This is a genomic window from Pseudomonas sp. RIT-562, from assembly GCF_026241895.1.
GTDB lineage: Bacteria > Pseudomonadota > Gammaproteobacteria > Pseudomonadales > Pseudomonadaceae > Aquipseudomonas > Aquipseudomonas mandelii_F.
Genome location: NZ_JAPJIV010000001.1, coordinates 456,203 through 512,312 on the forward strand (window position 1 = coordinate 456,203; position 56,110 = coordinate 512,312).

The following is a 56,110-nucleotide window of genomic DNA, read 5'->3' on the forward strand; positions in this document are numbered from 1 at the left end:
CTCCGCAATTTTCCTGCGCGGCGGTCAAGTCAGGCACCAACTTCGCCCGTTACTGTAATCAGGACCTCGACAAGCTGATCAGCGCTGGCAAGACCACCTCCGAACAAGGTGTGCGCACCAAGCTTTATGAGCAGGCCCAGGCGCAGATCCAGCAGCAGGCTTTGTGGTTGCCGCTGGCGCACCCGACGGCGTTTGCCTTGCTGCGCAAGGACGTCGAGGGGTATTCCGTGAGCCCGTTTGGTCGTCAGGATTATTCGAAGGTAAGCGTCAAGTAGCAAGCGTCAAGCTGCAAGCTTGAGCAGTCCCCATACCGCTCCAGCTTGCAGCTAGCCGCTTGAGGCTTGCTGCTGCCCTTTTTTACATCCACCCATACTCAGCCATCGACAACGGATCCCCATCGCCCACGATGAAATGATCGAGTATGCGCACGTCAATCAGTTGCAGAGCCTCCTGCAGCCGCTTGGTCAGCAAGCGGTCCGCCTGGCTGGGGGTGGCATTGCCCGAGGGATGGTTGTGACACAGAATCAGCGCAGCGGCGTTGTGCGCCAGCGCGCGCTTGACTACCTCCCGGGGATGGACGCTGGTGCTGTCGATAGAGCCGCGAAACAAGGCTTCGAAGGTCAGCACTTGGTGCCGCGAATCGAGGAAAAGGCAGCCGAATACCTCCTGTTGCTCGTGGCGCAGCATTGATTTCAGATAATCGCGAACCGCCTGGGGGTTTTCCAGCGCCGACCGCACGCGCAGGCGCTCAGCCAGATGACGACGGTTCATTTCCTGCACAGCCTGCAACTGCGCAAATTTTGCCGGCCCCAGCCCCAGTTCCCCACTGAAAGTCGGCTGATCGGCCTCGAGCAACGCCCGCAGGCTGCCGAATTTGCTCAACAGGTGGCGCGCCAGGTCTACCGCGCTTTTTCCGGCTGCACCGGTTCGTAGAAAGATCGCCAGCAGCTCTGCATCCGAAAGGCTCGCCGAGCCCAGTTCAAGCAGCTTTTCCCGTGGTCGCTCGGCCACTGGCCAATCGCGAATACTCATAGCACCTCCCTGTCTGTGGGCGCCGCTGTTCCATAGCGGTCGCTGTGATATCTTAGCCCATCTTTTTTGCAGGCGAATTCATCCCTGGGGAGGGGGTTTCGCCATGCAGTCACCAACGAATTGAAAGGCTGACCTATGCAGCGGCTGTATCGGAAACGCATTGTTCTGGGCGTCGGCGGCGGCATCGCTGCCTACAAGAGCGCCGAGCTGGTTCGCCGACTGATCGACCAGGGCGCCGAAGTGCGCGTGGTCATGACCCGTGGTGGCAGTGAGTTCATCACACCGCTGACCATGCAGGCCTTGTCCGGTCATCCGGTGCACCTGGACCTGCTGGACCCTGCAGCCGAAGCGGCTATGGGCCATATCGAGCTGGCCAAATGGGCCGACCTGGTGCTGATCGCCCCCGCCACAGCGGATCTGATCGCGCGCCTGGCCCAGGGCATCGCCGATGACCTGCTGACCACGCTGGTGCTGGCCACCGACGCCGTGGTGGCCGTTGCCCCGGCCATGAACCAGGCCATGTGGCGCGACCCAGCGACCCAAAGCAACCTGCAGCTCCTCGAAAGCCGCGACCTGAAAGTCTTCGGTCCGGCCTCCGGCAGCCAGGCTTGCGGCGACGTCGGCATGGGGCGGATGCTCGAAGCCAACGACTTGGTACTGTGCGCGGCAGACTGCTTCCAGCGTCAGGCATTGACCGGCAAGCACGTGCTGATCACCGCTGGCCCGACCCAGGAAAATATCGATCCGGTGCGCTACATCACCAACCACAGCTCGGGCAAAATGGGCTTCGCTCTGGCTGAAGCCGCCGTCGAAGCAGGTGCCCGAGTGACCCTGATCACCGGCCCGGTGCACCTGCCTACCCCCGATCGCGTCACCCGGATCGACGTAGTCAGCGCCCGCGACATGCTGGCCGCCTGTGAAGCGGCGATCCCCTGCGACCTGTTCATCGCTTCTGCAGCAGTTGCCGACTACCGGCCCGAGGTAGTCGCACCACAAAAACTCAAGAAAGATCCTACGAGCGGCGACGGCTTGTTGCTACAGATGGTCCGCAATCCAGACATTCTGGCCTCCATCGCCACCCGTCCCGATCGGCCTTTCAGTGTCGGTTTCGCCGCCGAGACCGAACACCTGCTCGATTATGCTGCGCGCAAGCTGAAGGACAAGAACCTCGATTTGATCGTCGCCAACGACGTTGCCAACCCGAGCATCGGCTTCAACAGCGAGGAAAACGCCTGCAGCGTGATCGATCGCGAGCTCCACGCCACACTTTTCGCCCAGACCAGCAAGAGCAAGATTGCTCGCCAGCTGATCACTTTTATCGCCGAACGTCTGAACCAGGTTTAATTTACATGCACGCTTTGCAAGCCAAGATCCTCGACCCCCGCATCGGTACCGAATTCCCGCTGCCGCAGTACGCCACGCCAGGCTCCGCCGGCCTCGACCTGCGCGCCATGCTGGAACAGGACACCGTGATCAAGCCAGGCGAAACCCTGCTGATCCCTACCGGCCTGTCGATCTACATCGGCGATGCGGGCCTCGCGGCGCTGATCTTGCCGCGCTCCGGCCTGGGCCATAAGCACGGCATCGTGCTCGGCAACCTGGTGGGCTTGATCGACTCCGATTACCAGGGCCCACTGATGGTTTCCTGCTGGAACCGCGGCCAGACCGATTTCAACATGGTGGTAGGCGAACGCCTGGCCCAGTTGGTACTAGTTCCGGTGGTCCAGGCGCACTTCGAAATGGTCGAAGAATTCGTGGAAACCGAACGCGGCGCTGGCGGATTCGGGCATACCGGTACCCGTTGATCGAAATACGTCACACCCCCGCAGGAGCTGCCGAAGGCTGCGATCTCTTGATCTCAACCACCAAAATCAGAAGATCGCAGCCTGCGGCAGCTCCTACGGTACGGCGGTCTGACGCCAATATCGGCGCAAATGATCGCTCAGAAAAACCAAGGCAATGGACGGCCAAAAGCTCACTGAAACCGCTGGCATGGCCTTTTCGCACCACGAACTCTCTGTGGAAAACGCCGTCATACCCTTCAGTTTGAACCGGCCGACGAGTTTTTCGCGGCCAGTCCAGCCACTTTCGAGATGGAGCATTCCTACAGATGAGCACCCCAGCCCAAGTCGCACCGACATTCCCCGACAGCATTTTCCGCGCCTACGACATTCGCGGCACTGTCCCGGAATTCCTCAACGCTGAGACCGCTTATTGGCTCGGTCGCGCCATCGGTGCGCAAAGCCTGGCGCAAAACGAGCCCAACGTTTCGGTCGGCCGCGACGGGCGCCTGTCCGGCCCGGAGCTGGTCGAACAATTGATCAAGGGTTTGGCCGACAGCGGCTGCCACGTCAGCGACGTAGGTCTGGTTCCAACTCCAGCGCTGTATTACGCCGCCAACGTATTGGCCGGCAAATCCGGGGTCATGCTCACCGGTAGCCACAACCCGTCGAACTACAACGGCTTCAAGATCGTCATCGCCGGAGACACCCTGGCTAACGAACAGATCCAGGCCCTGCATGACCGCCTCAAGACCAACAACCTGAGCAGCGGCAAAGGCAGCATCACCCAGGTCGAGATCCTCGACCGCTACAACACCGAAATCGTCCAGGACATCAAGCTGGCGCGTCGCCTGAAAGTTGTCGTCGACTGCGGTAACGGCGCCGCTGGCGTGATTGCCCCGCAACTGATCGAAGCACTGAACTGCGAAGTCATCCCGCTGTTCTGCGAAGTAGACGGCAATTTCCCCAACCATCACCCGGATCCGGGCAAGCCTGAAAACCTTGTCGACCTGATCGCCAAGGTCAAGGAAACCAACGCTGACCTGGGCCTGGCTTTCGACGGCGACGGTGACCGCGTTGGCGTTGTGACCAACACCGGCAGCATCGTCTATCCAGACCGTCTGCTGATGCTGTTTGCCCGTGACGTGCTGGAGCGCAACCCGGACGCCGAGATCATTTTCGACGTCAAATGCACCCGCCGCCTGACTCCGCTGATCAAGGAATACGGCGGTCGACCGCTAATGTGGAAGACTGGTCATTCGTTGATCAAAAAGAAAATGAAACAAACCGGCGCGCTGTTGGCCGGCGAAATGAGCGGGCACATCTTCTTCAAGGAGCGCTGGTTCGGTTTTGACGACGGCATTTACAGCGCCGCGCGCTTGCTGGAGATCCTCAGCAAGGAAAAATCCACCGCGGAAGAGCTGTTTGCGACCTTCCCGAACGATATTTCTACTCCAGAAATCAATATCCATGTGACCGAAGAGAGCAAATTCAGCATCATTGATGCATTGCACGACGCGCAGTGGGGCGAAGGCGCCGACCTGACCACCATCGACGGCGTGCGAGTCGACTACGCCAAAGGCTGGGGCCTGGTGCGCGCATCCAACACCACGCCGGTGCTGGTGCTGCGTTTCGAGGCCGATGACGAGGCTGAACTGCAGCGCATCAAGGACGTATTCAAAGTCCAGCTGAAGCGTGTTGCGCCTGATCTCCAACTACCGTTTTGATTTATTGAAGCGCCATTTATCGAAGTGCCGGAGCCCTGAATGACCCTCGAACGCGAAGCCGCCGCCAACACCGCCAAGGTCCTGTCCGAAGCGCTGCCTTACATTCGCCGCTATGTCGGCAAGACGCTGGTGATCAAATACGGCGGTAACGCGATGGAAAGCGAGGAGCTGAAAACCGGCTTCGCCCGCGACATCGTGCTGATGAAAGCCGTGGGTATCAACCCGGTAGTCGTTCATGGCGGCGGCCCGCAGATCGGTGACCTCCTCAAGCGCCTGTCGATCGAGAGCCACTTTATCGATGGCATGCGCGTCACCGACGCCCAGACCATGGACGTGGTGGAGATGGTCCTCGGCGGCCAGGTCAACAAGGACATCGTCAATCTGATCAACCGTCACGGCGGCAGCGCCATCGGCCTGACCGGTAAAGACGCCGAGCTGATTCGCGCGAAGAAACTCACCGTGACCCGCCAGACGCCGGAGATGACCCAGCCGGAAATCATCGACATCGGCCAGGTGGGCGAAGTGGTGGGGATCAACACCGACCTGCTGAACCTGCTGGTCAAGGGCGACTTCATCCCGGTGATCGCGCCGATCGGTGTCGGTGCCAATGGCGAGTCGTACAACATCAACGCCGACCTGGTCGCCGGCAAGGTGGCCGAGGCGTTGAAGGCTGAGAAGCTGATGCTGCTGACCAACATCGCCGGTTTGATGGATAAATCGGGCACGGTCCTCACCGGCCTGACTACCCAACAGGTCGACGAGCTGATCGCCGATGGCACGATCTATGGCGGCATGCTGCCGAAGATTCGTTGCGCGCTGGAAGCGGTTCAGGGCGGAGTTGGCAGCTCGCTGATCATCGACGGCCGGGTGCCGAATGCGATTCTGCTGGAAATCTTCACCGATACGGGTGTGGGTACCTTGATCAGCAATCGCAAGCGTCCGTAAGCGATAGCGCACACAAAAAGACCCCGCTCAGCCAGGCTGAGCGGGGTCTTTTTTTGGCCAATCCCCTGTGATGGGGGTATGCACAATCCCCGTAGGAGCTGCCGAAGGCTGCGATCTTTTGACTTTGACCTTTGAAAACAAGATCAAAAGATCGCAGCCTGCGGCAGCTCCTACAGGGGATCGTGTTACACGCCGAACTGGGCGCGGTAGGCTTCTACGGCCGGCAAATGCTGCTTGAGCTGCGGGTCATCCGCCAAAAATTCCAGCACCTGGTTCAGCGAAACAATGCTGATCACCGGAATACCGAAGTCACGCTCCACTTCCTGGATCGCCGACAACTCGCCATTGCCACGCTCCTGACGGTTGAGCGCAATCAATACACCAGCCGCCTTGGCGCCGTCCTGGGAAGCGATGATCTGCATCACTTCGCGAATCGCGGTGCCTGCGGTGATCACGTCGTCGATGATCAGCACTTCGCCGGTCAATGGCGCGCCGACCAGGCTACCGCCTTCGCCGTGGGCCTTGGCTTCCTTGCGGTTGAAGCACCAAGGCAGGTCACGGTCATGGTGCTCGGCCAGGGCCACGGCGGTGGTGGCCGCCAAAGGGATGCCCTTGTAGGCCGGGCCGAACAGCACGTCGAACGAAATACCGCTCTCGATGATCGCCGCTGCGTAGAAACGGCCCAGCTGCGCAAGGGCCGAACCCGAGTTGAACAGCCCGGCATTAAAGAAGTAAGGACTGGTGCGTCCGGACTTCAGGGTGAACTCGCCGAAGCGCAAAACGCCGCGATCGATGGCAAAACGAATGAAATCGCGCTGATACGCTTGCATGAAAAAAACCCCAAATACCACGGATTTAGCTAATTAGGTTGACGCCGTGTATCATACACGCACGCGATTTTTGGGGCCATTTATGCGGATCATCAGTGTGAACGTCAATGGTATTCAGGCTGCAGTGGAGCGAGGGTTGCTCAGTTGGCTGCAAGCACAGAATGCCGACGTCATCTGCCTGCAGGACACCCGCGCCTCCGCCTTTGAACTGGACGATCCAGCCTTCCAACTGGATGGCTACTTCCTTTATGCCTGCGAAGCCGAAGTTCCCGCCCAGGGTGGCGTGGCTTTGTATTCGCGGTTGCAGCCGAAGGCAGTCATCAGCGGTCTCGGCTTCGAGACGGCCGACCGCTACGGGCGCTACCTGCAAGCCGATTTCGACAAGGTCAGCATCGCGACCTTGCTGCTCCCTTCGGGGCAGAACGGCGATGAAGACTTGAACCAGAAGTTCAAGCTAATGGACGATTTCGCCCGTTATCTGGATAAACAGCGGCGCAAACGTCGCGAGTACATTTACTGTGGCTCGCTGTACGTGGCGCAACAGAAGCTGGATATCAAGAACTGGCGCGACAGCCAGCAATCCCCGGGCTTCCTGGCGCCTGAGCGTGCCTGGATGGACGAGATTGTCGGCAACATGGGTTACGTCGACGCCCTGCGCGAAGTCAGCCGCGAAGGCGACCAGTACAGCTGGTGGCCGGACAACGAACAGGCAGAGATGCTCAATTTGGGCTGGCGTTTCGACTACCAGCTGCTGACTCCAGGGCTGCGCCGCTTTGTACGCAGCGCACGCCTGCCGCGTCAGCCGCGGTTCTCGCAGCATGCTCCGCTGATCGTCGACTACGACTGGACGCTGACCATCTAGCCGTCGTTTCGCAGAAACAAAAAAGCCGACAGCTATGTCGGCTTTTTTGTGCGCGCTGACTAACCACTGTGGGATCGGGCTTGCTCGCGAAGGCGGTTTATCATTCAACATTGAAGTTGTCTGACCCACCGCTTTCGCGAGCAAGCCCGCTCCCACAGGGGGATTTGTGTCGTTACTTACTTGATCAACCGCCACGTAAACGGGTACCGGTAAGGCACCCCTTCATTGGCTTTCACACCAGCAATGATCGTCAGTACCAGCGCACCAATTGCCACCAGTCCCAGCAGGAAGAACCCGACAATCACCACCATCAACAGGAAGCAGATAGCCGAGGCAATGGCGACGGTGATCTGGAAGTTCAGCGCCTCCTTGCCCTGCGCATCGACGAACGGATCCATTTCACGCTTCATCTGCCAAAGAATCAGCGGGCCGATCAGGGTGCCAAATGGAATCCATATCCCCAGCAGCGCGGACAGGTGACAAAACATCGCCCACTGCCGAACTTCCTTGCTCGGGATGGGAAGCAGCTGTTGTTCGTCACTCATGGCGCCCTCCTTGCTGGAACTGGTCCGATCAGTCGGCCAATGCAGCTTTTTGCAGTTCGAAGATTTCGGTCATGCCTTTCTTCGCCAGTTCCAGCATAGCGTTCAACTCTTCTGGCTGGAACGGCGCGCCTTCAGCAGTGCCCTGGACTTCGATGAAGCCGCCGGTGCTGGTCATTACCACGTTCAGGTCGGTCTCGGCAGCCGAGTCTTCGAGGTAGTCGAGGTCGAGAACTGGCTCGCCCTGGTACATGCCGACCGAAACGGCAGCGATCATTTGCTTGAGTGGGTCGCCGCCTTTCAGGCCGCCACGCTTCTTGATCACTTTCAGGGCATCGACCAGCGCGACCATGGCACCGGTAATGGACGCAGTGCGGGTGCCGCCGTCAGCCTGGATAACGTCGCAATCGACATACAGGGTGACATCGCCCAGCTTGGACATGTCCAGCGAAGCGCGCAACGAGCGGCCGATCAGGCGCTGGATTTCCAGGGTGCGCCCGCCTTGTTTGCCGCGGCTCGCTTCACGCTGGTTACGTTCGCCGGTGGCCCGTGGCAGCATGCCGTATTCGGCGGTCAACCAGCCTTGGCCCTGGCCCTTGAGGAAACGCGGCACGCCGTTCTCGACGCTGACGGTGCAGATGACCTTGGTATCACCAAACTCGACCAGCACAGAACCCTCGGCGTGTTTGGTGTAGTTGCGGGTAATGCGGATCGAGCGGAGCTGATCGGCAGCGCGACCACTTGGACGTTTCATAGGGAATACCTGTACTGGGGACGGAAAACTGCCGAGCATTATAGAGCCGCGCGCCGGCAGTGGGCACTTCTAAAAAATCCGCCCGACGATTGAAGGCACTGAATAGAGCGTAGAACAGCGCTTAACCGACGGCATGCAGCTCTTTGTCACGCCGTGTGTTTGGGCGCATCCGCCCCACTGCGCTACAATCCTGCGCCTTTGCTGCCTGTCGGCTTAAATTCATAGATAGCGGGTCTTGGGTAACGCTGGGATCTGCATTGCGAGGTACTCCATGGTGCACAGCATGACCGCTTTCGCCCGCGTCGAAAAAGCCGGCACCCAGGGCACCCTGAGCTGGGAGCTGCGCTCGGTCAACAGCCGCTACCTGGAACCTCACCTGCGCCTGCCGGAGTCGTTCCGCGACCTCGAAGGCGCGGTTCGCGAAGCACTGCGCCAGGGTCTGTCCCGGGGCAAACTGGAGTGCACCCTGCGCTTCACCGAAGAAAATACCGACAAGCCCTTGCAAGTGGATCGCGACCGCGCGGCTCAACTGGTTGCAGCCGCCGAGACCATCGCCGGCCTGATCAAGAATCCGGCGGCGCTGAACCCGCTGGAAGTCCTGGCCTGGCCTGGCGTGCTGGTGGGCGACGCGACCGACCCGCAAGCACTGAATGCCGAAGCGCTGGCGCTGTTCAACGAAGGCCTCAAAGAACTCAAGGCCGGGCGTGAGCGCGAAGGTGCGGAGCTGGCGCGATTGATCAACGACCGCCTCAGCGCGATTGAAGGCGACGTGGTGACCTTGCGCGAGCTGGTCCCGCAGATGCTCGCCACCCAGCGCCAGAAAGTCCTCGATCGCTTTGCCGACATGAAAGCCGAGATGGACCCGCAGCGCCTGGAGCAGGAAATGGTCATGCTCGCCCAGAAGAGCGACGTCGCCGAAGAACTGGATCGCCTGAGCACCCACATCATCGAAGTTCGCCGGGTGCTCAAATCCGGTGGCGCAGCCGGTCGGCGCCTGGACTTCCTGATGCAGGAGCTCAACCGCGAGGCCAACACACTAGGCTCCAAGGCCTTCGACCCGCGCAGCACGCAAGCTGCGGTCAACCTCAAGGTGTTGATCGAGCAGATGCGCGAACAAGTGCAGAATATTGAGTAAGGCTACCCCTGACATGACCCATAGCACCGGCACCCTGTACATCATTTCCGCCCCTTCGGGTGCGGGCAAGAGCAGCCTGGTCAAGGCGCTCACCGACGCCGACCAGGACATCCGCGTCTCCGTCTCCCACACCACCCGCGCCATGCGCCCTGGTGAAGTGGACGGCGTGAACTATCACTTCGTCTCGCGGGAAGCATTCGTGAAGATGGGTGAACATGGAGACTTTCTGGAGCGCGCCGAAGTGTTCGGCAACCTCTACGGCACCTCGCAGAGCCATCTGCAGCAAACCCTGGACGCGGGTCATGACCTGATTCTGGAGATTGACTGGCAAGGCGCCGAGCAGGTGCGCAAGCTGATGCCCCAGGCGCGCTCGATCTTCATCCTGCCGCCGTCTCTGCAGGCCTTGCACCAGCGCCTGACCAATCGCGGCCAGGACAGCGACGAGATCATTGATGGCCGGATGCGTGAAGCCGTCAGCGAGATGAGCCACTACGTTGATTACGACTACCTGATCATCAACGACAATTTCGCCCACGCGCTGGACGATCTGAAAGCAATTTTCCGTGCCAATCAGCTGCATCAGAAGCGTCAGCAGCAGCGCAACGGAAAACTTTTGGCCGAATTGCTCGGCTAAACAGCTCTTCCCAAAACCGCTGCCAGGGCTTTACATTGGCACTTGCAGCGCGTTGGAGGGCTTGGTTAAAAAATCAGCGCTTCCCTAAACGCTGGTGATTTTTTAAACTGTTGAGTCCGCTCGCCCAACCGGGCAGCGCGCATATTGCATTCGCTCCGAGGAATACCATGGCCCGCGTAACCGTTGAAGACTGCCTGAACCACGTGGAAAACCGCTTTGAGCTGGTCATGCTGTCCACCAAGCGTGCCCGTCAACTGGCCACCGGCGGCAAAGAGCCACTGGTCCAGTGGGAAAACGACAAGCCTACCGTTGTAGCCCTGCGCGAAATCGCAGAAGGCCTGATGAGCTACGAGTTCATCGCCAACGCTGAAATCGTCGAAGACGAACCGCTGTTCGCAGCGTTCGAGGACGAGTCCAACGAGGCCGTCTAAGCCTATGCCTGGTCGACGTAGCACGGCGCGGGGTCACAGCGAACGGCAGGAGTCATCATGCCGAGCATAGACGCCCTCGCCGATCGCTTATCGACCTACCTCGGCAAGGACCAGGTAAACCTGGTCCGCCGAGCGTACTTCTACGCCGAACAAGCCCACGACGGCCAGCGCCGCCGCAGCGGCGAGGCGTATGTCACGCATCCCCTTGCGGTGGCAAATATTCTTGCCGACATGCACATGGACCATCAGAGCCTGATGGCTGCGATGCTGCATGACGTGATCGAAGACACCGGTATTGCCAAGGAAGCGCTGCAAGCGCAGTTCGGCGAAACCGTGGCCGAACTGGTCGACGGGGTCAGCAAACTGACCCAGATGAATTTCGAGACCAAGGCAGAAGCCCAGGCGGAAAACTTCCAGAAAATGGCCATGGCCATGGCTCGGGACATCCGCGTGATCCTGGTCAAGCTGGCTGACCGACTGCACAACATGCGCACGCTGGAAGTGCTGTCCGGTGAAAAACGCCGGCGCATCGCCAAGGAAACCCTGGAAATCTATGCACCCATTGCCAATCGGCTGGGCATGCACGCCATTCGCATAGAATTCGAAGACCTCGGCTTCAAGGCCATGCACCCGATGCGTTCCGCGCGGATCTACCAGGCGGTCAAGCGCGCCCGGGGCAACCGCAAGGAAATCGTCAACAAGATCGAAGAGTCGCTGAGCCATTGCCTGGCGATCGACGAGATTCAGGGTGAAGTCAGCGGGCGCCAGAAACACCTTTACGGCATCTACAAGAAAATGCGCGGCAAGCGTCGGGCCTTCAACGAAATCATGGACGTCTACGCGTTCCGGATCATCGTCGACAAGGTTGATACCTGCTACCGCGTGCTAGGCGCTGTGCATAATTTGTACAAACCTTTGCCCGGGCGCTTCAAGGATTACATCGCGATCCCCAAGGCCAACGGCTATCAATCGCTGCACACCACGCTGTTTGGTATGCATGGTGTGCCGATCGAGATCCAGATTCGCACCCGTGAAATGGAAGAGATGGCCAATAACGGCATCGCTGCCCATTGGCTGTACAAATCCAGCGGCGACGAGCAGCCAAAAGGCACTCACGCTCGCGCGCGCCAGTGGGTCAAGGGTGTGCTGGAGATGCAGCAGCGCGCCGGCAACTCGCTGGAATTCATCGAAAGCGTGAAGATCGACCTGTTTCCGGACGAGGTCTATGTCTTTACGCCCAAGGGCCGGATCATGGAGCTGCCCAAAGGCTCCACGGCGGTCGACTTCGCTTACGCGGTACACACTGACGTCGGTAACAGCTGCATCGCCTGCCGGATCAATCGTCGCCTCGCACCGCTGTCCGAACCGCTGCAAAGCGGTTCCACGGTCGAGATCGTCAGCGCCCCGGGCGCGCGTCCGAATCCTGCGTGGCTCAACTTTGTGGTCACCGGCAAGGCGCGAACCCATATCCGTCATGCACTCAAACTGCAGCGCCGCTCCGAATCCATCAGCCTCGGTGAGCGCCTGCTGAACAAGGTACTCAACGGCTTCGACAGCGCCCTGGACAAGGTTCCGGCAGAGCGCGTCAAAGCCATGCTTACCGAGTATCGCCTGGAGCTGATCGAAGACCTGCTTGAAGATATCGGCCTGGGCAATCGCATGGCTTATGTGGTCGCGCGGCGGCTGCTGGGCGAAGGCGAACAGCTGCCAAGTGCCGAGGGCCCGCTGGCGATTCGCGGCACCGAGGGCCTGGTGCTCAGCTATGCCAAATGCTGCACGCCGATCCCGGGCGACCCGATTGTCGGCCATCTGTCTGCTGGCAAGGGCATGGTCGTGCACCTGGATAACTGCCGCAATATCAGCGAAATCCGCCACAACCCGGAAAAATGCATCCAGCTTTCGTGGGCCAAGGATGTCACCGGGGAATTCAACGTCGAGCTGCGCGTCGAGCTGGAACATCAACGCGGCCTGATCGCGTTGCTGGCCAGCAGCGTCAACGCGGCCGACGGCAATATCGAGAAAATCAGCATGGATGAACGCGATGGTCGCATCAGCGTGGTCCAACTGGTGGTCAGCGTGCACGACCGAGTGCACCTGGCCCGCGTGATCAAGAAACTGCGCGCACTGACCGGGGTGATTCGCATCACCCGCATGCGTGCCTAAGCCCACCATTACAAGGAGTCATTCATGACCAAGACTGTTATCACCAGCGACAAGGCCCCGGCCGCTATCGGTACTTATTCCCAGGCGATCAAGGCTGGCAACACCGTTTACATGTCGGGTCAGATTCCACTGGACCCAAAAACCATGGAACTGGTTGAAGGCTTCGAAGCCCAGACCGTCCAGGTCTTCGAGAACCTGAAGTCTGTCGCTGAAGCGGCGGGCGGTTCGTTCAAGGACATCGTCAAGCTGAACATCTTCCTCACCGACCTGAGCCACTTCGCCAAGGTCAACGAGATCATGGGCAAGTACTTCGAGCAGCCTTACCCTGCCCGCGCCGCCATTGGCGTGGCCGCCCTGCCAAAGGGTTCGCAGGTTGAAATGGATGCCATTCTGGTCATCGAGTAATGCATCTGGCGCAGCCTCTACGGGCTGCGCCGCTGATGTTGTAAAGATAGCGTTCTGAAAGGATTCCACCATGCGCCATGCGCTAGCCCTCTCGCTGGTCGCCCTGTTCCTGGGCGGATGTGCCAGCAACCCTGCCGATCGTGACATCAGCGGCACCTGGATCAACCAGGTGGCAATCGATGCAGCCGCCAAAGGCAGCCCACTGCGTGAAGCGCTCCAGGCTTATGGCCCGAATCTGGAATGGGACGTCAACACCAAGGCCGCACAGGCTCGTTACACCAACGGTTTCGAAAATGTCGACGGCAAGCTGCTCGGTGAAGAGTCCGGCGCCTGGAAAGTCGATTTTTATGGCAGCTCCGCCAGCGAGCTCAAGCGCGATGGCAAACAGTTGAGCCAAGCGGCCAGCGACAATGAACCCGAGCAGGTCTTTGATCGCGCAGTGATCCCAGTGCCGGAAGGCGCGCCATTGGGCGCCAGTTTCGAGCGCGCGCTGTATACCGCCTACATGGGTGGCAGCTGGCAGGTCGTCAGCGGTCCCGGTGAAGGCAACACCGTGCAGTTCCAGGCAGACGGCCAGGTTGCCGGCCTGCCCGGCGCCGATCGCTACGCCCTGTGCCTGGCGGGTGATTGCGCGTCGATGAGCGGCGGCAACGACAATATGTGGCTGCAACAGAATGGCCAGGGCAACACCTGGATCTTTGCTCGCAAGGGCAAGGAACTGGAGATATTCCAGGCCACCAACACCGCCCAGGCTGACGAAATGCCGCAGTTCACACCGGGTGAACGCAAGTGGTTGCTGGAAAAACAGTGATACAGAATCCAGGAGCCTGCGGGCTCCTTTTTCTTTAGGCTGCACCGTCGAATTCTTTGCCCCCCCGCTCAAGGATTGATCATGCGCCCACTGCTTATTCTTGGCCTATTGCTGCTCGGCGGCTGCACCTCTATGCCCGCAGAAACGGATATCAGCGGTATCTGGATCAATCAGGCAGCCATCGATGCAGCGGCCCAAGGCCAATCTTTACATGAGTCCTTAAACACCCATGGCCGGAATCTGGAATGGGACATCAACACCCACACCGGCAAGGCGCAAGTAAGTAGCGGTTTTGAGATGGGTGAAGGCCAACTGCTGCAAAAGTCACCCAATGCCTGGACCGTCGACTACAACGGCTACGACACTGACGAGCTGCGCCTGGATGGCAAGCGACTGACCCAACTGGGCAAGAAGTATGTACCCCAGCAGGTGTTCAGCCGCTCCAGCAAGACCGCAGAAACGAATACAAGGTGGGGTGACACCTTCAGGAATGCCCTGAACGCCGCATATATGGGCGGGCAGTGGAAGATTATCGGCGGTGACGGAACAGGCCATATCGTCGTGTTTACGGCAGATGGCCAGGTTTCGGGGTTACCTAGAACCGATCGATACGAGTTATGTCTGGACGGTGATTGCGCCAGCCAGGGAGCAGGCAACGACACCTTGTATCTGGGCATGGGCGAACTGGGCGGCTCATGGATTTTCGTTCGCAAAGGCAAGCAACTGGAGATTTTTCAGGCAATAAATCAATCCCGGCCAGACGAAATCCCCCACCTTGCACTCGGCCCACGCCAGTGGCTGCTGGAAAAACAATGACCCAAAAACAAAGGCGCACGCAGGCGCCTGTTGTTTAAAGGCTCGATCAGCTCAACAGCTCTGCGCAAGTATCGCGGCATAACCTTCGCGGTAACTCGGGTAACGTGGTGTCCAGCCCAAGCTCTTTGCCCGAGCATTGCTGCAACGCTTACTGCCCGTGCGGCGCACGCTCTCGTGCTCGGCCCACTCGGTCACGCCCAGATACTCACGCAGCCACCCGACCACGTCCGCCAGTGGCGCAGGCGCATCGTCGACGCCTATATAGACGTTATCCAACGCAACCCCACGCTGATCCGCCGCCAGTAGATACGCCATCAACCCGGCCGCGTCGTCGGCGTGGATGCGGTTGCCATACAACGGCGGGTCGATCGCCACGCGATAGCCGCGACGAACCTGGGTCAGCAGAAACTCGCGGCCCGGACCGTAGATGCCGGTCAGACGTACGATGCTCGCCGGGATGCCGCTATTGAGGGCGATTTGCTCGGCTTCCAGCATCAAGCGCCCGGAATAACCAGCCGCCACGGTTGGTGAAGTCTCGTCGACCCACTCGCCCTCTTGCTGGCCATAAACACTGCTGCTGGAAACGAACAGCAGCCGATCCGGCACCTGCCCGTAGTCGTCCAGCCAACTCAGCACGTTCTGCAAACCCTGCACATAAGCGGCGCGGTACCCCGCCTCATCGTGATCGGTGGCCGCAGCGCAGTACACCAGGTAATCCACCGCCCCGATCGGCCAGGTGGCCGGGCAGTCTTCATTGAACAAGTCGCCGGCCACGCCGATCACACCCTCGGGCAAGCGCGAAATATCCCGGCGCAGACCATGAACTTCCCAGCCGCGAGCCAGCAATTGCTTGGCCAGACGGCTACCGACATCGCCGCAACCGGCAATCAAAACAGAAGGCGCGGACATCAGAAAACTCCTCTCGCAAAGGCACAGACTAGCGCCGGCAAAGGACGAGCGGCTAGTAATGCAGGAAAAAAAGATACTCTATTACTTCTGTTAACAAGAATTACTTGCAATAATGCCCGCCACTTTTGTTCTCGGCCTCGCGAGGCCTGGAAGAACACTTACCGTCTTTTTCTCTCAGGTCCGGCCAGCATGACACGCAATCAATCCCCCGCTTCGCCAACCAAACGACCTCGCGCCTGGAGCGCAATGGCCGCCCTGCTGCTCAGCGTAATGCTGACACCGACTGCCGCTTTCGCCGACGCCCAAGCGCCTGCGACCCCAACGGCCGCCGAGGCCCCTGCAGCCGCACCAGCCCCAGCCGCCACACCCGTCGTCAGCGACCCGGCCCAGGCAGTAGACGCCACCGCCGCAGACGCTCCGGAAGTGCTCGAGGCCGACAACACCCTGGGCATGGCCCACGACCTGTCGCCATGGGGCATGTACCAGAACGCCGACATCATCGTGAAAATCGTGATGATAGGCCTGGCGATCGCTTCGATCATCACCTGGACCATCTGGATCGCCAAGGGTTTTGAGCTGATGGGCGCCAAGCGTCGTCTGCGCAGCGAAATCGTCCACCTGAAAAAGGCCACCACCCTCAAGGAAGCCAGCGCCACGGCGACCAAGCCAGGCACCCTGGCCAATGTGCTGGTGCATGACGCCCTGGAAGAGATGCGCCTCTCGGTCAACAGCCGTGAAAAAGAAGGCATCAAGGAACGTGTAGCCTTCCGTCTTGAGCGCCTGGTCGCGGCTTGCGGTCGCAACATGAGCAGCGGCACCGGTGTGCTCGCCACCATCGGCTCCACCGCGCCATTCGTCGGCCTGTTCGGTACCGTGTGGGGCATCATGAACAGCTTCATCGGTATCGCCAAAACCCAGACCACCAACCTTGCAGTAGTGGCCCCCGGTATCGCCGAAGCCCTGCTGGCAACTGCGTTGGGCCTGGTGGCAGCGATTCCGGCCGTAGTTATCTACAACGTCTTCGCCCGCTCCATCGCCGGTTACAAGGCACAAGTCTCCGATGCCTCGGCTGAAGTCCTGCTGCTGGTCAGCCGCGACCTCGATCACCTGCCGACCACCGAGCGCTCCGCGCAACCCCACGTGGTCAAAGTAGGGTAATCAGCCATGGGCTTGCATTTGAAAGAAGGCGCAGACGACGATCTGGCCGAGAACCACGAAATCAACGTCACGCCGTTTATCGACGTGATGCTGGTGTTGCTGATCATCTTCATGGTGGCCGCTCCCTTGGCCACCGTGGACATCAAGGTCGACCTGCCTGCCTCCAGCGCCAAACCGGCGCCGCGGCCAGAGAAACCGGTGTTCCTCAGCGTAAAGGCTGATCAACGGCTGTTCCTCGGCGAAGACGAAGTGAAGGCCGAATCGCTCGGCGCCACTCTGGACGCCAGGACTCAGGGCAAGAAAGACACGACAATCTTCTTCCAGGCCGACAAGGGCGTGGACTACGGCGACCTGATGAGCGTGATGGACGCCCTGCGCGCCGCCGGTTACCTGAAGGTTGGTCTGGTCGGACTCGAGACGGCAGCCAAAAAATGATCACGACGCGCCATAAGCTGACGCGTTACAGCGGGAGCCTGGCCGTGGTGCTGGGCGTGCATGCGCTGGCTATCGCGCTGGCACTGAACTGGAGCTCGCGCCCCCCGATCGAATTGCCGCCACAGGCAATGATGGTCGAGCTGGCGCCAGTACCGGCCCCGCCACCACCGGCACCGCCGAAGGTGATAACGCCGCCTCAACCACCGGCACCGGTGGAAGAACTGCCGATCCCGAAACTGGCTGAAGTCCCTAAGGCCGAGATTGTCGTGCCCAAGCCGGTGAAACCCAAGCCCAAGCCGCAGCCGCCCAAGCCTGTAGAGAAAAAGCCGGAACCGCCGAAGGAAAAACCTTCCGAGGAGAAACCGAGCGAGGCTGAACCGACCCGGGCACCCACGGAGAAATCCGCCCAACCGGCACCGGGCCCGTCGCCAGCGCAGCAAGCAGCCAAGGCCAGCTGGCAAAACACCTTGCTCTCTCACCTGGCCAAGTACAAAAAGTACCCGGCCAGTGCTCAGGCGCGGGGTAAGGAAGGCATGAACCGTCTGCGGTTCGTGGTAGATGGTGAAGGCAACGTGCTGTCATTTGAGTTGGTAGGTGCTTCGGGTAATGCCGATCTGGACCGAGCAACCATGGAAATGATTCGCCGCGCCCAACCACTGCCGAAACCGCCTGCCGACATGCTGACTAACGGCCCGATTGAAATCGTTGCACCTTTTGTTTATTCCCTGGACAAACGCCGGCGCTAAACCGCCGCAGATCCCCATGTGGGAGCGGGCTTGCTCGGGAAGAGGCCAGCACATTCAACATCTATGTTGACTGAACCACCGCTTTCGCGAGCAAGCCCGCTCCCACAGGGGCTTCGACCAGCAAGGACATCCACGAAAGGCACCGAAAAGGTGCCTTTTGCATATCCACTAGCGGCAAACCTGCTTTACCCTGTGTCACTCAACACACTCAGTCTGATAACGTGCGTCTATCGATTGCAGCCGGTATGCTTGGCGCGCAACTTCATGGACGCCCGCTATGACCCTCACAGAATTACGCTACATCGTCACCCTCGCCCAAGAGCAGCACTTCGGCCATGCCGCCGAGCGTTGCCACGTCAGTCAACCGACCCTGTCGGTGGGCGTGAAAAAGCTTGAAGACGAACTCGGTGTGCTGATTTTCGAGCGCAGCAAAAGCGCCGTGCGCCTGACGCCGGTTGGCGAAGGCATCGTTGCCCAGGCCCAGAAAGTCCTGGAACAGGCCCAAGGCATCCGTGAGCTGGCCCAGGCCGGCAAGAACCAGCTGACTGCCCCGTTGAAGGTCGGCGCCATCTACACCGTCGGCCCGTACCTGTTCCCGCACCTGATTCCACAACTGCACCGGGTCGCCCCGCAGATGCCGTTGTATATCGAAGAAAACTTCACCCATATCCTGCGGGACAAGCTGCGCAACGGCGAGCTGGACGCGATCATCATCGCCCTGCCGTTCAACGAAGCCGATGTGCTGACCCTGCAACTCTACGACGAGCCGTTCTACGTCCTGATGCCGGCGCAGCATTCGTGGACGCAAAAAGAATCCATCGACGCTGCCTTGCTCAACGACAAGAGCCTGCTGTTGCTTGGCGAAGGTCACTGCTTCCGCGATCAGGTGCTGGAAGCCTGCCCGACCCTGGCCAACGGCAAGGACGGCGCCAAGCACACCACCGTGGAGTCCAGCTCCCTGGAAACCATCCGCCATATGGTCGCCTCCGGCCTGGGCATTTCGATCCTGCCGCTCTCGGCCGTGGACAGCCATCACTACGCTCCCGGGGTGCTGGAAGTGCGGCCACTGACGCCTCCGGTGCCTTTCCGCACCGTGGCTATCGCCTGGCGCGCCAGCTTTCCGCGCCCGAAAGCGATTGAAATCCTCGCCGATTCGATTCGCCTGTGCTCGGTAGCCAAGCCGCCAGCGCCGGTCGTTGCCGGCTGAGCGCTGCCATGACCGAGTTGTCGCAAGTGTCAGTGACGGCACTCAAGGGTGTAGGCGAAGCCATGGCCGAGAAACTGGCCAAGGTCGGCCTGGAGAATCTCCAGGACGTGCTATTTCACCTGCCCCTGCGCTATCAGGACCGCACTCGTGTGGTCCCGATCGGCCACTTGCGACCGGGCCAGGACGCCGTGATCGAAGGCACCGTCAGCGGCGCCGATGTGGTGATGGGCCGCCGCCGCAGTCTGGTCGTGCGCCTGCAGGACGGTACCGGCGGCCTTAGCCTGCGCTTCTACCATTTCAGCAACGCCCAGAAAGAAGGCCTCAAGCGTGGCACGCGGATCCGCTGCTATGGCGAAGCGCGGCCCGGTGCCTCGGGACTGGAGATCTACCACCCGGAATATCGCGCCATCACCGGTGACGAACCGCCGCCGGTCGATGAAACCCTGACCCCGGTCTACCCGCTCACCGAAGGCCTGACCCAGCAGCGTTTACGCCAGCTGTGCATGCAGACCTTGACACTGCTCGGGCCCAGCAGCCTGCCCGACTGGCTGCCGACCGAACTGGCCCGGGACTATCAGCTCGCCCCGCTGGCCGACGCGATCCGCTACCTGCATCACCCCCCCGCCGATGCCGATGTCGACGAACTGGCCCTCGGTCATCATTGGGCTCAGCACCGACTGGCCTTCGAAGAACTGCTGACCCATCAACTGTCCCAGCAGCGCCTGCGCGAAAGCATGCGCTCGCTGCGCGCACCGGCGATGCCCAAGGCGACGAAACTGCCGGCCAAATACCTGGCCAATCTCGGCTTCGCACCCACCGGTGCCCAGCAGCGGGTCGGTAATGAAATCGCCTACGACCTCAGCCAACATGAGCCCATGCTGCGCCTGATCCAGGGTGACGTGGGCGCAGGTAAAACCGTAGTCGCCGCGCTGGCCGCCTTGCAGGCACTGGAAGCCGGCTATCAGGTCGCGCTGATGGCGCCCACCGAGATCCTTGCCGAGCAACACTTCATCACCTTCAAGCGCTGGCTCGAACCGCTCGGCATCGAGGTCGCGTGGCTGGCCGGCAAGCTCAAGGGCAAGAACCGCGTCGCCGCGCTGGAACAGATCGGCAGCGGCACACCGATGGTGGTGGGCACGCACGCGCTGTTCCAGGATGAAGTGCAGTTCAAGAACCTGGCACTGGTGATCATCGACGAACAGCATCGATTCGGCGTGCAACAACGCCTGGCGCTGCGGCAAAAAGGCGTCGGTGGGCGCATGTGTCCGCACCAGCTGATCATGACTGCCACCCCCATCCCGCGGACGCTGGCCATGAGCGCTTACGCCGACCTCGACACTTCGATCCTCGACGAACTGCCGCCCGGGCGAACTCCGGTAAACACCGTGTTGATCACTGACACCCGGCGCGTTGAAGTCATCGAGCGAGTGCGCGGCGCGTGTGCAGAAGGTCGCCAGGCCTATTGGGTCTGCACCTTGATTGAAGAATCCGAAGAGCTGACCTGCCAGGCCGCCGAAACCACCTACGAAGACCTCACCGCCGCCCTGGGCGAGCTCAAGGTCGGGCTGATACACGGCCGCATGAAGCCTGTGGAAAAAGCCGCAGTCATGGCCGAATTCAAGGCTGGCAACCTGCAGTTGCTGGTGGCGACCACGGTGATTGAAGTGGGCGTCGACGTACCAAACGCCAGCCTGATGATCATCGAAAACCCCGAACGCCTGGGTCTCGCGCAACTGCATCAGCTGCGCGGTCGAGTCGGCCGAGGCAGCGCCGCCAGCCACTGCGTGCTGCTCTATCACCCGCCGTTGTCGCAGATCGGCCGCCAGCGCCTGGGCATCATGCGCGAAACCAACGACGGTTTTGTCATCGCCGAAAAAGACCTGGAGCTGCGTGGCCCCGGTGAAATGCTCGGCACCCGCCAGACCGGCCTGCTGCAATTCAAGGTCGCCGATCTGATGCGCGACGCCGACTTGCTCCCCGCCGTACGCGACGCGGCGCAGGCATTGCTTGAGCGTTGGCCGGATCACGTCAGCCCGTTGCTCGACCGATGGCTACGACATGGGCAGCAATACGGCCAAGTGTGAGCACCGTCGCAGTTTCCGGACCACCGTGTTAAACATGATGGTTATACTCTTGCAACTGTTTGAGAACGGATCCAAACCATGACCGACGCTGCCCTCGCCCCCGAAACCCCGCATGCTCCGTCTGCAGTTCGGCTGCTGCTGGGCAAGTTGGACGTTGCTTTTGAAGAAGTCCTCGACCACCACGGCCTCAATGCCGCACGCAAAGTGCAGGCCGTGCTGCTGGACGACGCCGTCGGCTCGCTTATGGTGCTGTTCCCGCAAAGTCAGCTGCTGGATCTCAATCGCCTCGCCGAGCTGACCGGCCGGCGCCTCACCGCCGTATCGCCTGAGCGCCTGGAGCGCCTGCTTGGCAAAAACCACCTGAGCCTGCTGCCGGGCCTGCCTGCGCTGACCTCCGCGCCGTGCCTCTATGAAGACAGCCTGCTGCGCGAACCCAAGCTGTTGATCAATTCCGGTGAGCCAGGCGTGCTGCTGGAAATCGCCTGCGACGATTTCAAGACCCTGCTGAGCAAGGCCAGTGCCGCCCGCTTCGGTGAAGCGCTGAGCAGCATCCGCCCGAACCTTGACCGCCCGGACGATGACCGCGAGGAAATCACTCTGGCCGTGCAGGCCTTCACCGCTCGACGCATCCAGCAGCGACTGGAAGCGACCATCGAGATACCGCCGCTGGCCTCGACCGCGCAGAAAATCATCAAGCTGCGGGTCGACCCCAACGCCACCATCGATGACATCACCAGCGTCGTAGAGACCGACCCGGCCCTGGCCGCGCAAGTTGTCAGCTGGGCCGCTTCGCCTTATTACGCCTCGCCGGGCAAGATCCGCTCAGTGGAAGACGCGATAGTGCGAGTGCTGGGTTTCGACCTGGTGATCAATCTGGCGCTGGGCCTGGCCCTGGGCAAAACCATGAACCTGCCCAAGGATCATCCACAGCACACCACGCCTTACTGGCACCAGTCGATCTACACAGCCGCCGTCATTGAAGGCCTGACCCGCGCCATGCCCCGCGCACAGCGCCCGGAAGCAGGCCTGACCTACCTCGCCGGCTTGCTGCACAACTTCGGCTACCTGCTGCTGGCCCACGTGTTCCCGCCGCACTTCTCGCTGATCTGCCGTCACCTGGAGGTCAACCCGCACCTGTGCCACAGCTACATCGAGCAACATTTGCTGGGCATCAGCCGCGAGCAAATTGGCGCATGGCTGATGCGCTACTGGGACATGCCCGACGAACTGGCCACCGCCTTGCGCTTCCAGCACGACCCAAGCTACGACGGCGCCTACGCCGAATACCCGAACCTGGTCTGCCTGGCAGTGCGCCTGCTACGCACCCGCGGCATCGGCTCGGGCCCGGTCGAAGATATCCCCGACGCCCTGCTGGAACGCCTGGGCTTGAGTCGCGACAAGGCCAACGAAGTCACCAGCAAAGTGCTGGATGCGGAAGTGTTGCTGCGCGAGTTGGCTTCGCAATTCGGCCAGCCTTGAAAGCGATCGTGAGCAGGCTTTGCACCCACTGGGGTTGATCTCAATCCTGTGGAAACACCCACAAGGGTGATCCACAAACCTGTGGGCGCAAGGCTTGCCCGTGATGGCCACGACTCGGTCTGGGCTTGCCTCAGCTTTCCCTGGCTGTGTCTCAGGCCTTAGCTTTGGTATTGGCTTTGCGCGGCTTCAAGTACTTGGTCAGCCCCTGGAACCAAATCACCAGCGCCGGGTTGCCCTTGATCTGGATCGACTTGTCCTGAATTCCCGTCATGAACGCCAGCTGCTTGTTCTTCGCCTGCATCGTGGCGAAGCCATAGGCGGCGTCTTTGAACGCAATCGCAAACGCCGGTTCGGGGTACACGCCGGACTTACTGGTAATGCGCTGATCCTTCACCCGGAAGTGCCGCGCCACTTTGCCGTCCAGGGTCTGTAGCTGAAAGACCAGATCCTTGTCACCCAACTGTTGTTGGAACGCGGGATTATTCCTACTGGCCTTGGCCATCAACAAACCCAGCATCCACAGAAGAAAACGAAATTTCATGCGCACAGCCTCAATAGAAATATGAACGGCCGGCGCAGTGTAGCGGCCCCGTATAAGAACGCCACCATCACGTAGCGTTAGCGGAAGATGCCCATGTTTTTGACGCCAATGACTACCAAGTCAGACATCCCTGTAGGAGCTGCCGAAGGCTGCGATCTTTTGATCTAATCCCCCGCAACTCTATCGGAAACTACTTGCAATATGCAGCGGCGCCTATGAATTACCCGCCTATTGCACCCACCGATAACCTCTGGCGGTCACCTAAAAACCGGTGACACGGAAGCGCCAGTCCGACTCAGGCTCAATCTTTAAGGCTATTCAGCGAGTGTCTTTTATGCTCGCGATACGCTATGACGGCTATGCATGGGGGATCCTAGTATCTGCCGGTGCCCGAGTTCGGTCTTGCCACCTATACACAGCTGCCACCTCATTCGAAGCAAGCGAAGGGTGCCAGCAGCTAATCTCGAGAACCGCTAATGATCAAACCAACACCCAATCCTCGCGAATCCACAATACGCAACGGCCAACTATTGACCTGCTCGAACGCCTGGGCCTGACCGGGCCGAGGCCGAAGACGTCGCCAGCAAAGTCCTTTAGACCAAAGTGTTGCTGCGCGAGATGAAGACAGATCGGTGTGTCTGATCTGCCTCACACCCAAAGCTTGCTACCTGTAGGTTAACCTAGATAACGCACCGCAAAGTTGGTAGCGACACTTCCAATAACGACGATTTTGTTATCCGCCGTTAGCGAGCTGTTAAAGTATTTCGATGTTGCTAAATCGCGGAACACGACCCAGCCCTTGCCTCCAAACCTCTCATCCAGAGAACCATCGAAGTTGAACCGCGCAATCATTAGGTAAAAATCCTCACTTAGGCCTGTGACGATGATACTTTGCTGCTGCAAGGCAGACTCATTGAAGCGCAGATTCCGCAGGAAAGCGCCATACAAGGGTTTACCGTTATTGAATATCAGGTTGAAGCCACCGTTAGCGTTCAGCGCAGTCAACACTCCTTCAAAAAAGCCATCCTTAAATGACTCTCCAGATGCCACTATCATTCCATCGACTTCCCTTACGGCCAGAGAGGTCAGCAAGGACTTTCGCCCCCCCTCACTGGGAACAATCACTGTTCCGCTATCACCGAACGAAGTATCGACCCTTCCACCTTGGTCATAGCGAATAACAAAGGCAGTTCCATAGGTGTCGCCACTGCCATTGGCTAGGAATGAACCACCGAACAATACGCCATCACGATGGGCTGCCAAACACCCACTGCGTATGTGATTACCATTTGGCTGCTCGATCGCTACATAACCACCATTGAAGCTTGGGTCTAGCAAACCAGCTTCATCTAGGCAAAAAATCACTGCAGTACTGCCCGCATCTGAAAGAATGCTGCAACTCACATAAATTTTTTCGTTTTCCTCAGAAATAGCTAGCCAAGCACCACCAAAAAAAACAACATTCTCAGCCAAACCTTCATCACGACCACTTAAAAATGTAGCGTTTTTCCCAGCACCGGTAACTCCAGAGGCTTTAAGTGTAACTTTCCCTCCCTCTCCGAACGTACTATCAAGCTGACCGTCCTCAAGGAGCCGAACAACATACAAATTATCGGGACTCGCACCAACATGGGGACCAAGTGTTAAAAACCGACCATTTTTCAGCATTTTCATTTGCGAAGGAAAAAACGGACTTTGACCGACAGGCAGTTTAACTACACCGTTTTCTCCGAATGACTCATCAAGCACTCCAGCTTCATTCAATCGTGTGAAGTTGATCGGATCGTAGGCAGCCACTTTAGAAGCTATAAGCAACTTTTTGTTCGGCTGACTAGTACAAAGTTTTACCCCTCCCGATAGCTCTACCACGCCAGCCGAACCAAATGTAGGATCGAGATTACCCGGCGCTTTTACTTCTGATACCTGATTCATATTCGTGCTCCCTCGTTGATCGAAATAGTCGAACTCAGTGGATCACGATACGTTCCAACCCGTAACTGTCATAAATGACAGTTGTTTTATCAATTCAAGACTAAGCGCTAGCATTTATTCCATTTTGAAATGGGACGAGATTTTTCATCTACGGGCTTTGGCAGGTTTTTTCTTGCCATCGCATTTCTTGTCAACCCACGGAACCAGATCAGCAGGTCCCGGGTGGAATCGACATGTCCTGAATCCCATTCCTGAACGCCACCCGCCATATCAGCGCGCAATTGCCGCGCCATGTCTTGTGCACCAATAAGAAAGCGCTATCACCAGGTGCGCATTTTGCATTTGATACATAGTCCAAAGTGGGACTTTCAGTATCTCGGAAATTTCACACAGGCCTTTAAGACCCCTCCTACATTCATCCTTCAGATGCCTTGTTAGCGTGCAAGGCGCTTTGTCGACCACTTCCAACTGAGCGTGGCTCAAGCGTCGCGATGTTTTCTCCCGAGCTTAAGGACGAGCTAAACAAATAAAAGGATAACCGCATGTTCGCTCCGGCCAACGCTGCCGATTTGACAACCCCACCTGACTACCACAGATGCCTGCCCATCGACCTGCGCAGTCAAGCGGATGCGTTTATCCGTTATCTGCACGAGCTACCCAACAAATCACCGGTCGAGTGCCCGCAGTGTGGCCATCCATACTTCAGAGTGGACACCATGCCAAACCTGCGCCTCCCTTTTTACCGCTGTGCAGCTTGCAATAAAGGCTTTAACTGTCTGTCGAAAACTCCATTTGCGCGGTACGGGCTTATGCACCTCTGGCCCGTCTACGGAAAGTACCTCTTGGCGGGCTGGCCTATGCCAAGTATCGCCACAGCGCTGGGAATTTCCCCCAGCACAACATGGCGCTGGATTAAGCCCTGCCGTGCGGTAATGGCCAAAGAGTTTCCAGCGTTGTACCGCTGGTGGTCTGCACGACAAGATCGAACCGATCTGGAACCGCCGCCGCATATCGCGGCGCAGGCCCAGGCGTTTCTTAGCGGGTTAGAGCATCTACTCACGACTCAACAGGCTGTTTGCTCAAGGTGTGGCTCAACGGATATGAAGCGTGTCGACGAGCGGCGCCCTGATTTCCGCTGCTCTGGCTGTTCAAGCACGTTGAGCTTACTGCGTGGCACCGTGCTATCCCGATTGGGTTATCCGGAACACTGGCTGGGTTTTGCTCAAGGATTAATCAATGGTGAAAGCCTGGTCGATTTGCAACGCCGTACAGGGCTTTGCGGAGTTGCCTGCAAGCGTTGGCGAGTACGTTTTACACAGATGCTAGAACAGCAGGGGCACACCGAGTTGATCCGGTGGATTACCTGGTTGCGCAGTCGCCGGGTGAAAGAGGTAAGTGATTTTGTGCGTGAAGGCGGGAAATTGGAGGCTGTAACGGGTTCTCGCTATTCCGCTAATTCAAATCGGCGGTTTTCGGTTCCGGGTAATCGCGTGCGCAAGACGCACTAAAGACATTTCAAGCAGGACGTTCCTACAACGCATGCGCGACAGGAAGAACGCGAATGGGCACCCAACCAGGTTGGCGTGCCCATTCTTTTTTCCGCTCCCCCGCCATGCGGGATCAGGACGCGGATTACGGATTAACACTGTCCTTCAACGACTTGCCCGGCTTGAACGCGACAGTATTACTGGCCTTGATTTTGACTGGCTCACCGGTCTGCGGGTTTTTGCCGGTGCGGGCGCCGCGGTGGCGTTGCAGGAAGGTGCCGAAGCCTACCAGCGTGACGCTGTCCTTGCGGTGCAGGGCGCCGGTGATTTCTTCGAGAACGGCGTTGAGGACGCGGTTGGCCTGCTCTTTGGTGAGATCTGCTTTTTCAGCGATTGCTGCGGCGAGGTCTGGTTTACGCATTAGTGAAGCCCCTTTGACGGTTTTTTGTTGTTATGTCCGTGCTGTTCTCGTTGGAACAGCGCCAAAAGCGCCGCAGGTGCTCTACTCTGCGGCAGACGGAAGTGAGAATGGCACGCAGCGGGGAGCCGCGCCAGTCTCGGCGCGACGTTTGTGAGGGCAAAAGCGGGGTGATTCCGACAGAACGACCAGTATTTACGCCAGCAGCGCGGGAAGCTCTTTGTTCAGTGCCAGTTTCTCCATAACTGCGGCGCCTGTGAGGGCGTAACCGAGCAGTTTGCCGCTGCCATCACGGCACAGCGCCTTGATGTCCGCGCCCTGCCCTTCCACAGTCCAGACGCCTTCGGTTCCGCGCGGTGGAGGGGAAACAACCAAAGGGCAGACAGGTGTTTTCACGGTGATCGGCATCGCGCCGTAGTTCACCGTAGTCGGGTTGCCGGCCAGGGTCTGCGCCAGCGCTCTCGCACAGCTCATGAGGGGCATGACGTAAAGTAAATTCAGCCCATCGACCTCGGCGCAGTCGCCCAGTGCGTAGATGTTGGCGTGGGAAGTTTGCAGGTGGCGGTTGACCACTACACCGCGATTGACCTGCACGCCAGCAGCGGCGGCCAGGTCGATGCGCGGGCGCAAGCCGATCGCAGACACTACCAGGTCGCAGGCAATCACCTGGCCATCGGACAAGTGTGCTTCCAACCCATCCGTCACACGTTGCAGGCGGTTGAGTACGGGACCCAGGTGGAAACGTGCGCCAATGCTCTCCAAGCCGGCCTGGACTGCAGCGGCGGCCGCAGGGTGCAGGAGGGTGGGCATGACTTGCTCACACGGGGCGACCAGCTGTACTTCATAGCCACCAGCGATCAAATCGTTGGCAAACTCGCAGCCAATCAGCCCGGCGCCCAGCAGCAATACCCGGCGCTTGCCCACGGCTGCCGCGCGAAAACGCGCGTAGTCCTCGAGGTCGTTGATCGGAAACACGCAGTCCGCCGCGTCGCCTTCGACAGGTACGCGCACGGTTTCGGCGCCCCAGGCCAGCACCAAGTCGCGATAGACCACCGACTCTTCGCCAATCCACAGGCGCTTGTGGCCTGGGTCGATGCCGCTGATGCGCGTATGGGTGCGCACTTCTGCCTTCAACTGCTCGGCCATGGCTCCCGGCTCGGACATGCTCAGGCCATCGGCGTCCTTGTTTTTGCCAAAACCGGTGGAGAGCATCGGCTTGGAGTAAGAACGTCCGTCATCTGCGGTGATCAGCAGCAGCGGAGTTTCGCCATCGAGTTTGCGAAACTCCCGGGCCAGGTTATAGCCAGCCAGCCCGGTGCCTACGATCACGACAGGTGCGCTCATTCTCTACTCCTCTAATGTCTTAGTTGATTTCGATCATTTCGAAATCCATCTTGCCCACGCCGCAGTCCGGGCACAGCCAGTCTTCCGGCACGTCCTGCCACAGGGTGCCCGGCGCAATGCCGTCGTCCGGCCAGCCGTCGGCTTCGTTATAAATCAGGCCGCAGACCACACATTGCCACTTTTTCATTCAGGTATTTCCTCAGGATTCAGGCTTTTGCCGGCACGAACGGTCGATGGTTGCAGCGTTGCCGTCCGGCTCAGGGCGTTTTGTACTGATCGAGCCCGGCAGATGCAAGCCTGTTCGACGCAGCGCCCTGCCCGATCAATCAAAATCGCCGACCGACATGGTAAGCTCGCCGCCTCATTTGCTGCCAATAATGACTCACTGTGCCGCACTCTATTATCCCCCGCACGGCCCCGTTCTGGCTCCCACAAAGCCAGCTCACTCCCCTCCCCGATGCATCTACCCTCGACTGGCTGTTCGACGAAGGCTCGTTGACCCGTCGCCTGACCCGCCTGTCGGATGACGGCTTCAGCGTTACCCCGCTGTTTGAAGGCTGGCAAGTTTTGCGCGCCGATGAGTGCGCCGCGCTCGATCTCCCCCAGGACAGCGAAGGCTGGGTGCGCGAGGTGTATCTGCGCGGGCATGGCGAGGCTTGGGTGTTTGCCCGCAGTGTGGCGTCCCGCAGTGCACTGCAGGGCGATGGGCTGCACATGGACGAGCTGGGCAGCCGCTCCCTGGGTGAGCTGCTGTTTTGCGACCGCGCGTTCCAACGCCGCGCCATTGAGGTATGCCGCTATCCTGAGCAATGGCTACCTGTCGACTGCCGGGCACCGCAGCTGTGGGGCCGACGCTCGCGCTTCGACCGTGGGGCACTGAGTGTGCTGGTGGCCGAGATTTTCCTGCCGACCCTGTGGACTGCTGCCCGCGCCAATCCGGAGAATTGCTGATGTATCAGAGCCTGCTGAAGTCTTTGAACCGCCTGAATCCAAGGGCTTGGGACTTCATTCAGCTAACCCGCATGGACAAGCCGATCGGCATCTACCTATTGCTGTGGCCGACGCTGTGGGCGCTGTGGATTGCCGGCAAGGGTTCGCCGTCGTTGGCCAACATCGCGATTTTTGTCCTCGGGGTGGTTTTGACGCGGGCCGGTGGTTGCGTGATCAACGACTGGGCGGATCGCAAAGTCGACGGCCACGTCAAACGTACCGCACAACGTCCATTGGCCGCCGGCCGGATCAGCTCGAAAGAGGCGCTGGTGTTCTTCGCGCTGTTGATGGGTTTGAGTTTTCTACTGGTGCTGTGCACCAATGCACCGACGATCTGGCTATCGTTCGGAGGGCTGGCGCTGGCCTTCACTTACCCGTTCATGAAGCGCTACACCTACTACCCGCAAGTGGTGCTGGGCGCGGCATTTTCCTGGGGGATGCCAATGGCGTTCACCGCTGAAACCGGCGAATTACCGGCAGCGGCCTGGTTGCTATGGATCGCCAATCTCCTGTGGACAGTGGGTTACGACACTTATTACGCAATGACTGATCGCGACGACGATTTGAAGATCGGGGTGAAATCCACCGCCATTCTGTTTGGCGAGGCGGACCGGGTGATCATCCTGACGCTGCAAAGCCTGGCGCTGGGCTGCCTGCTGCTGGCTGGTTCGAAGTTCGACCTGGGGGGCTGGTTCCATCTGGGCCTGCTGGCGGCAGCGGGCTGTTTTGCCTGGGAGTTCTGGTACACCCGGAGCAAGGACCGCATGCGTTGCTTCAAAGCGTTCCTGCACAACCATTGGGCCGGGTTGGCGATTTTTATCGGGATCGTTCTGGATTACTCGCTGCGCTGAAGCTCGCACACGCCCCCTGTAGGAGCGAGCCTGCTCGCGATGAACCTGAGACCGACGCGTTAGACCAGACAGACCTGCGTCAGCGTTCACGTTTTTCGCGAGCAGGCTCGCTCCTACAGAAGAATGCTCACATTTTCGGGCCTTGAAGGACGTGCCACTTGTCCATTTTCTTATCGCCAGTCATGTCTCCTGGCTTCTTGTCCTGCACGAAGTAGTACAGCGGCTTGCCGTCGAACGCCCACTGCATCGTGCCATCGTCACGCTGGATGATGGTCCACTTGCCTTCAGCCTTGTCATCCGCGGTGGCCTTCAGCGGCGGCCAGTTTTCAGCGCACTTGCCGGTACAGGCAGATTTGCCGCCCGTGTCGTTATCGAAGGTGTACAACGTCATGCCTTTGTGATCAGTCAACATGCCGTCTTTAACCATGCCCGGATCTGCAGCGAAGGCCATTGTCGGCAGCGATAACGCAGCCGTAACCAGTAGAGCCTTCCAGGATTGCGCGGTGTACTTCATGGAAACCTTCCTTTTGTGGTTGTCAGGATTCGGACTTAGAGCTTAGTTCAGGATCACCACAATCGCCGGGCGACTAAAATACTGTCACACGACTGCAATAATTCCGTTATCTAATGCGGCGCAAGACAGTTAAATGACAAGAGGATTTAGGCATGGTTGGCAGGAGCATTCTGATCGTCGACGACGAAGCGCCCATTCGCGAAATGATCGCCGTTGCGTTGGAAATGGCCGGCTATGACTGCCTGGAGGCTGAGAACTCCCAGCAAGCCCATGCCATCATCGTCGACCGCAAGCCGGACCTGATCCTGCTCGACTGGATGCTTCCAGGCACATCGGGTATTGAATTGGCGCGCCGCCTCAAGCGCGACGAGCTGACCGGGGATATCCCGATCATCATGCTGACCGCCAAAGGCGAAGAGGACAACAAGATCCAGGGTCTTGAAGTCGGCGCCGATGACTACATCACCAAGCCTTTTTCGCCTCGTGAGCTGGTGGCGCGCCTCAAGGCCGTGCTGCGCCGGGCCGGCCCGACCGATGGCGAGACGCCAATTGAAGTCGGTGGCCTGCTGCTGGACCCGATCAGCCACCGCGTGACCATCGACGGCAAACCCGCCGAGATGGGCCCCACCGAATACCGCCTGCTGCAGTTCTTCATGACTCACCAGGAGCGCGCCTACACCCGCGGCCAGTTGCTGGATCAGGTCTGGGGCGGCAACGTCTATGTCGAAGAACGCACTGTCGACGTGCACATCCGTCGCCTGCGCAAAGCCCTCGGCGATGCCTACGAAAATCTGGTACAAACCGTGCGCGGTACTGGTTACCGGTTTTCCACCAAGGCCTGATCCGGACCTTTCCCGCCCGACAAGCTGACAAGGACGCGCGCTCAAGTGAACCAAAACTGGCATGGCACCCTGATTCGCCACATGCTGCTGCTGGTTACCGCCTGCCTGGTGATCGGCCTGATTACCGGCTATTACGGCTGGAGCCTCGCCGCAGGCCTGGGCCTGTACCTGGCCTGGACCCTCAAGCAACTGCTGCGCCTGCACGAGTGGCTGCGCCTGCATAAACCCGATGAAGCTCCGCCCGATGGCTACGGCCTGTGGGGCGAAGTGTTCGACAGCATCTATCACCTGCAACGCCGCGACCAACGTGTGCGCGGGCGCCTGCAAGCGGTGATCGACCGCGTCCAGGAATCCACCGCGGCACTCAAGGACGCGGTGATCATGCTCGACACCGACGGCAACCTGGAGTGGTGGAACCGCGCCGCCGAAACCCTTCTGGGCCTCAAGACCCCGCAGGACAGTGGCCAGCCGGTGACGAACCTGGTGCGCCATCCGCGCTTCAAAGAGTATTTCGAGCAGGACAGCTACGCCGAGCCGCTGGAAATCCCCTCGCCAACCAATGATCGGGTACGCATCCAGCTGTACATCACCCGGTACGGTAATAACGAGCACTTGATGCTGGTGCGCGATGTCACCCGCATTCATCAGCTGGAGCAGATGCGCAAAGACTTCATCGCCAACGTTTCCCACGAGCTGCGCACTCCGCTGACGGTGATCTGCGGTTACCTGGAGACGCTGCTGGATAACGTCGAAGAAGTGAACCCGCGCTGGTCCCGAGCCTTGCAGCAGATGCAACAGCAAGGTGGGCGCATGCAGACCTTGCTCAATGACCTGCTGTTGCTGGCCAAACTGGAGGCCACCGATTACCCGTCGGACAATGCACCAGTGGCTATCGACGGCTTGCTGCAATCGATCAAAAGTGACGCACAGCAGCTGTCCGGCCAGAAAAACCAACAGATCACGCTTGAAGCCGACCCGCGGATTCTGCTCAAGGGCAGTGAAGCGGAATTGCGCAGTGCGTTTTCCAATTTGGTGTTCAACGCAGTGAAATACACCCCGGCCGAAGGCAATATTCGTATTCGCTGGTGGGGCGACGAGCAAGGCGCGCACCTGAGCGTGCAGGACTCCGGCATCGGCATCGACAGCAAGCACCTGCCGCGCCTGACCGAGCGCTTCTACCGGGTCGACTCCAGCCGTAACTCCAATACCGGCGGCACCGGCCTCGGGCTCGCCATCGTCAAACATGTGCTGTTGCGCCACCGCGCACGGATGGAAATCAGCAGCGTACCCGGCCATGGCAGTACGTTTACCTGCCATTTCGCCCCGGCCCAGGTCAGCAAATCACTGCTGATCAACGCCTCCGACTGATACCGGCCAGCACGCGCCACTAGGCAATCGACCGGTCAGCCGCTACATTGGCTGACTTGTGCCTGCCTTTCAGGTGCACAGCTTTCCTTTCTTTCGAATACACGGAACCCGCAAAACTCCATCATGGACCCATCCCCTGGCTTGACCCTCGCGACACTCTTCGCCGATTTCGGCATGATTCTTTTTGCTCTGATCCTGGTTTTGCTCAACGGTTTTTTCGTTGCGGCGGAATTCGCCATGGTCAAACTGCGCTCGACCCGGGTCGAAGCCATTGCAGAAAAGAACGGCTGGCGCGGACATATCCTGCGCACCGTTCACAGTCAGCTCGACGCGTACCTTTCGGCCTGCCAACTGGGGATCACCCTGGCATCCCTCGGCCTCGGCTGGGTCGGTGAGCCGGCGTTCGCGCATATCCTCGAGCCGGTCCTGAGCGCCGTCGGCGTCGAGTCTGCCGAAGTGGTCAAGGGCGTGTCGTTCTTCACCGCGTTCTTCATCATCTCCTACCTGCACATCGTGGTCGGCGAACTGGCCCCTAAATCCTGGGCCATCCGCAAGCCCGAGTTGCTGTCGCTATGGACTGCCGTGCCGCTGTACCTGTTCTACTGGGCCATGTACCCGGCCATCTACCTGCTTAACGCCAGTGCCAACACCATCCTGCGCATTGCCGGCCAAGGTGAGCCCGGCCCGCATCACGAGCACCATTACAGCCGTGAAGAACTGAAGTTGATCCTGCACTCCAGCCGCGGCCAGGACCCGAGCGACCAGGGCATGCGTGTGCTGGCCTCGGCGGTCGAAATGGGCGAGCTGGAAGTGGTCGATTGGGCCAACTCCCGGGAAGACCTGGTGACGCTGGAATTCAACGCACCGCTCAAGGAAATCCTGGCGATGTTTCGTCGCCACAAATTCAGCCGGTACCCGGTGTATGACAGTGACAGCCAGGAGTTCGTCGGCCTGCTGCACATTAAGGACCTACTGCTGGAATTGGCAGCGCTGGACCATATTCCCGAGTCGTTCAACCTTGCTGAACTGACCCGTCCGCTGGAGCGAGTGTCGCGCCATATGCCGCTGTCGCAGTTGCTCGAACAGTTCCGCAAGGGCGGCTCGCACTTCGCGCTAGTCGAGGAGGCCGACGGCAACATCATCGGCTACCTGACCATGGAAGATGTGCTGGAAGTGCTGGTGGGTGACATCCAGGACGAACACCGCAAGGCAGAGCGCGGGATCCTCGCGTATCAACCGGGCAAGCTGCTGGTGCGTGGCGATACGCCGCTGTTCAAGGTCGAACGGCTGCTGGGCATCGACCTCGACCACGTTGAAGCCGAAACCCTCGCCGGGCTGGTCTATGACAGCCTGAAGCGAGTGCCGGAAGAGGAAGAAGTCCTGGAAGTCGAAGGCCTGCGGATCATCATCAAGAAGATGAAAGGGCCGAAGATTGTACTGGCCAAGGTGTTGATGCTCGATTGATTGCAATGCGGGGAACCGCATTGCCCCCAAAAGATCGCAGCCTTCGGCAGCTCCTACAAGGAATCGCAATCCCATGTAGGAGCTGCCGCAGGCTGCGATCTTTTGCTTTCAGAACCTATTGCTTGCCCAACGCAAAGTTGGGCAACGCACCCACCGGTTGATTGAACTGGTACGGTATCGACACCAGCCCCATCCCGGTATTGCGCTGCACCACAAAGTGCAGATGCGGCCCGCTGCTGTTGCCGGTATTACCCGAGAGCGCCAACGCTGTCCCCACACCAACCCGCTGACCTTCCCGAACGCTGACCGAACCTTGCATCAGGTGCAGGTACACGCCCATGGTGCCGTCGTCATGCAGCACCCGTACGAAATTGCCTGATGGATCGGTACCCCGGCCGGTCTGGTTATTCTCGGTCTTCACTACCATCCCACCCCTCGCCGCAACGATCGGCGTGCCCTCAGGCATGGCAATGTCCATGGCATAGCGGTTTTTCGCACCAAAATGGCTGTATTGGCCATTCGCCCCCTGACTCAGGCGAAATGGCCCGCCGCGCCAGGGCAATGGGTAGCGATAAGCCATGGCAGCGCCTGCAGGGTCGCCCAGGGAATATTTGAATGCCGGGGTATACACCAGCGGCTTTCCTGCCCGCGTGGCCGTCAGCAGCGCCAGGCGCAGGTTGCTGCGGGCGGGCAGGACACGTCGAATCGGTCGACTAGGCGCCCCGCTGACGTTCTTCAGGCCGGCGAAACTCAATTCGATCTCCACCGGTGCGTACAAGTCATTGCGCACAAAGACGCTGTCCGCGCCCTTCTGCTTCTTGATGTCGAGGAATACCTGGCCTTCGAGACGCTCGACCATGCGATCGCGAAAAACGAAGACCTTGGCGCCTTTCGAAGGGCGGTCGCTGTAGGAGACCACGCCGTTGGCGTCCTTGGACTTGTAGATAGTCATGGCCACGACCGAGGTGGAGGCCAGGAAAAGACCACAGAAAAACAGCAGTCGCGCGAGCATGGGCAAAGGTTCTGTCGAGGGAAGGCCTGGGAGGGAGCCTAGCAGCTGCAATGGACCTGGGTAGGCGACAGATGTTTCAAATCCGCGGGATCAATGGATGTGCGGCGAATTTGAGGGCCCTATCGCGAGCAGGCTCACTCCTGCACCGAATTTGTGTTTCCAAAGGCAATTGAGTGAGCACAACTCCTCTGTAGGAGTGAGCCTGCTCGCGATAGCGGTCTTTCAAACAACAAAGCTCTCAAGCACCCGGCACAAAATGCTTCTGTACCGTACCACGTGCTATCAAACGCGATATGTAATCGAGCTTCTGCGCGTCCTGGTCAACGAAGCGAAAGGTCAGCTGCAACCACTCGCTGTCAGGTCGCGGTTCGTAGGCGACGATGGCATGCAGGTAACCATTGAGCCGTGCGATCTCCGCATTGTCGCCCTGCTCCAGGTCGAGCACGGCGCTATCGAGCACCTGCGGCAAGGTGTCAGTACGCTTCACCACCAGCAAAGCTTCCTTGAGGCTCAGGGCCTTGATCACGCACTGCTGGTTGCCACTCGACAGGCGCAGCTGCCCATGGCCACGGCCAGCGGTAGCAGGCGCTGCAGCAGCGGCCTTCGGCGGCGGTGTATTGAGCAGGCCACGTGACGGCGCAGGAGCCGCAGGCGCAGCAATCACCGTCGCCTGGCCACCGGTCAGGGCATTGAGGGAGTCGTTGCCGAAAGCCGAGGTCATCTTGGCTGGCGCGCTGTTCATCAAGGCGTCGAGCTTGCCGACCTTGTTCAGGGCCTGCTTGACCTTGGTCAGCAACTGTTCGTTGTTGAAGGGCTTGCTGACGTAGCCGGAAACGCCCGCCTGGATTGCCTGCACGACGTTTTCCTTGTCGCCACGACTGGTCACCATCACGAACGGCATGGTTTTGAGACGATCCTGCTCGCGGCACCAGGTCAGCAGTTCCAGGCCTGACATTTCCGGCATCTCCCAGTCACACAAGACCAGGTCGAACGTTTCCCTGGCCAGCAACACCTGGGCTTTGCGGCCGTTGACTGCGTCCTCGATCCGGATGCCCGGAAAGTAGTTACGCAGGCATTTCTTCACCAGGTCACGAATGAATGACGCATCGTCCACGACCAATACACTGACCTTACTCATCCATCACCCCTTCCAAAATCCCGGCAAGCATCGCGCCTTGCTGATAGCACACTGCCATAAACCCTCAGTCACGCCGGGACTTTTCGTTCGCGGGGTGCTGCATTGAATTCGTATTGCACAAACAAAAACGCCCGACCAAAAGGCCGGGCGTTTCTCTTGGGCAAACTTACTTATCGTCAGCTACACCCGGAACATTAGCGGTTTCGCCACTTGTCCCCTCAACTTCTTCCTTCATGCGCTTCAGGCCCAGGTGGCGCACGTCGGTGCCGCGCACCAGGTAGATCACCAGTTCCGAGATGTTGCGCGCGTGATCGCCGATCCGCTCCAGGGAGCGCAAGACCCAGATGATGCTCAAGACCCGCGAAATAGAGCGCGGGTCTTCCATCATGTAGGTCGCCAGCTCACGCAGGGCGGTCTTGTACTCGCGATCGATGATCTTGTCGTACTGGGCGACCGACAACGCCAGGTCGGCGTCGAAGCGGGCAAAGGCGTCCAGCGCATCGCGCACCATGTTGCGTACTTGATCGCCGATGTGACGCACTTCGACGTAACCGCGCGGCGCTTCACCTTCTTCGCACAGCTGGATGGCGCGACGGGCGATCTTGGTCGCTTCATCGCCGATGCGCTCCAGGTCGATCACCGACTTGGAGATGCTGATGATCAAGCGCAGGTCGGACGCCGCCGGCTGACGACGGGCCAGGATGCGCAGGCATTCTTCGTCGATGTTGCGTTCCATCTGGTTGATTTGGTCATCGATCTCACGAACCTGCTGGGCCAGGCCGGAGTCGGCCTCGATCAGCGCGGTAACCGCGTCGTTCACTTGTTTCTCGACCAGTCCGCCCATGGCCAGGAGGTGGCTGCGCACTTCCTCGAGCTCGGCGTTGAACTGCGCGGAGATGTGATGGGTCAAGCCTTCCTTAGAAATCATTGTGTCTGCTCCGCAAAAGCTGTGAGCTGCAAGCTACAAGCTGCAAGCTAAATTGTGTCGTACTCGAACCGCTCTTTCTTGCCGCTTGAAGCTAGCGGCTTGGAGCTGCTCCAACTAGCCATAGCGACCGGTAATGTAATCTTCGGTCTGCTTCTTCGCCGGATTGGTGAACAGGGTATCGGTATCGCCGAACTCCACCAGTTTGCCCATGTACATGAACGCCGTGTAGTCGGAAACCCGCGCGGCCTGTTGCATGTTGTGGGTGACGATGACAATGGTGAACTTCGATTTCAGTTCGTAGATCAGCTCTTCAACTTTCAGCGTGGAGATCGGGTCGAGTGCCGAGCAGGGTTCGTCGAGCAGCAACACTTCCGGCTCCACGGCGATGGTACGGGCGATTACCAGACGTTGTTGTTGACCACCGGAAAGGCCCAGCGCGGACTCGTGCAGACGGTCTTTTACCTCGTCCCACAAAGCTGCGCCTTTGAGCGCCCATTCCACGGCTTCATCAAGTACACGCTTCTTGTTGATGCCCTGGATGCGCAAGCCGTAGACCACGTTTTCGTAGATGGTCTTGGGGAACGGGTTGGGCTTCTGGAACACCATGCCGACTCGCCGACGCAGCTCTGCAACGTCTTCGCCCTTACGGTAGATGTTGTTGCCGTACAGATTGATGGCGCCTTCTACGCGACAACCGTCGACCAGGTCGTTCATGCGGTTGAAGGTGCGCAGCAGCGTGGACTTGCCGCAGCCGGACGGGCCGATGAACGCCGTCACGCGTTGCTTCGGGATGTTCATGCTGACGTCGTACAGCGCCTGCTTGTCACCGTAGAACAGGCTCAGGCCCGGCACTTCGATGGCAACGGTTTCCTGCTCGAGGGTCAGGCTCTGTTTGTCGCGACCCAGGGCCGACATGTTGATGCCGTGGGTATGAGTTTCGTGCTGCATGGGAGGCTCCCTGTGCTAACAAATTCGGTTCGGTTTTGTAGGAGTGAGCCTGCTCGCGATTCAGGCGGCGCGGTTTAACTCGCAAACCGCGGTGATACCATCGCGAGCAGGCTCGCTCCTACATAGAAATCGTTGTTGATCAGCTATCCAGCGCTTTGTATTTTTCGCGCAGGTGGTTACGGATATAGACGGCCGACAGGTTCAACGTCGCGATCACCAACACCAGCAGCAACGCAGTGGCGTACACCAATGGCCGCGCGGCTTCGACGTTCGGGCTCTGGAAGCCGACGTCATAGATATGGAAGCCCAGGTGCATGATTTTCTGATCAAGGTGCAGGTACGGATAGTTGCCGTCCAGCGGCAGCGACGGTGCCAGTTTCACCACACCCACCAGCATCAGCGGCGCCACTTCACCCGCAGCACGGGCCACGGCGAGGATCATGCCGGTCATCATCGCTGGGCTGGCCATCGGCAGCACGATCTTCCACAAGGTTTCCGCCTTGGTCGCGCCGAGGGCCAACGAGCCCTCGCGCACCGTGCGAGGAATCCGCGCCAGGCCTTCTTCAGTGGCCACGATCACCACCGGTACCGCCAGCAGCGCCAGGGTCAGGGAGGCCCAGAGCAGCCCCGGAGTACCGAAAGTCGGTGCCGGCAGGGCTTCAGGGAAAAACAACCGGTCAACCGAGCCGCCCAAAACATAAACGAAGAAGCCCAGGCCGAACACGCCGTAAACAATGGCCGGGACACCTGCCAGGTTATTCACCGCGATGCGGATCAGGCGAGTCATGGTGTTTTGCTTAGCGTATTCACGCAGATACACCGCGGCCAGTACGCCAAATGGCGTCACGATCATCGCCATGATCAACGTCATCATCACGGTGCCGAAGATCGCCGGGAAGATCCCGCCTTCGGTGTTCGCTTCACGCGGGTCGTCGCTCAGGAACTCCCAGACTTTGCTGAAGTAGAAACCGATCTTGGTGAAGGTGCCCATGGCGTTCGGCTGGTAGGCGTGAACCACTTTGCCGATACCGATTTCGATCTCTTTGCCATTCGCATCGCGGGCCGTCAGGCTGTCGCGGTTGAACTGGGCATGCAGGTCGGCCAAACGTGCTTCGATGTCCTGGTAGCGGGCGTTGAGTTCGGCGCGCTCGGACTCCATGTCCGCTTGAGCGGTAGCGTCCAGCTTGCCAGCCAGTTCCAATTTGCGGCCATGCAGGCGGATGCGCTCCAGACCGGCGTTGATCGCGCCGATGTCAGACTTCTCCAGGGTCTTGAGCTCGCTTGCCAGCTTGTTGACGCGCTCAACACGGGCCTGCAACTCAGGCCACGCCGCCTCGCCTTCGGCGATGACCTTGCCATCCTGCTTGACGTTGACCAGGTAGCCGTAGAAGTTGCCCCACTCGCGGCGTTCGATCGCCATCAACTCTGGCGGCGTCTTCTGGTTCGTCAGCCACTCGCCCACGATCCAGGTGAAGTCGTTGCCGTTCAAGTCGCGGTTACCGACCTTGATCAGCTCGCGAGTCATGAATTCCGGGCCCTGATCGGGCACCGGCAAGCCGGCGCTTTTCAGGCGCTCACGGGGCACTTCTTCTTTCTGCACCACTTCGCCCACGACCAGGTGATTGGCCTGGCCAGGTACGTCGTAGCTGGCGTGGATCAGGTCCGCCGGCCAGAAATGGCCCAGGCCACGCACGGCAATCACGGCCAGCAAGCCAATGGTCATGATGACCGCGATGGACACCGCGCCACCGCTGATCCAGACGCCTGGGGCGCCGCTCTTGAACCATCCATTCAGGGAGTTCTGTTTCACAGACTTCTACCTTTCTTAAAGCGACGAGTATTTCTTGCGCAGACGCTGACGAATCAGTTCCGCGAGGGTGTTCATGACGAAGGTGAACAACAGCAGCACCAAGGCCGAGAGGAACAGCACGCGGTAGTGGCTGCCGCCGACTTCCGATTCGGGCATTTCCACCGCGACGTTGGCGGCCAGTGTGCGCAGGCCTTCGAACAGGTTCATTTCCATGACCGGGGTGTTACCGGTGGCCATCAGCACGATCATCGTTTCACCGACCGCACGCCCCATGCCGATCATCAGCGCCGAGAAAATCCCCGGGCTGGCCGTCAGGATCACCACGCGAGTCATGGTCTGCCAAGGCGTGGCACCGAGTGCCAGGGAACCCAGGGTCAGGCCACGAGGTACGCTGAACACGGCGTCTTCGGCGATGGAGTAGATGTTCGGGATGACCGCAAAACCCATGGCCAAACCAACCACCAGGGCGTTGCGCTGGTCGTAGGTGATGCCCAGGTCGTGGGAGATCCACATGCGCATGTCGCCGCCGAAGAACCAGTTTTCCATGTACGGGCTCATGTACAACGACAACCAGCCCACGAACAGGATGACCGGGATCAGAATCGCGCTTTCCCAGCCGTCCGGTACTTTCAGGCGGATGGATTCAGGCAGGCGACTGAAGACGAAACCCGCCACCAAAATGCCGATCGGCAACAGCATCAACAGACTGAAGATGCCCGGCAAGTGCCCTTCCACATAGGGAGCGAGGAACAGGCCAGCGAAGAAGCCGAGGATCACCGTCGGCATCGCTTCCATCAGCTCGATCACCGGCTTGACCTTGCGACGCAGGCTCGGCGCCATGAAGTAGGCGGTGTAGATCGCCGCTGCAACGGCCAATGGCGCGGCCAGCAGCATGGCGTAGAACGCAGCTTTCAGGGTACCGAACGTCAGCGGGGACAGGCTCAGCTTGGGTTCAAAATCGGTATTGGCAGCGGTCGATTGCCAGACGTATTTAGGCTCGTCGTAGTTCTCGTACCAGACTTTGCTCCAGAGTGCGCTCCAGGAAACTTCCGGGTGCGGGTTATCGAGCAGCAGCGGTTGAATTTTGCCGCCCGCCTCGACGATCACGCGGTTGGCCCGTGGCGACAGGCCGAAGACGCCCTGGCCGTCGACGACCTGGTCCACCAGCAGGGTGCGGTGGGCAGTACTGTGGAACACGCCGAGCTTGCCGGAAGCATCGAGGGCGATGAAACCCTTGCGACGCTCTTCAGCAGTGATCTCGACAATTGGCGTAGTGCCCATCTGGAACGTACGGATCTGTTTCAGGCGTTGCTCGCCATCCGGGTCGCGGGCCATGAACCACTGGGCCAAACCGCCCTTGGAATCGCCGAGGATCAACGAGATACCGCCCACCAGCTGAGTGCTGGCAGTGATCTGCGCTTCGCCGTCTTCTAGCAGCTTGTAACGACCGTTGAGGCTCTTGTCGCGCAGGCTGAACACGTCGGCCTGGGCACGCCCGTTGATCACGTACAGCCACTGCTGACGCGGGTCGACGAAGATGTTTTTCACCGACTCGGTCATCTGCGGCAGATCAATACGCTTCTGCTCGCTGGTGACTTCGCCGGTCATCATGTTTTCTTCGCGGGTCAGCGACAACACGTTGAGCTGGGCGCCGGTCGAGCCCACCAGCAACAGGGTCGAATCGGTGGCGTTGAGGCTGACGTGCTCCAGCGGCCCGCCCGCTTCGTTCAGCGCGATCGGCGTCTCGCCATACGGATATTCGATGGCCGGCGAGATGGTCTTCTTGCCGTCGGGGTAGGTCACTTTGTAGGTGTGGCGGAACACCAGGGCCTGGCCGTTGGAAAAGCCTACCGCGACCAAAGGGGAACCCGGCTGGTCTTCGCCAATGGAGGTTACCTGGCTACCGGCCGGAACCGGCAGATCGACGCGCCGCAGTTCAGCACCGCTGTCGAGGTCGAAGAACAACGCCTGACCCTTGTCGGAAACCCGCATGGCCACCTGGTTCTGTTCTTCCAGGGAGATCATCAGCGGCTTGCCGGCGTCCTGCATCCAGGCAGGCGTGATCGAATCCTTGGCGGTCAGTTCGGCACCCTGGAACAGCGGCGCGACAACGTAGCCGAGGAAGAAGAAAATCAGCGTGATTGCCCCAAGCACGGCAAGGCCGCCAACGAGGACGTACCAACGCGTCAGGCGGTCTTTGAGCGCGCGTACGCGGCGCTTGCGTTGCAACTCAGGCGTATTGAAATCAATTCGCTTGGGGGGATTTGTAGTCATTGTGGAATTGGCCAGATCATTCATTCGCACACCCTAGCGATCCTGTATGACAGAAAGATGACAGTGCAGTGACGCAACAAATCCGCCGCCTGTTGAGACTGGCAGCGGAGCGGAGAATTTGGGGTGGTCCGGGGCATGCCCCGGACCTAAGGTGTTACTTCTTTGCTACGTTGGCACCTTCAGCCAGACCCAGGTCAGCCAGTGCCTTGGCGGCGACTTTGGCTGGCAGTGGGATGTAGCCGTCTTTCACTACAACTTCCTGACCCTGTTTCGACAGAACCAGCTTCACGAACTCGGCTTCCAGCGGGGCCAGAGGCTTGTTCGGCGCCTTGTTGACGTAAACGTAGAGGAAGCGCGACAGCGGATACTTGCCGTTCAGGGCGTTTTCTTCGGTGTCTTCGATGAAGTCGGTGCTGCCTTTCTTGGCCAGTGCCACGGTCTTCACGCTGGCAGTCTTGTAGCCGATGCCCGAGTAACCGATGCCGTTCAGCGAGGAGCTGATCGACTGCACAACCGAAGCCGAACCTGGTTGTTCGTTGACGTTAGGCTTGAAGTCGCCTTTGCACAGGGCTTCTTCCTTGAAGTAGCCGTAGGTGCCGGATACCGAGTTACGACCGAACAGTTGAACCGGCTTGTTCGCCAGGTCGCCGGTCACGCCCAGGTCACCCCAGGTTTTAACGTCGGCTTTGCCACCGCACAGACGAGTGGACGAGAAGACTGCGTCGACTTGTTCCATGGTCATGTGCTGGATCGGGTTGTCCTTGTGGACGAACACAGCCAGGGCGTCCACGGCAACCGGGATGGCGGTTGGCTTGTAGCCGTACTTGGTTTCGAAGGCCTGCAGCTCGTTGTCCTTCATCTTGCGGCTCATCGGGCCCAGGTTAGCGGTGCCTTCAGTCAACGCAGGTGGCGCGGTAGAAGAACCGGCGGCCTGAATCTGGATATTTACGTTCGGGTATTCTTTTTTGTAGTTCTCAGCCCAGAGGGTCATGAGGTTGGCCAGGGTATCGGAGCCGACGCTGGACAGGTTGCCCGACACACCAGTGGTCTTGGTGTAGCTCGGGATAGCAGGGTCAACAGCGGCAACCGCGTTGGCAGTCGCAACGCCAGCAGCGACAAAAGTCATTGCCGCCATCAAACGCTTCAGTTTCATGCCTTACTCCTAGCAGATAGGGTGTGTTAAGTCGGGGCCAAGTATCAGCAGGCCGTGTGAACACTCTATGGCTGAAATATGACAATTGGATGAAAGGCCAGCATTCAATGTTGTGATGGATTGTCGGCGGCGCTTCCATCGCGAGCAAGCTCGCTCCTACATGGGTTCTACTGTAGGAGCGAGCCTGCTCGCGATGGCGTCGGGATAAACGAAGGACTCTGTGGCCTAGCGCCCTTTCTTCCAGAGGTAAGCACCTACCACGATCCCAACCCCACAAATAATCGCGACGTAGTAGGCCGGCCCCATCGGACTTTCCTTGAGCAGCAAGGTGACAACCATCGGCGTCAGGCCACCGAAGATGGCGTAGGCCAGGTTGTAGGAGAACGACAGCCCGCTGAAGCGCACCACCGCCGGGAAGGCTTTGACCATCACGTAGGGCACCGCACCGATGGTGCCTACCAGCAAGCCGGTCAAGGCGTACATCGGGAAGAGCCAGTCGGGGTGGTTGAACAGGCTGTGATAGAAGGTCCACGAACTGATCAGTAGCGCGGCGCTGCCGAATACGAACACCCGTCCTGCGCCGAAGCGGTCGGCCAACGCGCCGGAAGCGACACAGCCAATGCTGAGGAATACGATCGCCAGGCTGTTGGCCTGCAAGGCGACAGTGGGCGCGAAGTGGTAGACGGTCTGCAGCACGGTCGGCGTCATGAGGATGACCACGATGATGCCGGCGGACAACAACCAGGTCAGCAGCATGGAGATCAGGATGGCGCCACGATGGTCGCGCAACACAGCCTTGAGCGGCACTTCTTCAGCCAGCGCCTTGCGCAGTTGCAGCTCGGCAAATACGGGTGTTTCGTGCAGCCAGCGACGCAGGTAGACCGAGAACAGACCAAACACGCCCCCCAGCAGGAACGGGATGCGCCAGGCGTAATCAGCAACTTCGGTCGGGGTGTAGAGGCTGTTGATGGCGGTTGCGACCAATGATCCCAGGAGGATGCCGGCCGTCAGGCCGCTGGTCAGGGTGCCGCAGGCATAGCCGATGTGCCGCTGAGGCACGTGTTCGGAAACGAAGACCCAGGCACCGGGCACTTCCCCGCCGATAGCCGCGCCCTGGATGACGCGCATCAGCAGCAGCAAAATCGGCGCCCACATGCCGATCTGTGCGTAAGTCGGCAGCAGGCCCATGATCAGGGTCGGCACCGCCATCATGAAAATGCTCAGGGTGAACATTTTCTTGCGGCCCAGCAGGTCACCGAAGTGCGCCATGACGATCCCGCCCAACGGGCGCGCCAGGTAACCGGCAGCGAAAATGCCGAAGGTCTGCATCAGCCGCAGCCACTCGGGCATGTCGGCAGGGAAAAACAGTTTGCCCACCACCGTGGCGAAGAACACGAAAATGATGAAGTCGTAGAACTCCAGCGCACCGCCAAGGGCGGACAGCGATAGCGTCTTGTAGTCATTACGGGTCAACGGACGTGCGGGTTGTGTTGGCTGCGCGATGCTCGAGGGCGCTGTGGTCATGGCAAGGGCTTCTCTTATAGTCGGATCTGCAACCTCAACAGCTCTGGCCGAGGCTTGGGCAGGTCCGGCACGATAGCAAATTGTTCGAAAAAGCACATGGATGTGCATTTTTGACGGTCGAAATGAGAACCGGACGGTCGTCTCGGAGTCTACCGACCGATATACTCGCAATCTCGCAAAGATTTGACAGGGTTGCTGTGCGAAAACGCCTGCCGGGGTACATAGGCGATTTCGCAGAGTTTCCCTTTAGACGCCTTACGAAAGACGTGACGAACGTAGTATGTTCGGGGCTGAATCGTTTTTTCTTAGGACGGCTATTCACCTGAAGTACCAATGAAGAGTCACGGGTCAGAGGCACCCCCGGCATGATAGAGCTCGAACAAGAAGATCCAATCCCGCAAGGCGACCTGGCCCTGCAAATCACCGCTTTGCCACGCGAGACCAACGGTTTCGGCGATATTTTCGGCGGCTGGCTGGTGGCGCAGATGGACTTGGCGGGGACCGCGATGGCCAGCAAGGTTGCGGGCGGTCGCGTGGCTACCGTGGCGATCGATCGCATGGCGTTCCTGGTACCGGTCGCGGTAGGCGCCCAGCTTTCCTTCTATACCCAGGCTCTGGAAATCGGCCGTAGCTCGATCCAGATGATGGTTGAGGTTTGGAGCGACGACCCGTTGTCCAGCGAATGGCGCAAAGTTACCGAAGCCGTTTTTGTATTCGTGGCCATCGACGGCAGCGGTCGCACCCGTTCGGTTCCATCCAGAGCCCGATAACCCGAAAGCGTCAAACGCCGGGAGCGTTTTGCGGTCCATTGCAGCCCTGTTCCAAATTGAGAGTCGCCCCATGAGCACGCCTAACGTTGAAGCCATGAAACTGGATGACCTGAACTGCTGGCGCATCCGCCACGGTCAGGCCGAATTGCTGGTCGCCCAGCAAGGCGCGCAAGTCCTCAGTTATCAATTGGCCGGCCAACCGCCGCTGATCTGGCTCAATGAGGAAGCGGTGTTCGAGACCGGCAAGAGCATCCGTGCAGGCGTGCCGGTCTGCTGGCCATGGTTTGGCAATCTGTCGCGCAACCCGCAGAGTGTGCAGGCCATGCGTGTCAGCCAGGAACCGCCGACGGCTCACGGGTTTGTCCGGGCGATGGATTGGGAACTGGCCGGCATCGAGACCGAAGGTGCAAGCCTGAAGGTAGAGTTTGTCCTGCCCTACCCCGATGGCGGCTTTCCAGGTTGGCCGCATTCGGTAGATCTGAAACTGAGCATTCGCCTGGATGAACAGCTGCACATCGGCCTCACCAGTCATAACCGCGGTAGTGAAAGCGTCACGATCAGCCAGGCATTGCACAGCTACTTCGCGGTTAGCGATGTGCGCACTGTGCATGTCGAAGGCCTGGATGGCCTGGACTACATTGAGACGCTGGATGACTGGAAAACCGTGAAACAGGTCGGTGCCCTGCAATTCACCGGTGAGACTGATCGCATTTATCTCGACACGCCCGAGCAGCTGAGCATTGTCGACCCAACGTGGGAACGACGAATCGAGCTGAGCAGCAGCGGTTCGCGCTCGGCGGTTATATGGAATCCGTGGATTGAACGCGCGGCAGCGTTCAGCGACATGGCCGACGATGGCTGGCAACGTATGCTGTGCATCGAGACGGCGAATGTGATGGATGATGTGGTGGTGTTGGCGCCGGGGGCGAGTCATACGCTAGGTGTGAGCATCGCCAGCAAGCCGCTTTAAAACGCATCGCGAGCAGGCTCACTCCTACAGTTGATTGCCTACAGATCTGACTCTTCCACCACTCGCACCTTCGCCGCATCCAGCGCATACGCGGCGTCAGCCAGGTCATTGTTGACCTTCTCGACCTTCAGCGTGCCCGTTACCCACAGCGGCGTGTAGATATCATCCAGCTTCAAGCCTTTTGGATAACGCACCAATACCAGCTGATTGGGCGGCGGTGGCGGCACATGGATGCAGGCGCCGGGATAGGGCACCAGGAAGAACAGCGTACTGCGGCCCTTGGCGTCGCTTTCCAGCGGCACCGGGTAACCGCCGATACGAATGTTTTTGTCGTTCATCGACGCCACGGTCTTGGTCGAATACATCACCGCGGGCAAGCCCTTGCTCTGCTTCATGCCACCCTTATCAGTAAAGGTGCCTTCGGCCTCAGGAGAGTTGTGGTCGATTTCCGGCATGGCCTCGAGGGCCTTCTGGTCGGACTTGGGCATCAGTTCCAGCCAGTCGGTTTCCGGCAGCTCGCTGCCATGGGCGATGCTGGCGCCCAGTAAAAGTACGGTCAACAGAATACGACGCATGGAGGTGCTCGGGTTTGGAGGGACTTAAGGACGCCGAGCATTCTAGCCCTCTCTGCGCGACGTGCAGAGAGAGCTTTATCGCTTGAATCAGTTCTTTCTGATCAAGCCGTAGATCACCAGCAAAATCACCGCACCGACCAGCGCACCGAGGAAACCTGCGCCTTCGCCGGCCTGGTAAAAGCCCAACGCCTGGCCGCCATAAGTGGCCGCCAGCGAACCGCCGATACCGAGCAGGATGGTCATGATCCAGCCCATGCTGTCATCGCCCGGTTTCAGGAAACGCGCCAGCAGGCCGACGATCAAGCCGATAAAGATGGTTCCAATAATTCCCATGACATTTCCCTCTGATTGAATGGCTATGCAGAAGACTAGTCAGACTTTCGCATACTGCCATCAGAGAACGGCGGGCCTTGAATGGTTCCGCCGCTGTCAGGTGAAACTATTCGGCGATGAGCGCTTCGACCTTGATGATCTGCTGCTCCAGCGTGGCCTTGTCGGCACAGCGCAAGTTGGCGTGACCGACTTTGCGACCGGCCTTGAACGCCTTGCCGTAGTGGTGCAGGTGGCAATCGGCGATGGCGATGACTTTCTCAACCGGTGGCACTACGCCGATGAAGTTCAACATTGCGCTCTCGCCGACCTTGGCGGTCGAGCCCAGCGGCAGGCCAGCTACGGCGCGCAGATGGTTTTCAAACTGGCTGCACTCGGCGCCTTCAGTGGTCCAGTGTCCGGAGTTGTGAACGCGGGGGGCGATTTCGTTGGCCTTGAGACCACCATCGACTTCGAAGAACTCGAACGCCATCACTCCGACATAATCCAGCTGCTTGAGCACTCTGCTGGAATAGTCTTCGGCCAGGGCTTGCAGCGGGTGATCGGTACTGGCCACGGACAGCTTGAGGATGCCGCTGTCATGGGTGTTGTGCACCAGCGGGTAAAACCTGGTTTCACCGTCGCGAGCGCGCACTGCAATCAGCGAGACCTCACCGGTGAACGGCACAAAACCTTCCAGCAGGCAGGCCACGCTGCCCAGTTCGGCAAACGTACCAACTACATCTTCAGGTTTGCGCAGGACTTTCTGGCCCTTGCCGTCGTAGCCCAGGGTGCGGGTTTTCAGCACGGCAGGCAGGCCGATGGCAGCCACCGCGGCGTCCAGGTCGGCTTGCGACTGGATGTCGGCGAACGCTGGAGTCGGGATTCCCAGGTCCTTGAACATGCTCTTTTCGAACCAGCGATCACGAGCAATGCGCAGCGCCTCGGCACTCGGATAGACCGGGACGAACTGAGAGAGAAACGCAACGGTTTCAGCCGGTACGCTTTCGAATTCGAAGGTCACCAGATCGACTTCATCCGCCAGCTGGCGCAAGTGATCCTGATCGCCATAATCGGCCCGCAGGTGTTCGCCCAACGCGGCCGCGCAAGCATCCGGAGCCGGGTCCAGAAAAGCGAAGTTCATGCCCAGCGGGGTACCCGCCAACGCCAACATGCGACCCAACTGGCCGCCACCGATTACACCGATCTTCATCGTCAACAACCTCAGGCGATGCGTGGGTCTGGATTTTCCAGGACGCTGTCTGTCTGCTCAGCACGGAATGTTTTCAGCACCGCATGGAACTGCGGGTGCTTGGCGCCCAGGATGCTCGCCGAGAGCAGGGCTGCGTTGATCGCACCGGCTTTGCCGATGGCCAGGGTGGCAACCGGAATGCCAGCAGGCATCTGCACGATGGACAGCAGCGAGTCGACACCCGAGAGCATGGACGACTGCACTGGTACGCCCAGCACCGGCAGGTGGGTCTTGGCCGCACACATGCCCGGCAGGTGCGCCGCGCCGCCAGCACCGGCGATTATCACCTCGATGCCACGCGACTCGGCCTCTTCGGCATACTGAAACAGCAGGTCCGGGGTGCGGTGGGCAGAGACCACTTTCACCTCGTAAGGAATGCCGAGCTTTTCCAGCATATCGGCGGTGTGGCTAAGGGTGGACCAATCGGACTTGGAGCCCATGATCACGCCAACCAGTGCACTCATCGTCGTGCCTCTTCTCTCTGGGCGCCCGCAGGCGCGTCAAAAAACAACAAGCCACGCAAAAATGCGTGGCTCGATTGTATGAATTATGGCCAGTCAAGCCGGCCGAAGGCCGCGCAGTATACCTCAATGAAGCAGATAAACAGCCCCCGATACGACCATCTGTCATTCGGCGCAAAGTGCCGGTTTTATTGACTCGAAGGTCAGCAGAAGAACAACACAAATCCCCTGTGGGAGCGGGCTTGCTCGCGAATGCGGCGCGTCAGGCAACATGATGTCGAGTGACACACCGCATTCGCGAGCAAGCCCGCTCCCACATTGGATATTCGCAGGTCTCAGGAACTGGTTGTGCCTTGGGCCGCACCACCTTCCAGCTTGCGCCACAACAGCCGCACATTCGCCTTGCGCACCAAGGCGCAGCGATAAAGACGGATCTCCAGCGGCACATGCCATTGCGGGCCGCCGCATACCACCAGTTCACCGCGCGCCAATTCGGCGCGCACGCTCAATTGTGGTACCCAAGCTATCCCCAGGCCTTCCAGTGCCATGCTCTTGAGGCTGTCAGCCATCGCCGTTTCATAAATGGTGGTAAATCGCAGTGCTCGCTGGCGCAGCAGCATGTTTACCGAACGTCCGAGGAACGCACCGGCGCTGTAGGCCAACAGCGGCACACTGCCCTCTCCTTCCAGATCGAACAGGGGTTTTCCATCGGCATCAGCGGCGCATACCGGAAGCATTTCGGTCTGGCCCAGGTGCAAAGAAGGGAAAATTTCCGGATCCATCTGCATCGCAGCGTCAGGGTCATAGAACGCCAGCATCAGATCGCACCCGCCCTCGCGCAACGCATGCACCGCATCGCCCACGTTGGTGGCGACCAGTCGAGTGGCGATGTTCAGGCCTTCGTTACGCAACTGGGCGATCCAGCGCGGAAAAAAGCCTAACGCCAGCGAGTGCGCCGCAGCGACCTGCATCACTTCGCCCTGCCCTCCTTCCAGGTGATGCAGGTGACGCAACACTTCACCGAGTTGCTCGACAACAGTTCGCGCGGTAACCAGGAACAACTGGCCTGCGGCCGTGAGTTCAATCGGCGTACGCGAGCGATTCACCAGTTGCAGACCCAACGCCGCTTCCAGACTGCGGATGCGCCGACTGAAAGCTGGCTGCGTAACGAAACGGCGTTCGGCGGCCTGGGAAAAACTGCGGGTAGCGGCCAAGGCGCTGAAGTCCTCGAGCCATTTACTTTCCAGATTCATCAAAACCTCCCAGGCACGCACCAATTTAGCTCACACGCTCGTCGCGAATACGGCGTCACATTCCCATTATGCCGAATTTGCATAGGTCAGTGTTTAACAGCATTGGCCGAAACTTCTCTACAAGCCTAGCATTTGCAGTGTTCCGGCACAGACCGGGTCCATATCGAGATGATTTCTATCATGTCCTCCGCTGCATCTTTCCGCACAGAAAAAGACCTGCTTGGCGTACTCGAAGTACCGGCTCAAGCGTATTACGGCATCCAGACCCTGCGAGCGGTGAACAACTTCCGTCTCTCCGGCGTTCCGATTTCGCATTACCCGAAGCTGGTTGTCGGCTTGGCGATGGTCAAACAGGCCGCCGCTGACGCCAACCGCGAGCTGGGTCACCTGAGCGAAGCCAAGCACGCTGCCATCAGCGAAGCTTGTGCACGTCTGATCCGCGGCGATTTCCACGAAGAGTTCGTGGTGGACATGATTCAAGGCGGCGCTGGCACTTCAACCAACATGAATGCCAACGAAGTCATCGCCAACATCGCGCTGGAGGCCATGGGTCACCAGAAGGGCGAATACCAATATCTGCACCCGAACAACGACGTGAACATGGCGCAGTCGACCAACGACGCCTACCCGACTGCGATCCGTCTGGGCCTGCTGCTGGGTCACGACGCGCTGCTGGCCAGCCTCGACAGCCTGATCCAGGCGTTCGCCGCCAAGGGTGAGGAGTTCAGCCACGTATTGAAGATGGGCCGTACCCAGCTGCAAGACGCCGTGCCGATGACTCTCGGCCAGGAATTCCGCGCGTTCGCCACCACCCTCAGCGAAGACCTGGCCCGCCTGAAAACCCTGGCCCCTGAGCTGCTGACTGAAGTGAACCTGGGCGGCACCGCGATCGGTACCGGCATCAACGCCGACCCGCGTTACCAGCACCTGGCCGTTCAGCGCCTGGCGCTGATCAGCGGTCAACCGCTGGTACCAGCTGCCGACCTGATCGAAGCCACCTCCGACATGGGCGCCTTCGTACTGTTCTCCGGCATGCTCAAGCGCACCGCCGTGAAGCTGTCGAAGATCTGCAATGATTTGCGCCTGCTGTCCAGCGGCCCACGCACCGGCATCAATGAAATCAACCTGCCGGCACGTCAGCCAGGCAGCTCGATCATGCCCGGCAAGGTCAACCCGGTTATTCCGGAAGCGGTGAACCAGGTTGCATTCCAGATCATCGGCAACGACCTGGCCCTGACCATCGCGGCCGAAGGCGGCCAGCTGCAACTCAACGTGATGGAGCCGCTGATCGCCTTCAAGATCTTCGACTCGATCCGTCTGCTACAACGCGCCATGGACATGCTGCGCGAGCACTGCATCACCGGCATCACCGCCAACGAAGCCCGCTGCCGCGAACTGGTCGAGCACTCGATCGGCCTGGTCACCGCGCTGAACCCGTACATCGGCTATGAAAACGCCACCCGTATCGCCCGAATCGCTCTGGAAAGCGGCCGCGGCGTACTGGAACTGGTGCGCGAGGAAGGCTTGCTCGATGAAGAAATGCTCGCCGACATCCTGCGCCCGGAAAACATGATCGCTCCGCGCCTGGTCCCGCTCAAAGCCTGACCCGCCGCGTTATTTGCAGCACCGCTCACCAGGTCGAGGGACTAGACACCTCTCACCTTTTGAGGGCTTGGGGACTTGCTCCCCAGGCCCTTTTTTTTACCAGCGAAAAGATCGCAGCCTTCGGCAGCTCCTACAGGGGATGCGGTTCGCTGCAGGAGCTGTCGAAGGCTGCGATCTTTTGATAGTGCAACACAACCGTGGAGACGGGCGCAGCACTGATCGGTATAGTGCCGCCCCTCTTCGCGTGAGCGGCCGTCGGTAACGAGGCCAAAACCCATGCGAAACCCGAACTAATAACAAACCCGCGATTTGGAACCGGGACGAAAACTCGCCTCGCGCGTTTTGCCGCGTGCAAACCGATGTAACGCGATGTTTCCGCCCCGCCCAGCATTTGCCTACACAAAAAACAGCGAGGAATAATCCATGCTCGAAGTCATCAACGACTTCCTATCAGGAAAAGTACTGATCGTGCTCATTGTCGGGCTCGGTAGCTACTTCACGATCCGCTCGCGTTTCGTACAACTGCGCCACTTCTTCCACATGTTCGCGGTGTTCCGCGACAGCCTCAAAAGCAGCGCCGGGCAACTGAGCTCGTTCCAGGCCCTGATGCTCAGCCTCGCCGGCCGCGTCGGTGCAGGCAACATCGCCGGTGTCGGTATCGCCGTGACCCTGGGCGGCCCGGGCGCGGTGTTCTGGATGTGGGTGACCGCACTGGTCGGCATGTCCAGCAGCTTCTTCGAATGCTCCCTCGGCCAGCTCTACAAGCGCTGCGACTCCGAAGGCCAGTACCGTGGCGGTCCGTCTTACTACATCCAGCACGGTCTGCAAAAACGCTGGCTGGGTATGATCATGGCGTTCCTGCTGCTGATCACCTTCGGCTTCGCCTTCAACGGCTTGCAGTCCCACGCCGTTACCCATTCGCTGAACAACGCCTTCGGTCTCGACACTACCTACACCGGTATCGGTCTGGCCGTGCTGCTGGGCCTGGTGTTCATCGGTGGTATCAAGCGCATCGCCAAGGTCGCCGACCTGCTGGTACCGGTGAAAACCCTGGTGTACATCGGCGTGACTATCTATGTGATCGTGCTGCAATTCGATCAAGTGCCCGGCATGTTGATGACCATCGTCAGAAGCGCCTTCGGCCTCGACCAGGCGTTCGGCGGCCTGATTGGCAGTGCGATCATCATGGGCGTGAAGCGCGGCGTGTTCGCCAACGAAGCCGGCTTGGGCAGTGCGCCTAACGTGGCTGCGGTGGCGTCGGTCGAACACCCGGTGGCGCAAGGCGTGGTGCAGGCGTTCAGCGTGTTCCTCGATACATTCGTGATCTGCACCTGTACCGCTTTGCTGATCCTGCTCTCGGGGTTCTACACCCCAGGCTTCGAAGGTGACGGCATCGCCCTGACCCAGAACTCGCTGGCAGCAGTAGTGGGTGACTGGGGCCGGATGTTCATTTCGGTGGCATTGGCACTGTTTGTGTTCACTTCGATTCTCTACAACTACTACCTGGGCGAGAGCAATCTGCGCTTCCTGATCGGTGAAAACCGCAAGGCACTGATCGGTTATCGCGCGCTGGTGCTGGTGTTGATCTTCTGGGGTGCGATCGAAAACCTCGGCACGGTGTTCGCGTTTGCCGACATCACCATGACCATGCTGGCCTTCGTCAACCTGATCGCGCTGTTCCTGCTGTTTAACATCGGCATGCGCATCCTGCGTGACTACGACGACCAGCGCGCTGCCGGGATCAAGACACCAGTGTTCGATTCCAGCAAATTTCCGGACCTGGACCTCGACCTAAAAGCCTGGCCGGCCAATCCGCCTGCGGCAGCCACCAAGGCTGAAGCAGAGCCGCAAGGCGTACCCGCAGCGCAACGCTGATCGGTTAAAGTGCGACTAACTCTGTAGGAGTGAGCCTGCTCCGGGCGGCGTACCGACGATGAGGGTGTGTCAGTCGGTGTTTATGCTGGCTGACAGACCGTAATCGTCGGCACGCCGCCCGGAGCAGGCTCACTCCTACATTGGGAATGCGTTCCTTCTCGGAGAACCCCATGAATTCCTCGACTTACCCTGCCGCCCAGCACGTCATGGTGCTTTACACCGGTGGCACCATCGGCATGCAAGCCAGTGCCAACGGCCTGGCCCCGGCGTCCGGTTTCGAAGCGCGGATGCGCGAATACCTGCACAGCCAGCCTGAGCTGGTGGTGCCGCAATGGCGCTTTCGCGAGATGTCGCCGTTGATTGACAGCGCCAACATGTCCCCGGCGTACTGGCAGCAATTGCGTGAAGCGGTGGTCGATGCCGTCGACGTCCAGGGCTGCGACAGTGTGCTGATCCTGCACGGCACCGACACCCTCGCCTACAGCGCTGCGGCCATGAGTTTTCAGTTGCTCGGCCTGCACGCGCGGGTATGTTTCACCGGTTCGATGCTGCCGGCCGGCGTGACGGACAGCGATGCCTGGGAAAACCTCGGCGGCGCGCTGGTCGCCCTCGGCCAAGGCCTGGCGCCAGGCGTCCATCTGTACTTCCATGGCGAACTGCTGGACCCGACCCGTTGCGCGAAGGTGCGCAGTTTCGGTCGGCATCCGTTCAAGCGGCTGCAGCGCCAGGGTGGCGGTGTAGCAGCGCCCTCTATCCCTGCACAACTGAAATACGACCAGCCAAAGCAATTGGCGAAGGTCGCCGTTCTGCCGTTGTTTCCTGGCATCGGCGCCGAGATCCTTGATGGCCTGCTCGACAGCGGGATTCAGGGGCTGGTGCTGGAGTGCTACGGCAGCGGCACCGGGCCGAGTGACAACCCAGAGTTTCTTGCCAGCCTCGGTCGCGCGCGGGACAAGGGTGTGGTGGTGGTCGCGGTGACTCAGTGCCACGAAGGCGGTGTCGAGCTGGATGTTTACGAGGCCGGTAGTCGGTTGCGCGGTGCCGGCGTGCTTTCGGGTGGCGGCATGACCCGTGAAGCGGCGTTCGGCAAGTTGCACGCGTTGTTGGGTGCGGGGCTGGATAACGCTGAAGTGCGTCGTCTTGTCGAGCTCGATGTCTGCGGCGAACTGAGCTGACACCACACAAAACCCTGTGGGAGCGGGCTTGCTCGCGAAGGCGGCGACACATCCAACATCTATGGGACTGCTACACCGCCTTCCCGAGCAAGCCCGCTCCCACAGGTCCATCGATCGGCATGTAACTTGCTGTACTTCAGCCATCCCCAAGGCTGGAAGCCGCCCATGCTCCACTCCCACCTCACCACTCTCAACGCCGTCTCTCTGGTGCTCAACACCTTCAAGGCCGAAGGTCTGTCGAGCGAAGCGCTGCTCGCCGGAAGCGGCATCAGTGCGGCGGATCTGAGCCGGGCGGACACCCGCATCACCACCAACCAGGAGATGCAGGTCTGCGCCAACGCGGTCGCACTCAAGCGTGACATCGGCCTGGAGCTGGGTCGACGCATGCACGTTTCCTGCTACGGGATGCTCGGTTATGCACTGCTCACCAGTGCCACTTTC

The 56,110-nt window shown here is 59.6% G+C and carries 54 protein-coding genes and 1 pseudogene (2 of these 55 cut by a window edge); 31 read left to right on the forward strand and 24 right to left on the reverse strand.

The window, feature by feature from the left end; all coding sequences use genetic code 11:
• On the forward strand, positions 1-275 hold the 3' end of the coding sequence (locus tag ORL50_RS02100) for an ABC transporter substrate-binding protein (RefSeq protein ID WP_266009571.1). It extends 1,312 nt beyond the left edge of the window; the window shows 275 of its 1,587 coding nt (coding positions 1,313-1,587); the start codon falls outside the window, past its left edge; it ends in the stop codon at positions 273-275.
• A gap of 82 nt (positions 276-357) precedes the next feature.
• Here the strand turns inward: ORL50_RS02100 and radC are convergent, their stop codons facing one another.
• The gene (gene radC, locus ORL50_RS02105; protein ID WP_266009572.1) at positions 358-1,032 is read right to left on the reverse strand and encodes a RadC family protein; all 675 of its coding nucleotides are present in this window, start codon (positions 1,030-1,032) and stop codon (positions 358-360) included.
• 135 nt (positions 1,033-1,167) lie between these two features.
• Here radC and coaBC point away from each other — a divergent pair, with 135 nt between their 5' ends.
• The 4 genes and pseudogenes from coaBC (at position 1,168) to argB (ending at position 5,485) form a co-directional block, all read left to right on the forward strand.
• Positions 1,168-2,376, forward strand: a complete 1,209-nt coding sequence (gene coaBC / locus ORL50_RS02110) for a bifunctional phosphopantothenoylcysteine decarboxylase/phosphopantothenate--cysteine ligase CoaBC (protein WP_266009574.1) — start codon at positions 1,168-1,170, stop codon at positions 2,374-2,376.
• 5 nt (positions 2,377-2,381) lie between these two features.
• Complete coding sequence (gene dut, locus ORL50_RS02115) at positions 2,382-2,837, forward strand: dUTP diphosphatase (RefSeq protein ID WP_266009575.1); 456 nt, start codon at positions 2,382-2,384, stop codon at positions 2,835-2,837.
• A gap of 326 nt (positions 2,838-3,163) precedes the next feature.
• Positions 3,164-4,540, forward strand: a pseudogene (locus tag ORL50_RS02120) (phosphomannomutase/phosphoglucomutase); the annotation flags it as partial.
• Positions 4,541-4,579: 39 nt separating this feature from the next.
• Positions 4,580-5,485 carry an acetylglutamate kinase gene (gene argB, locus ORL50_RS02125; RefSeq protein WP_045059191.1) on the forward strand — a complete coding sequence of 302 codons (906 nt, stop codon included), beginning with the start codon at positions 4,580-4,582 and terminating at the stop codon, positions 5,483-5,485.
• A 185-nt stretch (positions 5,486-5,670) separates the two neighbouring features.
• Here the strand turns inward: argB and pyrE are convergent, their stop codons facing one another.
• Positions 5,671-6,315 carry an orotate phosphoribosyltransferase gene (gene pyrE, locus ORL50_RS02130; RefSeq protein WP_122840986.1) on the reverse strand — a complete coding sequence of 215 codons (645 nt, stop codon included), beginning with the start codon at positions 6,313-6,315 and terminating at the stop codon, positions 5,671-5,673.
• 82 nt (positions 6,316-6,397) lie between these two features.
• Between pyrE and crc the strand changes: the two genes are divergently transcribed.
• Positions 6,398-7,177, forward strand: coding sequence for a catabolite repression control protein Crc (crc, locus tag ORL50_RS02135; RefSeq protein WP_007934608.1), 780 nt, complete (start codon positions 6,398-6,400; stop codon positions 7,175-7,177).
• Positions 7,178-7,353: 176 nt separating this feature from the next.
• Here crc and ORL50_RS02140 read toward each other — a convergent pair whose 3' ends face one another.
• Both ORL50_RS02140 and rph read right to left on the reverse strand, forming a co-directional pair.
• Entirely contained in the window at positions 7,354-7,722 is a 369-nt protein-coding gene (locus ORL50_RS02140) for a DUF4870 domain-containing protein (protein WP_266009577.1), read from the reverse strand.
• A gap of 28 nt (positions 7,723-7,750) precedes the next feature.
• Positions 7,751-8,473 carry a ribonuclease PH gene (gene rph, locus ORL50_RS02145; protein WP_010465211.1) on the reverse strand — a complete coding sequence of 241 codons (723 nt, stop codon included), beginning with the start codon at positions 8,471-8,473 and terminating at the stop codon, positions 7,751-7,753.
• Positions 8,474-8,744: 271 nt separating this feature from the next.
• Here rph and ORL50_RS02150 point away from each other — a divergent pair, with 271 nt between their 5' ends.
• From ORL50_RS02150 to ORL50_RS02180, 7 genes are all read left to right on the forward strand, one after another.
• The gene (locus ORL50_RS02150) at positions 8,745-9,608 is read left to right on the forward strand and encodes a YicC/YloC family endoribonuclease (RefSeq protein ID WP_266009578.1); all 864 of its coding nucleotides are present in this window, start codon (positions 8,745-8,747) and stop codon (positions 9,606-9,608) included.
• A 13-nt stretch (positions 9,609-9,621) separates the two neighbouring features.
• A complete protein-coding gene (gmk, locus tag ORL50_RS02155) occupies positions 9,622-10,242 on the forward strand; it encodes a guanylate kinase (protein WP_266009579.1) in 621 nt (206 codons plus the stop codon).
• Positions 10,243-10,409: 167 nt separating this feature from the next.
• Positions 10,410-10,673 carry a DNA-directed RNA polymerase subunit omega gene (gene rpoZ, locus ORL50_RS02160; protein WP_007894670.1) on the forward strand — a complete coding sequence of 88 codons (264 nt, stop codon included), beginning with the start codon at positions 10,410-10,412 and terminating at the stop codon, positions 10,671-10,673.
• 57 nt (positions 10,674-10,730) lie between these two features.
• Positions 10,731-12,836, forward strand: a complete 2,106-nt coding sequence (spoT, locus tag ORL50_RS02165) for a bifunctional GTP diphosphokinase/guanosine-3',5'-bis pyrophosphate 3'-pyrophosphohydrolase (RefSeq protein WP_157710628.1) — start codon at positions 10,731-10,733, stop codon at positions 12,834-12,836.
• A gap of 24 nt (positions 12,837-12,860) precedes the next feature.
• The gene (locus tag ORL50_RS02170; RefSeq protein ID WP_025130815.1) at positions 12,861-13,241 is read left to right on the forward strand and encodes a RidA family protein; all 381 of its coding nucleotides are present in this window, start codon (positions 12,861-12,863) and stop codon (positions 13,239-13,241) included.
• Between the two features lie 70 nt (positions 13,242-13,311).
• Positions 13,312-14,052, forward strand: a complete 741-nt coding sequence (locus ORL50_RS02175; RefSeq protein ID WP_266009580.1) for a putative periplasmic lipoprotein — start codon at positions 13,312-13,314, stop codon at positions 14,050-14,052.
• Between the two features lie 81 nt (positions 14,053-14,133).
• The gene (locus ORL50_RS02180; RefSeq protein ID WP_266009581.1) at positions 14,134-14,868 is read left to right on the forward strand and encodes a hypothetical protein; all 735 of its coding nucleotides are present in this window, start codon (positions 14,134-14,136) and stop codon (positions 14,866-14,868) included.
• A gap of 51 nt (positions 14,869-14,919) precedes the next feature.
• On the opposite strand, the gene ORL50_RS02185 is transcribed toward ORL50_RS02180, so the two are convergent.
• On the reverse strand, positions 14,920-15,777 hold the full coding sequence (locus tag ORL50_RS02185) for an SDR family oxidoreductase (protein WP_266009582.1): 858 nt from the start codon (positions 15,775-15,777) through the stop codon (positions 14,920-14,922).
• Between the two features lie 189 nt (positions 15,778-15,966).
• Between ORL50_RS02185 and exbB the strand changes: the two genes are divergently transcribed.
• The 6 genes from exbB (at position 15,967) to ORL50_RS02215 (ending at position 22,886) form a co-directional block, all read left to right on the forward strand.
• Entirely contained in the window at positions 15,967-16,935 is a 969-nt protein-coding gene (exbB, locus tag ORL50_RS02190) for a tonB-system energizer ExbB (RefSeq protein ID WP_266009583.1), read from the forward strand.
• A 6-nt stretch (positions 16,936-16,941) separates the two neighbouring features.
• A complete protein-coding gene (gene exbD / locus ORL50_RS02195; protein ID WP_266009584.1) occupies positions 16,942-17,370 on the forward strand; it encodes a TonB system transport protein ExbD in 429 nt (142 codons plus the stop codon).
• Complete coding sequence (locus ORL50_RS02200; RefSeq protein WP_266009585.1) at positions 17,367-18,116, forward strand: energy transducer TonB family protein; 750 nt, start codon at positions 17,367-17,369, stop codon at positions 18,114-18,116. The genes exbD and ORL50_RS02200 overlap by 4 nt, the downstream gene beginning before the upstream one ends.
• A gap of 277 nt (positions 18,117-18,393) precedes the next feature.
• The gene (locus tag ORL50_RS02205; protein ID WP_266009586.1) at positions 18,394-19,323 is read left to right on the forward strand and encodes a hydrogen peroxide-inducible genes activator; all 930 of its coding nucleotides are present in this window, start codon (positions 18,394-18,396) and stop codon (positions 19,321-19,323) included.
• Between the two features lie 8 nt (positions 19,324-19,331).
• Positions 19,332-21,407 carry an ATP-dependent DNA helicase RecG gene (gene recG, locus ORL50_RS02210; protein ID WP_266009587.1) on the forward strand — a complete coding sequence of 692 codons (2,076 nt, stop codon included), beginning with the start codon at positions 19,332-19,334 and terminating at the stop codon, positions 21,405-21,407.
• 78 nt (positions 21,408-21,485) lie between these two features.
• The gene (locus ORL50_RS02215) at positions 21,486-22,886 is read left to right on the forward strand and encodes an aminoacyl-tRNA deacylase and HDOD domain-containing protein (protein WP_266009588.1); all 1,401 of its coding nucleotides are present in this window, start codon (positions 21,486-21,488) and stop codon (positions 22,884-22,886) included.
• A gap of 151 nt (positions 22,887-23,037) precedes the next feature.
• Here the strand turns inward: ORL50_RS02215 and ORL50_RS02220 are convergent, their stop codons facing one another.
• Together ORL50_RS02220 and ORL50_RS02225 are read right to left on the reverse strand one after the other, a co-directional pair.
• Positions 23,038-23,427 (reverse strand): helicase, encoded by a 390-nt coding sequence (locus ORL50_RS02220; RefSeq protein WP_266009589.1) that lies wholly within the window; start codon positions 23,425-23,427, stop codon positions 23,038-23,040.
• Positions 23,428-24,102: 675 nt separating this feature from the next.
• Complete coding sequence (locus ORL50_RS02225) at positions 24,103-25,359, reverse strand: NHL repeat-containing protein (protein WP_266009590.1); 1,257 nt, start codon at positions 25,357-25,359, stop codon at positions 24,103-24,105.
• Between the two features lie 542 nt (positions 25,360-25,901).
• Between ORL50_RS02225 and ORL50_RS02230 the strand changes: the two genes are divergently transcribed.
• Positions 25,902-26,867, forward strand: coding sequence for a helix-turn-helix domain-containing protein (locus tag ORL50_RS02230; RefSeq protein WP_266009591.1), 966 nt, complete (start codon positions 25,902-25,904; stop codon positions 26,865-26,867).
• Positions 26,868-26,991: 124 nt separating this feature from the next.
• Here ORL50_RS02230 and ORL50_RS02235 read toward each other — a convergent pair whose 3' ends face one another.
• From ORL50_RS02235 to ORL50_RS02245, 3 genes are all read right to left on the reverse strand, one after another.
• A complete protein-coding gene (locus ORL50_RS02235; protein ID WP_003195589.1) occupies positions 26,992-27,267 on the reverse strand; it encodes an HU family DNA-binding protein in 276 nt (91 codons plus the stop codon).
• A 192-nt stretch (positions 27,268-27,459) separates the two neighbouring features.
• Positions 27,460-28,608 carry an NAD(P)/FAD-dependent oxidoreductase gene (locus tag ORL50_RS02240; protein ID WP_266009593.1) on the reverse strand — a complete coding sequence of 383 codons (1,149 nt, stop codon included), beginning with the start codon at positions 28,606-28,608 and terminating at the stop codon, positions 27,460-27,462.
• 19 nt (positions 28,609-28,627) lie between these two features.
• The gene (locus tag ORL50_RS02245) at positions 28,628-28,795 is read right to left on the reverse strand and encodes a rubredoxin (RefSeq protein ID WP_007954349.1); all 168 of its coding nucleotides are present in this window, start codon (positions 28,793-28,795) and stop codon (positions 28,628-28,630) included.
• Positions 28,796-28,995: 200 nt separating this feature from the next.
• On the opposite strand from ORL50_RS02245, the gene ORL50_RS02250 reads away from it, so the two are divergent.
• Both ORL50_RS02250 and ubiA read left to right on the forward strand, forming a co-directional pair.
• Positions 28,996-29,559 carry a chorismate--pyruvate lyase family protein gene (locus tag ORL50_RS02250; RefSeq protein ID WP_266009594.1) on the forward strand — a complete coding sequence of 188 codons (564 nt, stop codon included), beginning with the start codon at positions 28,996-28,998 and terminating at the stop codon, positions 29,557-29,559.
• Entirely contained in the window at positions 29,559-30,449 is an 891-nt protein-coding gene (gene ubiA / locus ORL50_RS02255; RefSeq protein ID WP_266009595.1) for a 4-hydroxybenzoate octaprenyltransferase, read from the forward strand. Before ORL50_RS02250 ends, ubiA begins: the two co-directional genes overlap by 1 nt.
• Positions 30,450-30,576: 127 nt before the next feature.
• Here ubiA and ORL50_RS02260 read toward each other — a convergent pair whose 3' ends face one another.
• The gene (locus ORL50_RS02260; protein WP_266009596.1) at positions 30,577-30,963 is read right to left on the reverse strand and encodes a COG4315 family predicted lipoprotein; all 387 of its coding nucleotides are present in this window, start codon (positions 30,961-30,963) and stop codon (positions 30,577-30,579) included.
• A 152-nt stretch (positions 30,964-31,115) separates the two neighbouring features.
• Between ORL50_RS02260 and phoB the strand changes: the two genes are divergently transcribed.
• The 3 genes from phoB (at position 31,116) to ORL50_RS02275 (ending at position 34,637) form a co-directional block, all read left to right on the forward strand.
• Positions 31,116-31,805, forward strand: coding sequence for a phosphate regulon transcriptional regulator PhoB (phoB, locus tag ORL50_RS02265; RefSeq protein ID WP_008150066.1), 690 nt, complete (start codon positions 31,116-31,118; stop codon positions 31,803-31,805).
• Positions 31,806-31,886: 81 nt separating this feature from the next.
• The gene (gene phoR / locus ORL50_RS02270; RefSeq protein ID WP_266009695.1) at positions 31,887-33,173 is read left to right on the forward strand and encodes a phosphate regulon sensor histidine kinase PhoR; all 1,287 of its coding nucleotides are present in this window, start codon (positions 31,887-31,889) and stop codon (positions 33,171-33,173) included.
• A 123-nt stretch (positions 33,174-33,296) separates the two neighbouring features.
• Entirely contained in the window at positions 33,297-34,637 is a 1,341-nt protein-coding gene (locus ORL50_RS02275; protein WP_266009597.1) for a hemolysin family protein, read from the forward strand.
• Between the two features lie 115 nt (positions 34,638-34,752).
• Here the strand turns inward: ORL50_RS02275 and ORL50_RS02280 are convergent, their stop codons facing one another.
• From ORL50_RS02280 to ORL50_RS02315, 8 genes are all read right to left on the reverse strand, one after another.
• A complete protein-coding gene (locus ORL50_RS02280) occupies positions 34,753-35,649 on the reverse strand; it encodes a peptidoglycan DD-metalloendopeptidase family protein (protein ID WP_266009598.1) in 897 nt (298 codons plus the stop codon).
• A gap of 238 nt (positions 35,650-35,887) precedes the next feature.
• Positions 35,888-36,787, reverse strand: coding sequence for a response regulator (locus tag ORL50_RS02285; protein WP_266009599.1), 900 nt, complete (start codon positions 36,785-36,787; stop codon positions 35,888-35,890).
• A gap of 166 nt (positions 36,788-36,953) precedes the next feature.
• A complete protein-coding gene (gene phoU, locus ORL50_RS02290) occupies positions 36,954-37,715 on the reverse strand; it encodes a phosphate signaling complex protein PhoU (RefSeq protein WP_045057807.1) in 762 nt (253 codons plus the stop codon).
• Positions 37,716-37,829: 114 nt separating this feature from the next.
• Positions 37,830-38,663, reverse strand: coding sequence for a phosphate ABC transporter ATP-binding protein PstB (gene pstB, locus ORL50_RS02295; protein WP_266009600.1), 834 nt, complete (start codon positions 38,661-38,663; stop codon positions 37,830-37,832).
• A 139-nt stretch (positions 38,664-38,802) separates the two neighbouring features.
• Complete coding sequence (pstA, locus tag ORL50_RS02300) at positions 38,803-40,473, reverse strand: phosphate ABC transporter permease PstA (protein WP_266009601.1); 1,671 nt, start codon at positions 40,471-40,473, stop codon at positions 38,803-38,805.
• 15 nt (positions 40,474-40,488) lie between these two features.
• Positions 40,489-42,522: an ABC transporter permease subunit gene (locus ORL50_RS02305; protein WP_266009696.1), complete on the reverse strand. Its 2,034-nt coding sequence runs from the start codon at positions 42,520-42,522 to the stop codon at positions 40,489-40,491.
• Positions 42,523-42,901: 379 nt separating this feature from the next.
• On the reverse strand, positions 42,902-43,900 hold the full coding sequence (locus ORL50_RS02310; RefSeq protein WP_266009602.1) for a phosphate ABC transporter substrate-binding protein PstS: 999 nt from the start codon (positions 43,898-43,900) through the stop codon (positions 42,902-42,904).
• A gap of 225 nt (positions 43,901-44,125) precedes the next feature.
• Positions 44,126-45,424, reverse strand: coding sequence for an MFS transporter (locus ORL50_RS02315; RefSeq protein ID WP_266009603.1), 1,299 nt, complete (start codon positions 45,422-45,424; stop codon positions 44,126-44,128).
• Positions 45,425-45,789: 365 nt separating this feature from the next.
• On the opposite strand from ORL50_RS02315, the gene ORL50_RS02320 reads away from it, so the two are divergent.
• Both ORL50_RS02320 and ORL50_RS02325 read left to right on the forward strand, forming a co-directional pair.
• A complete protein-coding gene (locus ORL50_RS02320; protein ID WP_003176975.1) occupies positions 45,790-46,194 on the forward strand; it encodes an acyl-CoA thioesterase in 405 nt (134 codons plus the stop codon).
• A 70-nt stretch (positions 46,195-46,264) separates the two neighbouring features.
• Positions 46,265-47,164, forward strand: coding sequence for a D-hexose-6-phosphate mutarotase (locus tag ORL50_RS02325; RefSeq protein WP_266009604.1), 900 nt, complete (start codon positions 46,265-46,267; stop codon positions 47,162-47,164).
• Positions 47,165-47,202: 38 nt separating this feature from the next.
• Here the strand turns inward: ORL50_RS02325 and ORL50_RS02330 are convergent, their stop codons facing one another.
• From ORL50_RS02330 to ORL50_RS02350, 5 genes are all read right to left on the reverse strand, one after another.
• Positions 47,203-47,739, reverse strand: coding sequence for a DUF3299 domain-containing protein (locus ORL50_RS02330; RefSeq protein WP_266009605.1), 537 nt, complete (start codon positions 47,737-47,739; stop codon positions 47,203-47,205).
• A gap of 87 nt (positions 47,740-47,826) precedes the next feature.
• Positions 47,827-48,072 carry a GlsB/YeaQ/YmgE family stress response membrane protein gene (locus ORL50_RS02335; RefSeq protein WP_266009606.1) on the reverse strand — a complete coding sequence of 82 codons (246 nt, stop codon included), beginning with the start codon at positions 48,070-48,072 and terminating at the stop codon, positions 47,827-47,829.
• 106 nt (positions 48,073-48,178) lie between these two features.
• The gene (locus tag ORL50_RS02340; RefSeq protein ID WP_266009607.1) at positions 48,179-49,261 is read right to left on the reverse strand and encodes a 5-(carboxyamino)imidazole ribonucleotide synthase; all 1,083 of its coding nucleotides are present in this window, start codon (positions 49,259-49,261) and stop codon (positions 48,179-48,181) included.
• A gap of 11 nt (positions 49,262-49,272) precedes the next feature.
• A complete protein-coding gene (purE, locus tag ORL50_RS02345) occupies positions 49,273-49,764 on the reverse strand; it encodes a 5-(carboxyamino)imidazole ribonucleotide mutase (RefSeq protein WP_095164944.1) in 492 nt (163 codons plus the stop codon).
• A gap of 332 nt (positions 49,765-50,096) precedes the next feature.
• Positions 50,097-51,014 (reverse strand): LysR substrate-binding domain-containing protein, encoded by a 918-nt coding sequence (locus tag ORL50_RS02350; RefSeq protein WP_266009608.1) that lies wholly within the window; start codon positions 51,012-51,014, stop codon positions 50,097-50,099.
• A 180-nt stretch (positions 51,015-51,194) separates the two neighbouring features.
• Between ORL50_RS02350 and aspA the strand changes: the two genes are divergently transcribed.
• The 4 genes from aspA to ORL50_RS02370 all read left to right on the forward strand — a co-directional run.
• Positions 51,195-52,619, forward strand: a complete 1,425-nt coding sequence (aspA, locus tag ORL50_RS02355; RefSeq protein WP_266009609.1) for an aspartate ammonia-lyase — start codon at positions 51,195-51,197, stop codon at positions 52,617-52,619.
• Positions 52,620-53,042: 423 nt separating this feature from the next.
• Entirely contained in the window at positions 53,043-54,494 is a 1,452-nt protein-coding gene (locus tag ORL50_RS02360) for an alanine/glycine:cation symporter family protein (protein ID WP_266009610.1), read from the forward strand.
• 170 nt (positions 54,495-54,664) lie between these two features.
• Complete coding sequence (locus ORL50_RS02365) at positions 54,665-55,669, forward strand: asparaginase (RefSeq protein WP_266009611.1); 1,005 nt, start codon at positions 54,665-54,667, stop codon at positions 55,667-55,669.
• 165 nt (positions 55,670-55,834) lie between these two features.
• Positions 55,835-56,110, forward strand: the start of a protein-coding gene (locus ORL50_RS02370; RefSeq protein WP_266009612.1) for an AraC family transcriptional regulator. 717 nt of this gene lie beyond the right edge of the window; 276 of the gene's 993 nt are visible here — the first part of the coding sequence; the start codon lies at positions 55,835-55,837; its stop codon lies off the right edge, out of view.

Bases quoted from the DNA above. Each gene is read 5' to 3' on its own strand.
- radC (WP_266009572.1), bottom strand. From the start codon at position 1,032: ATGAGTATTCGCGATTGGCCAGTGGCCGAGCGACCACGGGAAAAGCTG.
- coaBC (WP_266009574.1), top strand. From the start codon at position 1,168: ATGCAGCGGCTGTATCGGAAACGCATTGTTCTGGGCGTCGGCGGCGGC.
- dut (WP_266009575.1), top strand. From the start codon at position 2,382: ATGCACGCTTTGCAAGCCAAGATCCTCGACCCCCGCATCGGTACCGAA.
- argB (WP_045059191.1), top strand. From the start codon at position 4,580: ATGACCCTCGAACGCGAAGCCGCCGCCAACACCGCCAAGGTCCTGTCC.
- pyrE (WP_122840986.1), bottom strand. From the start codon at position 6,315: ATGCAAGCGTATCAGCGCGATTTCATTCGTTTTGCCATCGATCGCGGC.
- crc (WP_007934608.1), top strand. From the start codon at position 6,398: ATGCGGATCATCAGTGTGAACGTCAATGGTATTCAGGCTGCAGTGGAG.
- ORL50_RS02140 (WP_266009577.1), bottom strand. From the start codon at position 7,722: ATGAGTGACGAACAACAGCTGCTTCCCATCCCGAGCAAGGAAGTTCGG.
- rph (WP_010465211.1), bottom strand. From the start codon at position 8,473: ATGAAACGTCCAAGTGGTCGCGCTGCCGATCAGCTCCGCTCGATCCGC.
- ORL50_RS02150 (WP_266009578.1), top strand. From the start codon at position 8,745: ATGGTGCACAGCATGACCGCTTTCGCCCGCGTCGAAAAAGCCGGCACC.
- gmk (WP_266009579.1), top strand. From the start codon at position 9,622: ATGACCCATAGCACCGGCACCCTGTACATCATTTCCGCCCCTTCGGGT.
- rpoZ (WP_007894670.1), top strand. From the start codon at position 10,410: ATGGCCCGCGTAACCGTTGAAGACTGCCTGAACCACGTGGAAAACCGC.
- spoT (WP_157710628.1), top strand. From the start codon at position 10,731: ATGCCGAGCATAGACGCCCTCGCCGATCGCTTATCGACCTACCTCGGC.
- ORL50_RS02170 (WP_025130815.1), top strand. From the start codon at position 12,861: ATGACCAAGACTGTTATCACCAGCGACAAGGCCCCGGCCGCTATCGGT.
- ORL50_RS02175 (WP_266009580.1), top strand. From the start codon at position 13,312: ATGCGCCATGCGCTAGCCCTCTCGCTGGTCGCCCTGTTCCTGGGCGGA.
- ORL50_RS02180 (WP_266009581.1), top strand. From the start codon at position 14,134: ATGCGCCCACTGCTTATTCTTGGCCTATTGCTGCTCGGCGGCTGCACC.
- ORL50_RS02185 (WP_266009582.1), bottom strand. From the start codon at position 15,777: ATGTCCGCGCCTTCTGTTTTGATTGCCGGTTGCGGCGATGTCGGTAGC.
- exbB (WP_266009583.1), top strand. From the start codon at position 15,967: ATGACACGCAATCAATCCCCCGCTTCGCCAACCAAACGACCTCGCGCC.
- exbD (WP_266009584.1), top strand. From the start codon at position 16,942: ATGGGCTTGCATTTGAAAGAAGGCGCAGACGACGATCTGGCCGAGAAC.
- ORL50_RS02200 (WP_266009585.1), top strand. From the start codon at position 17,367: ATGATCACGACGCGCCATAAGCTGACGCGTTACAGCGGGAGCCTGGCC.
- ORL50_RS02205 (WP_266009586.1), top strand. From the start codon at position 18,394: ATGACCCTCACAGAATTACGCTACATCGTCACCCTCGCCCAAGAGCAG.
- recG (WP_266009587.1), top strand. From the start codon at position 19,332: ATGACCGAGTTGTCGCAAGTGTCAGTGACGGCACTCAAGGGTGTAGGC.
- ORL50_RS02215 (WP_266009588.1), top strand. From the start codon at position 21,486: ATGACCGACGCTGCCCTCGCCCCCGAAACCCCGCATGCTCCGTCTGCA.
- ORL50_RS02220 (WP_266009589.1), bottom strand. From the start codon at position 23,427: ATGAAATTTCGTTTTCTTCTGTGGATGCTGGGTTTGTTGATGGCCAAG.
- ORL50_RS02225 (WP_266009590.1), bottom strand. From the start codon at position 25,359: ATGAATCAGGTATCAGAAGTAAAAGCGCCGGGTAATCTCGATCCTACA.
- ORL50_RS02230 (WP_266009591.1), top strand. From the start codon at position 25,902: ATGTTCGCTCCGGCCAACGCTGCCGATTTGACAACCCCACCTGACTAC.
- ORL50_RS02235 (WP_003195589.1), bottom strand. From the start codon at position 27,267: ATGCGTAAACCAGACCTCGCCGCAGCAATCGCTGAAAAAGCAGATCTC.
- ORL50_RS02240 (WP_266009593.1), bottom strand. From the start codon at position 28,608: ATGAGCGCACCTGTCGTGATCGTAGGCACCGGGCTGGCTGGCTATAAC.
- ORL50_RS02245 (WP_007954349.1), bottom strand. From the start codon at position 28,795: ATGAAAAAGTGGCAATGTGTGGTCTGCGGCCTGATTTATAACGAAGCC.
- ubiA (WP_266009595.1), top strand. From the start codon at position 29,559: ATGTATCAGAGCCTGCTGAAGTCTTTGAACCGCCTGAATCCAAGGGCT.
- ORL50_RS02260 (WP_266009596.1), bottom strand. From the start codon at position 30,963: ATGAAGTACACCGCGCAATCCTGGAAGGCTCTACTGGTTACGGCTGCG.
- phoB (WP_008150066.1), top strand. From the start codon at position 31,116: ATGGTTGGCAGGAGCATTCTGATCGTCGACGACGAAGCGCCCATTCGC.
- phoR (WP_266009695.1), top strand. From the start codon at position 31,887: ATGCTGCTGCTGGTTACCGCCTGCCTGGTGATCGGCCTGATTACCGGC.
- ORL50_RS02275 (WP_266009597.1), top strand. From the start codon at position 33,297: ATGGACCCATCCCCTGGCTTGACCCTCGCGACACTCTTCGCCGATTTC.
- ORL50_RS02280 (WP_266009598.1), bottom strand. From the start codon at position 35,649: ATGCTCGCGCGACTGCTGTTTTTCTGTGGTCTTTTCCTGGCCTCCACC.
- ORL50_RS02285 (WP_266009599.1), bottom strand. From the start codon at position 36,787: ATGAGTAAGGTCAGTGTATTGGTCGTGGACGATGCGTCATTCATTCGT.
- phoU (WP_045057807.1), bottom strand. From the start codon at position 37,715: ATGATTTCTAAGGAAGGCTTGACCCATCACATCTCCGCGCAGTTCAAC.
- pstB (WP_266009600.1), bottom strand. From the start codon at position 38,663: ATGCAGCACGAAACTCATACCCACGGCATCAACATGTCGGCCCTGGGT.
- ORL50_RS02305 (WP_266009696.1), bottom strand. From the start codon at position 42,522: ATGCAGGACGCCGGCAAGCCGCTGATGATCTCCCTGGAAGAACAGAAC.
- ORL50_RS02310 (WP_266009602.1), bottom strand. From the start codon at position 43,900: ATGAAACTGAAGCGTTTGATGGCGGCAATGACTTTTGTCGCTGCTGGC.
- ORL50_RS02315 (WP_266009603.1), bottom strand. From the start codon at position 45,424: ATGACCACAGCGCCCTCGAGCATCGCGCAGCCAACACAACCCGCACGT.
- ORL50_RS02320 (WP_003176975.1), top strand. From the start codon at position 45,790: ATGATAGAGCTCGAACAAGAAGATCCAATCCCGCAAGGCGACCTGGCC.
- ORL50_RS02325 (WP_266009604.1), top strand. From the start codon at position 46,265: ATGAGCACGCCTAACGTTGAAGCCATGAAACTGGATGACCTGAACTGC.
- ORL50_RS02330 (WP_266009605.1), bottom strand. From the start codon at position 47,739: ATGCGTCGTATTCTGTTGACCGTACTTTTACTGGGCGCCAGCATCGCC.
- ORL50_RS02335 (WP_266009606.1), bottom strand. From the start codon at position 48,072: ATGGGAATTATTGGAACCATCTTTATCGGCTTGATCGTCGGCCTGCTG.
- ORL50_RS02340 (WP_266009607.1), bottom strand. From the start codon at position 49,261: ATGAAGATCGGTGTAATCGGTGGCGGCCAGTTGGGTCGCATGTTGGCG.
- purE (WP_095164944.1), bottom strand. From the start codon at position 49,764: ATGAGTGCACTGGTTGGCGTGATCATGGGCTCCAAGTCCGATTGGTCC.
- ORL50_RS02350 (WP_266009608.1), bottom strand. From the start codon at position 51,014: ATGAATCTGGAAAGTAAATGGCTCGAGGACTTCAGCGCCTTGGCCGCT.
- aspA (WP_266009609.1), top strand. From the start codon at position 51,195: ATGTCCTCCGCTGCATCTTTCCGCACAGAAAAAGACCTGCTTGGCGTA.
- ORL50_RS02360 (WP_266009610.1), top strand. From the start codon at position 53,043: ATGCTCGAAGTCATCAACGACTTCCTATCAGGAAAAGTACTGATCGTG.
- ORL50_RS02365 (WP_266009611.1), top strand. From the start codon at position 54,665: ATGAATTCCTCGACTTACCCTGCCGCCCAGCACGTCATGGTGCTTTAC.